This window comes from Croceivirga sp. JEA036, from assembly GCF_011882165.1.
In the GTDB taxonomy this organism is placed as follows: Bacteria; Bacteroidota; Bacteroidia; order Flavobacteriales; family Flavobacteriaceae; genus Croceivirga.
On the sequence record NZ_JAATON010000002.1, the window covers coordinates 763,204 to 813,119 of the forward strand.

Genomic DNA, 49,916 nt, shown 5'->3' on the forward strand with positions numbered 1-49,916 from the left:
TTGCATGTGTAAAGTACTTTTTAGACATCAACTCGTACGTCTCTATAGCAGCATCCAGGTCATTAAGGTGTATCCCTACAGAAACACGCATTAACATGTGTTGTGGACGTTCTGCTATTTTGCCATTTAATTTTAAAAGATACGAACGCTCTAAGGTTTTAAACCCAAAATAATCGTACCCAAAATCACGATTGTAAATTATAGTAGAATCTAATTTGTCTGCGTTTGCCTGTACTACTTCGTACACCTCATCAGACAACAAAGGCGCTTTCTTACCTGTTCTAGGGTTTACATACTCGTACAAATCCTTCATCGTTTCTGAGAAAGATTTTTTAGTGTTTTTATGTAGGTTAGAAACAGAAATACGTGCAGCCAGTCTTGCATAATCTGGATGTGTAGTAGTCATAGTTGCAGCAATCTCTGCAGCTAAGTTATCTAGTTCTGATGTAGTTACCCCATCATATAAACCTTCTATAACACGCATGGCTACCTTTACAGGGTCTACAAGGCTATTAAGCCCGTAACACAACTTTCTAACTCTGGCCGTAATCTTATCAAACATTATCGGCTCTTTTCTCCCGTCTCTTTTTACTACGTACATCTTTCTAACGCTTTTAAATCTTAATAAATGGCAATACTATTATGAGGTTGTTAAAATTTTAACAACTCGTTTTGGGTTCTAAAAAACCCCTTGTAGATACCAAGGGGGTGGTATGTGTTATTGTTGACTAGAAATCAGCGTCAAAACTGATTTTCTGAGAATCGCTATCGTCTTTTTTAAGTACACCTGCTTTTTGATATTCAGAAACACGTTTCTCAAAGAAATTGGTTTTTCCTTGTAAAGAAATCATGTCCATAAAATCAAACGGATTAGTGGCGTTATACACCTTTTCGCACTCCATTTCTACAAGTAATCTATCCGTTACAAACTCTAAATATTGGGTCATTAACTTAGCATTCATCCCAATTAAGCTTACGGGCAAAGACTCTGTAATAAACTCTCGCTCAATATTTAACGCATCTACAATAATTTCTTTAATACGCTCCTTTGGCACTTTGTTAATCAAGTGCTTGTTATGTAAATGCACAGCAAAATCACAATGCATACCTTCATCTCTAGAGATTAATTCATTAGAGAAAGTTAAACCAGGCATTAATCCTCTTTTCTTTAACCAAAAAATAGAACAAAAGGCTCCCGAGAAAAAGATACCCTCAACCGCAGCAAACGCTATTAAACGTTCTGCAAAGCTGGGAGACTCTATCCATTTAAGGGCCCAATCTGCTTTCTTTTTAATTGCAGGAAAATTTTCTATAGCTTGGAAAAGCACATTTTTCTCCTTTTCATCCTTAACATAAGTATCTATCAAGAGCGAATAGGTTTCTGAATGAATATTTTCCATCATTATCTGAAAACCATAAAAGAATTTGGCCTCAGAATATTGCACTTCGTTCACAAAATTCTCCGCTAAATTTTCATTAACAATACCATCAGAAGCCGCAAAAAAGGCTAAAATATGTTTAATGAAATATCGCTCATCGTCATTGAGTTTTGTATTCCAATCTGTTAAATCTTGGTGTAAATCAATTTCTTCTGCAGTCCAAAAACAAGCTTCACACTTTTTGTACCATTCCCAGATATCATTATGTTGGATTGGGAAGATTACGAATCTATCTTTATTCTCTTGTAAAATGGGTTCAACAGCAGTAGACATATCTCTCTAATATTTTTAGAATGGGTTGTAAAAATTACCTGGCGGCAGGGACAAACAAAGATTGTAAAATACCATTGAATTCTAAAGGCTGTTGAAGCAATTAACATTACAAGTTTTTAACAGATCTTGTTGAAATGTAGGCTTAGCAGCGGAGTTTATTGAGCCGATCAAACTTAGAGCTGAAACCGCATTATTTTTACATTGTAAACGAAAACAAAAAAGACCAAAAAGTATAATCAAATTATATACTTTTTGGTCTTTATTTTATAGGATAACCTTACCACCAAACCGTACGGCCAATGCAATTATCAAAAGGATTAAAGCCTAGGTAGTTCCCCCGAAACCTAGCACCATCTCAATTGAAAAAGCATCAACTATTTTATCTATTCACATGCTTGCGCACATTGGCGGCCGTACGATGGTTGGTAATGTGATGAACATTTTACTTAGCCGCAATTAATGTCTCTTGTTTTGCTGGCATGTCTTTATCAGAAACCACAGCAAAGAAGAGCGAAATCAATAATACGATGAACATTAGTATACACTTTCTCATAATTAGTCCGTGTTTTTAGTCTAGCAATCTTGGATTAAAATTACCACTACAATGGTCCTGAATTGAGCCTATTTGTATAATTGGTATAGAAACCTGTACGAATGGAAACCGGTTTGTATGAATTCTGACAGATAAATTTTAACATTTACTGCATTAACAGGTTGTTTCTTACAGGATTACTCTAAAAGCAACCAACTATGCACAATAAACGACCAGAAATACAATCTTATGCGCAGAATTTAATCTAAGTCTTATTTTTACATTAAACACCTATAATCATGTTACAAGCTGTATTGGTAGATGATGAATCTAAAGCTCTAGAAAGTTTAACGTGGGAGTTAAACAACCTTAGTAATGAGGTTAATGTTATTGCGTCATTTACAGATGCACACGAAGCATTGGGCTATTTAGAGGATCACACACCAGATTGCTTGTTTTTAGATATTGAAATGCCCTTAATGGATGGTTTTCAGTTTATTAAAAGCCTAAAAAACAAAAATTTTCCTGTTGTGATAACCACCGCTTACAATCAATATGCTTTGAAAGCTCTGAAGAACGAAGCTATTGATTACCTACTCAAACCTATTGATACCGATGACCTTAACGATACGATTAAAAAGATTAAAAAGTTCAATAACAAAAATCAAACCGCAGAAAAATTAGAGCAGATTCTTTTGAACTTTAATGCTCGTTCTTTGGATAAAAAAATTACCATTAATACAGATGGCAAATTACTTTTTTTAGAAAGTGATGAAATTTTATATGCTGAGTCTGATGGTAACTACAGCACCATATACTTAGAAGATGGCCAAAAAATTGTATTAACAAAAAAGCTCAAGGAGGTAAATGCACTATTACCCGATACTTCTTTTTTTAGGATACATAATTCCTTTGTTGTTAATTTAGGAAAGATTAAAGAGTTTTTGAAAACAGATGGCTACGTCATCTTAAAATCCAATCACAAAATTCCTGTTTCTCGTCAAAAGAAATCAGATTTTTTAGATTTGCTCTAACAGAACTATGGCCCAAATCCGTTTACAGTATCTGCACCTACAACAAAGAATCCTCTTACTTGCCATGTTATGCTTCTGCATAGGTATACACTCTACTGCACAAGAAACTAAATTTAATGAGGCACCTTCAGCAGACAAAGCCATCTTAGCCTTATTAGCAAATAGACCAACTACCTACGAAGAAATAGATAGCAGTTTTGGATTTTTTAAGAGAGACACATTGCTCCTTTTAAAATTTAGAGATACCGCCCATGCTGAGAATTACCAAGATGGCAAAGTATATGCTTTAAACATGCTCGGTACTTATTTCAGAAATAAATCTGACTACAAAAAGGCCATTACCTACCATGAGGAGGCACTCGCCCTCTCTAAAGACATAAAAAACACAAGTCTCACCATCAATAGTTTAAATATGCTAGGAGTGGTGTACAGACGTATGGATGCTGTTAAAACTGCGCTAGACTACAACCAACGGGCATTAGAAATGGCAGATACCGTAAAAAACAAAACACATCACATATACCGAAGTATCAACATAAGTCTCAACTGCATAGGCAATATATACCAATCTCTGGAGCAGTATGATTTGGCTATTGATTATTTCCAGAGAGCCCTAAAATCTGAAGGCGATTTGGGAAACAAACTCGGTTTAGCCATCAACAATCAGAATATTGGCGATTGCTATGAATATAAAGGAGATTTAGAAACCGCTCTAGATTACAATAGGCGTTCCTTAGCCATTAATGATGAGATGGATAATACCTACGGTAGAATTATCTGCAAAAATAGCATTGCACAAATCTATCTTAAGCAGCAACAACCCAAAGCAGCTAAGGATCTATTAGAACAATTGGTGGAGCCCATAAAGAACATTGGCGACAAATTTATCTGGAGCAATGTAATGATTAATCTAGGGTGGGCCAATATGGAACTTGGAGCTATTAATGATGCAGAAAAATACATGCTAGACGGCCTTGGCATGGCCGTGGATAAAAACATTACAGGGCAGATTATTTATGGCAACAAGCTTTTATCTGAGTTGGAAACTAAACGTAAAAATTACGAGAAAGCACTAATCTATTTTAAAGAGGCAGAACGTATAGAGAGTGATGTTAAAAACGGACAAAATCTACGTTACATTAACGATTTAATCACCCGTTACGATGCTGAACGAAAAGCCAATGAAATTGCTGAACTTAATGCAGAAAACGAACTTATAAATCTACGTTTACGCAAGAACCAAACCACCATTTTAATTAGTACACTACTCGTAATATTGGTCATTACCATTTTATTAATAATGTATCGTAATCGCCAATCTAATTATGAAAAAAGGGTGATTGGTTTAGAACAAAATATGTTGCGTAGCCAAATGAATCCGCACTTTTTATTCAATTCCTTAAACAGTATAAAACTGTATATAATTAATAATGATAAAAAAAATGCAGTTCATTACCTCAATAAATTCTCCAAACTTGTCCGTAGAATATTAGATGGCTCTACCCTAAAAGAAACCACTCTTGCAGAGGAATTAGAAACCGTAGACCTCTATATAAACATAGAAAACATCCGCTTTTCTGAAGAGATAAGCTATGAGGTAATTATTAAAGACGATTTAAACCCAGAAAACATAAAAATTCCGTCACTGCTATTACAACCCTTCTTAGAAAATGCCATATGGCATGGACTCTCTTCTAAGGAGGGGTTCAAAAAAATTACAGTAACCGTAGAAAAACTCAATGACTACCACATCACTTTAAGCATTATGGACAATGGGGTGGGCCGCGCTAAATCACAAAAAATAAAAGAAAAACGTGTTATTAAACGTAAATCTGTTGGGATAGATATTACAAAAGAACGTTTGGCCAATTTTTCTAAGGATTACCAGCACGGATACAGTGTAAACATTATGGATTTATACGATGAAAAAAGTAACCCTTCTGGAACAAAGGTGGTATTAGAAATACCTATTTATTAAGATGCTGCTCTGCCACTTTCTCTAGTTCCGCATACCATGTAGTACCAAATTTCCGAATTAAAGCATCTTTTACAAATTTATATATTGGCACTTTAAGCTCCTCTCCCAACGCACAAGCTGGGTCACAAATAGTCCATTTGTGGTAATTTACAGCTGTAAATTCTGTGTAGTCTCTAGTTCTTACAGGATATAAATGGCAAGACACTGGTTTTTTCCAATCTATTTTGCCATCGTAATAAGCCTCCTCAATACCGCATTTAGCAATTCCATCATCAGAAAAAACGACATAAGCACATTCTTCCCCGTTTACCAATGGAGTTTCCCATTCACCATCCATTCCTTTAACAAAAACACCCTGCTCCGCAATTGCCTTTTTGCCTTCTTCTCGTAAATAAGGTGTAACAGCGGTATAAATTTGCTCCAAAATGGGCAATTCATCTTCCGTTAACGGTGCACCAGAAGAACCTTCAATACAACAAGCTCCCTTACACGCATTTAAATTACACACAAAATCGTTCTCCAAAATTTCCTCTGATATTAGTGTGCTGTCTATTTGAAACATAATGCTTATTTTGATGCTGTAAATTTAATAGGGTTTTAGCAAATACTTGGGAATAAATAACTGTAGATTTGCACCCTCAAAATTTAATGGGATGAATTTCAATTTTAAGGAGATAGCCACAGCGAGCATGGTTTTATTTGCGGTGATAGATATTTTAGGTAGTATCCCAATCATAATTTCTTTGCGCAAAAAGGTAGGTCATATACAATCAGAAAAAGCTGCAATTGTTGCAATTTGTATTATGATTGCTTTTTTGTTTGTTGGGGAAAGTATTTTAAACCTAATTGGTATAGATGTAAATTCTTTTGCGGTGGCAGGGGCTTTCATTATCTTTTTCTTAGCAATTGAAATGATTTTAGGTATTCCTCTTTTTAGAGATGATGAACCTAAAACCGCCTCTGTGGTACCCATTGCTTTTCCGTTAATTGCGGGAGCAGGAACTATGACTTCTTTATTATCTTTACGTGCAGAGTTTCACGTAGAAAACATCATCGTGGCCATTGTGGTAAATATGTTGTTTGTTTACTTAGTACTTAAATCTTCTAAACGCATAGAAAAAATGCTAGGTAAAAATGGTCTAGAAATAATTAGAAAAGTTTTCGGCGTTATTTTATTGGCCATTGCTGTAAAACTTTTTGCCACTAATATTAACGAATTGCTGAACCGATGAACAAGACTTTCTTAATTATAATGATACTAATTGCATTAGCATTGGCTATTTATAACGTTACCATGCTAGATTTTAATGCTCTTTTTAAAGGGGATAGCTTAATTGCTTGTATTGGTATTTTGGCTGCACTATCTGCCATTGTTTTATTGTTGATTTTAAATACCTCTAAGCGTATTGAGCAAAAGATAAAAGAGCAAAAATAACTTGACGTTCTTAGTCTACAACATCTTCCGTAACTGGCACTTCTTTTCGTTTTGCTGCTTCTTCTAAACTCAGCACTTTTTGAAGCATTATATCTTCTGTAGATTTTATTTTTGCTGCTAAGTTGGGTGAGTATAGTTGTTCTGCAATGTTTGCTTTTAGATACCTTTTAATCATCTGCTCATTAGCATAAAAATCCATCTTAATATTATTATTAAGCAAGTAATCTATAAATCTTTCAAAGATGATGTCATCCACACGATAATCTTCCATAAACTCTTTCTCTGGAAAATTATAAAATCTGCTACGGTCCAACTCTAGAAACCGAAAAGCAAAATCAGAAAAATACCCAGAGGCTTCCATACTTTGGATACGTTCATGGTCTAGTGTACCTATTGGCACAAACTCATCTGGTATAATCCCACCTCCGCCATAAACAACCTTTCCTTTTGGTGTGGTAAACTTTAATGAGTCTGCCACTTTTATACTATCCACAGAAATTAATTCACCACTCTGGTAACGGTCCATAAAGGTTTGGTAGTAATCTTTATGTCCTTTTGCATAGGGCTTTTGTATAGACCGCCCTGTTGGGGTGTAGTACCTAGAAACTGTTAAACGCACTGCAGAGCCATCGCCTAAATCCATTTCTCTTTGCACCAAGCCTTTGCCAAAAGAGCGCCTCCCTACTATTGTACCCAAATCATTGTCTTGCAGTGCTCCTGCTATAATTTCACTTGCAGATGCAGAACGCTCATTAATTAGTACGTAAACCTGTTTATTTTCAAAAGTGCCTTTATTAGTAGCAAAAACTTTGTTGACTTTTCCCTTTTTATTTTTTGTAAAAAGAATAAGCTGCCCATCCTCTAAAAACTCATCTGCCATTTTCTCTGCAATGCCCAAATAACCCCCAGGATTATCTCTTAAATCTAAAACGAGTTTACGAGCACCCTGCACCTGTAAGGCATACAAAGCTTCTTTAAACTCTTTAAATGTTGATTCCGCAAAGCGATTTATTTTTATGTATCCCAATTCTTTATTAAGCATGTATTGGGCCTCTACACTACGTATAGGCACCACACCCCTACGTATCTCTACTTTTAAGGTTTTGTTTTCTGTTTTACGATACACCAATAGCGATACTTTAGAACCTTCTTTCCCTTTAAGTTTGGCAACCAAATCATTATTGGGTATGCGTTTACCATACAGTGTATCACCATCTGCCAATAAAATTTTATCACCAGCTTTTAGTCCCTTTTTATAACTAGGGCCATCAATGATGGTACGGACTACAGTTATGGTATCTTTGACTCTGTTAAAACGAATGCCAATACCTACAAAATCACCCTTCATATTCTCGGCTACTGCTTCCATTTGGTCTTTTGGAATGTAGACGGAATGTGGGTCTAATTTGCCCAAAATATTATTTACCGTAACATCTACAATACTATCTGTATCAATCTCATCTACATACTCGTAGTCTATATAATCTATTAACCTATTGAGTTTATCTTTTTTGGAATTTGTAGTGAAAAGCTTTTCAGGAGAATCACCAAAATGAAGCTTACCACCAATAAAAATGCCTAATGCAAGAGCAAAGGCAAAAATGGTAGGTTTTAAGATGGATTTCATTCCTTTCATACACATACAATTATACTGGCTCTTCTACTACTGGCATATGCACGATTTCCACTCCTGCTTTTTCTAAAAATCGAAGTCCCGAATCGTCTTTATATGCATTCTGATACACAACACGTTTTATGCCAGATTGGTGTACCAACTTACTACACTCTTTACAGGGAGACAAGGTAATGTACAAGGTTGCTCCATCACAAGATTGCGTAGAGCCAGCCACTTTTAGAATTGCATTAGCTTCTGCATGGAGTACATACCACTTGGTATACCCTTCTTCATCTTCACATACATTTTCAAAACCGGTGGGTGTTCCATTGTATCCATCAGAAATTATCATCCGGTCTTTTACAATAATGGCTCCTACTTGTTTTCTTTTGCAATAAGATAACTTACCCCATTCTTGAGCCATTCTTAAATAGGCACGGTCGTACTTTTCCTGTTTAGAATCCTTCATTCTTCTAAAGATACCTGCTTTGTTATCGTCTACCAATGAATTCCGATAAAATTAACGAAACCTCTTACAAAGGAAACGTTTCTATCAACATCGGTATTGTAATTCCTAAAATGAGTATTGAACCAGCTAATACAAACCATTTACTGGCAAGGTTGAGCTTATGAACGAGTATGTAATATAGCATAAGTACAGAAAGTATAATCACTAATTGCGATACTTCTATCCCCGCAGCAAACCCCAATAGAGGAGTTATTTTATCTTCTGCTTCTGCCATCATCATATTAAAATAATTGGAGAAACCAAAACCATGTATCAATCCAAAAAAAGCTGTTGCCAAACCTGTAAAATACCAACCCGTATTTTGGGTTGTGTTATAGACACGGTAAACATTAAAAATTGCTGTAAAGGCAATTGTGACAGGAATTAAAAATTCTATCCAGCTGGCATCTACCCTTAAAATATCAAAAGCAGATAGCGCTAAACTGATACAATGGGCTATTGTAAAAATGGTTGCTAATAAAACTACCAAACGCCACTTTTTAAATCCGTATGGTATAGCTAGTGCACTTAAAAAAAGAATGTGGTCATAGGCAGCAAAATCAAGTACATGCGCTACTCCTAGCTGCAGATATAGGCCAAAATCGTTCATGAGCTGTTCTAAATTGATGCCTAAATGTAAGAAATTTAAAGGGTGGATAATGTTGGACATCCATCTACTTTAAATTTATTTAAAACAAATCTAAATAAAAATTGTATTTACCATTGCCAGCCGCTACATTTGCACAGTTATTTTAAACAAGTCTAAATAGCAAGACCAAAACAAAAGTTGTTGTATAAAACTTAAAACAATACAAACAACCAGGATTAAGACCAACCAGAATTATTTTACAAATATGGCGACCAAAAAGAACACTTACGGATTTAAACAATTGATAAATGATATTCACTTATGGTTAGGCCTTGTAAGTGGCATTATCATTTTTTTGGTATGTCTAAGTGGTACAATACTCACGTTTGAGAAAGAGATAGAAGTCTGGTTTAAAGAAGATTTGGCCGTAGTGCCTAGTGGAGCGCCATTATCTTTAAGTACGCTTACTCAAAATCCAAATTTAACTGCAAAGGGGCAATTGAATGCGGTAACCATTCCTACAGACCCTAAAGAGCCCTATATATTCTCTATAAAAGAAAATCCTAAACAACGCCGCGGTACTAACTACCAAATAAACCCATATACTGCTGCTCTTTTAGCTCCACAAAAAACCGCTATGGACGATTTTATGTTTAGTATGTTTAAACTACACCGCTGGCTGTTGCTCGATTCTAAAATTGGTAGACCCATAGTTGGTATAGCCACCATTATCTTTTTAATTCTTTCTCTAACAGGGATTGTTCTTTGGTTTCCAAACAAATTGAAATGGAAATATCTAAAAAACGGCTTTAAAATTAAGACCAATGCCAATTGGAAACGTGTAAATCATGATTTACATAATACCCTAGGGTTTTACGCTTGTTTGCTAATTTTAGTCATGGGTTTAACCGGACTATGCTGGTCTTTTGAAGGGTATAGAACAGGGCTTAGCGCAGTTTTAGGCACCAAGGTATTTAATAGAGGTGGTGGTCCAGAATTTGATGCTGCCAAAGTGGCTAAAGACCAAGAAATATCTTTAGAAGAAGCTTTGGAATTGAGCCAGACACACTTAAATTATCAAGGAGTAGTACAAATTAGTTTGCCAAATAAAAAGAATCCTACCTATACCATACGTAAAATAGCAGACCAAAGCTGGGTGACTACAGCGTATGATAATCTTATTTTGGGACTAGACGGAACCGTATTGGCTAAGGAGTTGTATGCAGACAAGCCTTTTAATGTAAAAATAGCCTCTGCCATTAAACCTATACACACTGGGGAGATTTATGGCACGTTTAGTAAAATCTTGTATTTTCTGGCGTGTTTAATAGGTACAAGTTTGCCAATCACAGGCACCATAATTTATATTAATAAACTAAAGAAAAAAAAAGCCAAAAGACGAGTGGCCCAAGCTATAGCTTAAGATAATCCTCTTTCTTGTTGAATGGTTTCATAAGCTTTTTGCACTTGCTTAAACTTTTCTTCGGCTCCCTTTTTTATAGCCTCATCTTCCGTTACTACACGGTCTGGGTGGTATTTTTTAGCCATTGTTCTATATGCCTTTTTTACCTCATCATCACTGGCAGCTTTAGAGATTTCAAGAATTTTATAGGCATTGTCTGCGTCTTTAACAAACATAGCTTTTATACTCTCAAAATCGTAATTACCAATTCTTAAATAGGTGGCAATTTGTTTAAGCTTGTTAATTTCAGCAGTACTGGGCTGCCCATCAGATTGTGCTATTCCAAATAAAAAATGAACCAATTGCAAACGTACTTCATGTCGAGTACGTTGATTAAGGTACGTGCAGATACGCTCCGCAGAAACTTCTCGTTTTTTAATGACCTCATTAAAGGTTTTAAAAATGGCATTTGCTTTTTCTTTTCCGTAGGTGCTTATAAAATACTGCCGAACATAATCTAACTCTCGCTGGCTTACTTGTCCGTCTGCTTTAATCACAATAGAACATAAAGAGAGTAGGTGCAACTCAAAATCTGCAGGAGAAACCGTTTGTTTTTTATAGTTCTTGTAAACGGTACTTGCACTAGCTCCGCTAGTCTTTAGGTTATCTAAAAAACTACCGACGATGAATCCAAGAATAGCACCTGGCAACCGTAAAAACACATAGCCCAAAATGGCTGCACCCCATTTAATCATACCGTAATTATTGACGAACAAAGATAGACCATTAAAAAAAATTGCTAACGTGAACACCTTGTTAAGTTTAATCTGCTTATGCGACAAAAAGTTTATCTTTGAACTGTAAAAAGAAAGTTTATGTACCCAGAAGAATTAGTAAAACCAATGAGACAAGACCTAGCTTCTGCTGGTTTTGAGGAATTATATACAAGTGATGCCGTAGAAGAGGCACTTAAAAAAGATGGTACTACTCTAGTTGTAGTAAACTCTGTATGTGGTTGTGCAGCAGCTAATGCAAGACCAGCTGCTAAATTGAGTATTCAAAACAGTAAAAAACCAGACCATTTGGTAACCGTTTTTGCTGGTGTAGATACGGATGCCGTAAATACCGCTAGAGCAGCTATGGTTCCTTTTCCTCCATCTTCTCCAAGTATGGCATTATTTAAAAATGGTGAATTGGTTCACATGATAGAAAGGCACCACATAGAAGGTAGACCTGCAGAAATGATTGCAGAAAACCTAATGGAGGCTTATAACGAGCATTGCTAAGCTACAATTTAAAGCAAATAGAAAACCACTCTTTTAGAGTGGTTTTTTTAGTTTGTAAAGATTCTGTTTTACCTTGCCACCCTAAACTAACATAGACTCCATGCTTAAGATACTTTCTTATCCTTTAACAGTACTCTATCTTCTGTTATTTGGGCTATTTCTTGTAACATTTCATCCCATACAATGGATTTGTTTTAATTGGTTTGGATACGAAGCTCATAGACGTAGTGTCGCCATTTTAAATTGGTTTTTAATGCGGAGCACTACAGTTTTGGGCACACGTTATAGTTTTACCAACACGCATGATATCCCAACAGACAGGCCTTTAGTGATTGTTACCAATCACCAAAGTATGAATGATATTCCTGCTATAATTTGGTACATGCGTAAATACCACCCCAAATTTGTAAGTAAAAAAGAATTAGGCAAAGGCATTCCTAGTGTGTCTTACAACTTAAGGCATGGCGGCTCTGTACTTATAGACCGTAAAGACCCTAAACAGGCACTTATGGCCATTGCTTCTTTAGGAAAATACATAGAAGAACACAATAGATCTGCAGTAATTTTCCCAGAAGGTACCCGTAGTAGAGACGGTAAGCCAAAACCTTTTAAGCCCATGGGTTTAAAGACTTTATTAAAAAAGGCTCCCAATGCTCTGATTGTTCCTATAAGTATCAACAATTCTTGGAAACTTTTAAAGTATGGTAAATTCCCTATGGGATTAGGGGTACATGTTACTTTTGAGGTACATGAACCAATAGAAAATAGTAAAAACCTAGACGCCCTTTTGATACAAGTAGAAGAGGTAGTAAAATCTGGAATTAAATGGAAAGAATAGGAGACGACCAACTCATAGAAGAAACAATTGCTTTTGTAAAGGAAACCTTGCAAGGCGCAGAGGGCGGTCACGATTGGTTCCATATACAACGTGTATTCCGAAATACCATCCGTATTGCTAGGGATGAAAATGTAAATATCTTAGTAGCAAGCTTGGGAGCGTTGTTGCACGATATTGCAGATGCTAAATTCCACGATGGAGATGAAACCGTAGGTCCTAAAATGGCTTCGGCCTTTTTAGCTTCTTTAGCGGTAGAACAAGATGTAATAGACCACGTAGTAAAAATAATAGAGCATATTAGCTTTAAAAATAGCTTGGAAGACGGACCTACCTTTACGTCTCCAGAATTACTAGTAGTGCAAGATGCTGACCGTTTAGATGCTATTGGCGCCATTGGTATTGCTCGTACTTTTAATTATGGTGGTTTCAAAAATAGAGAACTATATAACCCCGCCATACCACCCAACCTAAACATGAGCAAAGAGACCTATAAAAAATCTACAGCGCCTACCATTAATCATTTTTATGAAAAGCTATTGTTATTAAAAGACAAAATGAACACCAAGACGGGAAAAGCTCTTGCAGAAGAACGCCATGCGTTTATGCTTAGCTTTTTAGAGCAATTCTATGCCGAGTGGAATCCTATAGGCATTAAAGAAGAAGCATAAAAAATGTCGGGCTCTTACCCGACCTTTTTATATAAATTTATTTTAAGGCATCAACTTAAATCGTCTTTGCTTTTTAGCGTCTAATCCTCTAGTTAACCACCCTCCTTTACTTACCGTCGCAATAGAATACGGCGTTATCCAGAACAAACCAAAGGTGTAAAATATGCTGTAGGAATACGCCCAAAACGACTCGGCAAAATTGTATTTTCTGGAGTAGAAAATAACCGAGAAAGAAGATAATATCAAAATACTTACCAATGAGGATCCAATAAATAATAACGGTTCGGTGACCACAAAGAACAACATGAATACAAATAATGGATAGCTCATTACAATTTTTAATACCTGACTGGTGAATAACAATCTTGCAGCGCCTTTACTATGTGCTCTAAAGTTGGTAAAAACAAACTTAGACATCTCTAATACTTCTCTAACGTTGCTTCTATCCCATCTAATGAACATTTTATACAAGTTTTTGTAACGCTCTGGCACATTGGTATAGCAAAATGCATTGCTTTGAAAAAGCACACTAAATCCTTGCTTTATTACCATGTTGGTTAAAGCTTGGTCTTCCCCTATATCAGAAGGTTTACCCATGAACTTTTGGTTAATCCATTCTTCTTTACAATTGAAAATCACCTCTCGTTTATAAGCTGCCAAAGCTCCTGGAGTACATAGCACCGTATTAACATTGCTTTCTGCGGAACGTACAAATTCAAAACTCAACACAAAACTTACATCTAACATTTTAGGCAACAATGCTTTTTTATTGTTTAATACCCGGATGTTCCCTGCTACTGCACCACATTTATTATCTACTATAAAAGGACTTACTAAATTCCGTAAGGTGTTTTGGTCCACAATAGAATCGCTATCTACTGTAACAAATACATCGCCAGTACCCAAATGGAAGCCTCGGTATAAGGCATGCCTTTTACCCATATTCTTAGGTTGCTGATAAATTTCTACTTGGTCTCCTAACACTTGCTTTGCTTTTTGCATCCATTCCCAAGTATCGTCCTTACTTCCGTCATTTATAGCGATAATTTGTAATTTTTCCTTAGGAAAATCGCTCTTAGACAAACTTATCAAAGTATCATAGACTTGCTTGCCTTCATTATACGCTGGTACAATTACGGTAGTAGTTGGCAATTCTGTATCACTCACAGATTTTATCGCCTTGTATTTTATGTAATGGTATAGAGTATATAAAAAGAAAAAGGCTTTAAATACTAAAAGACTCAACGCTAATAATAAGAATGAACGGCCTAGCAAAGAGCTACGTTGTTCTGTATTAAATTGTGTAAAATCTTCATGCAACACATACACCAAATAAATAGCGCCCAACATCAAGGCTAAGGAACTCCCCTTAACAAAGATTTCTGCACCATCTGCGGTATAAAAAAAGTGCTGTATTCGTTTTAAAAAAGTGGTCTTGTTTTGGTCTTGGTTGGCTTCCTTAGAAGTAGTTTTAGACATTATGTGTGCTGTTTTAGTGTTCTTGATTTAAATACACCTCTTATACGCACTTGGCTGAGCGTATGGATGACAAAAAATGAAATTTTAACACTATCGATATATTATTTAATATTTGTCTTCTTCCCTTAACGTATAATTAATACAATGCCTTTAGTAGCCTACCACTATCTGCTAAACTTTTTACAGCTGTTATCGGTCTAAAAAGTTAACATCATCTACCCCAAAATCCGTATCTTTTTAAAAACTAAAACTAAACCGAATGCAACGACGTAATTTTGTTAAAAATGCAGCCGCGGGTACGGCTGCCTTCACTATTGTACCCAGCTTTGTCTTAGGAAAAAATCACGTTCCTCCAAGTGACACACTTTATGTAAGTGCCTTTGGCGTGGGCGGAAGAGGTGCTGGAGTAATTGAAGGCCTACACAACACCGGTAAAGTAAAATTTGTTTCTTTTTGTGATGTAGATGATAGAGCTGCAGCCAATACCTACAAAAACTTCCCAGATGTAACCACCTATAAGGATTTTAGAACGGTATATGACAAACACCTTAAGGACATGGACGCAGTAATGGTAGCCACTCCAGACCATACACACGCTACCATTGCCCTACCGTTTATGAAAGCCAAAAAACATGCTTACGTAGAAAAGCCTTTGGCGCATAATATTTATGAAGCTAGGCTGATGACTAAAGTAGCTCGAGATAATAATGTAATTACCCAAATGGGTAACCAAGGCGCCTCTAGTGATGGTAGCCGTGTTGCACGGGAATGGGTAGAATCTGGCATTATTGGCAAGGTGCATACCATAGATTGTTGGACCAACAGACCCGTATGGCCGCAAGGTGTTGCCGTACCCAATATAAAAGAACGCATTCCTAAAGAGTTAGATTGGGATTTGTGGTTGGGGCCTGCTGCTATGAGAGATTATAATTCTAGATACTTACCTTTTAAATGGCGAGGTTGGTGGGATTTTGGAACAGGCGCTTTGGGCGATATGGGATGCCATATAATGGAAACTCCCTTTAGTGTATTAGACCTTGGCTACCCTACTGAAGCAGAAGCGAGTTGCACTACTGTTTGGGTAGGCGATTTTGTGGAGGCAGATTATAGCCCTTCTTGCCCACCGTCTTCTAAAATACATTTAAAATTTGAGCACGATTATCACGGAGATATACAACTGAATTGGTATGATGGTGGTATTAAACCAGATTTGCCAGACGAGCTTAAAGATGGTGAAACTATAGGCAATGGTGATGGTGGAACTATAATGTATGGCGAAAAAGGGATTATTGTAGCAGACACTTACTCCCAAAATGCACGTTTGTTACCGTCTGACCTCATGGGTTTCTACCAACAACCTACACCTAAATATCCAAGAGTTACTAATGGTATCAATGGTCATATCCAAAACTTTGTAGAAGGCTGCTTAACCGGGGTAGAAACCTCTTCTAATTTTGAAAAAGCAGGAAAACTTACCGAAACCGTACTTATGGGTAATTTGGCCGTACGGGCTTACCAATACAAAAAGTTGAAAGCTGGTAAAAAAGTAGGCGATTGGGATCCTTATAGGTACGAAGGCCGCCGCAAACTGCATTGGGATGGCGCTAATATGCGAATTACCAATTACGAAAAAGCCAACGAATGGGTAACTAGAGACTACCGTAAAGGTTGGGAGCTTTCTTAATTAAAAAGACACTATAGCTATAAAACCGAGAGTACTGCTCTCGGTTTTTTAATTTGCAAAAATTCCAACGAAAGCGCTACATGAATAGTTTAAACATTACCTGATATTTAGAACTATTTATTTTGGATTTTTTGCTTCATAAAAACAGACCCCTCAGTCCTGCGGACAGCTCCCCTTGCTAAAGGGAGCACTAAAATTTGTATTTGCAATAGACTTATTTCTAATTATTAACTTCAGGATGAGATGCTGAAACAAGTTTTGCATGACGACAGACAACACCACTTAATACTTCGTACTTTTTACTACTTACTGTTTACTTAGTACCTTTTACCTTTAAAGCAATCTTCAAGACAAACCAAAAAACAATGCTCAATTTTGATAAAACCCTAATTACTGAAAAAGTTATTCTAAGACCTATGCAATTAGAAGATTTTTGAAGCTATGAAAACACTTACTACAGACACCCAAATGTGGTATTATTTTACGGCTGATTTATCTAATGAAGTAACTTTAAAAAATTGGATTGCTACCGCGGTACACAACCGTGAGCAGCAAAAAGAATTGCCCTTTACCCTTGTGGACCCCGCTAATGGGGCTATTATTGGTACTACACGTATTGGAAACATTTCTACCAAAGATGGTCGTGTAGAAATTGGTTGGACGTGGATTGCCAAGGCGTATCAAGGTACTGGAATTAATAGCTTGGTAAAAAAACTACTCTTCAACTATCTCTTCACAGAAACGGCAACCCTACGCATAGAGTTTAAAACAGACGTGCTTAATATTGCTGCTCGTAAAGGCATGGAAAAAGTAGGCCTCGTAAAAGAAGGGGTATTGCGTAGTCATACCCTAATGACCAACAACCGTAGAAGAGATACGCTGTATTATAGTATCCTAAAAGAAGAGTGGAAAAACAATTCATAAACTTGTTTAAATGTGCTGCGTATATTGGCATGTAAAAGACTGTATTGGTATAATTCTTGTGGTAGGCAAATAACTTATACACTATAGTCATGAAGCCTAAATGTCTCAAAATTGGGTACATAATGCTCCTTTTTTTAAACGTATTATTAGCCCATTCTCTAAAAGCACAAGACAAAATACCCACATCTTTTTATGCAGAAGTTACAGGTTTTTACGAAGACCAATTCGATGGACTATACCTACAGTTTGATTTGGGCACAGAATTGTTCCGCTATAAATGGATAGCACCAGATTTAAGTGTTAATCTGTTGTATGGAAGTGTTTCTGATGAAAATTTTGACGACCGTAATAGAGATGGAGAAATTGACTTTAGGTCTTTTGATAGCCAGTCCTTTGTGGCATGGAATGCCGCTTTTGGGGCTAAGTTTATTATTGATGATGATACTGGACAATTTATAATACTACCCAAATACCATTTTGGCAAACAGGAAGCTACCGGAGAATATAGTAATACCGATGGTATTGCAAGTAAAACAAGAGCATTTACCAGCAACAGTCATTGGTCCCTTAGTGCCGGTTATGAGTTTCTGCACCCAAAATATTATAACAAATTTGGAGTGTACTTAAGATATACCCGTTTTAATGCTGGTAAAAGCCTTAACCATCTTAATCCCGAAAACCAGGTATACCACAGAACTAATTTTAATACGCCAGCTATTGGAATTACACTTCGCTTTTCTACTAGTTTTTCCAAAAAAGTTAGGGCCAGTTATTAAATATTAAGCGATGATTCTAGCCAATACAGGTGTAAACAACCATAACTTATTCAAATTCAAAACAAACCACTTTAGGCAAGCCAAGCTCTCCTAGCTTTAAAAATGGAAAAACCATTGCAATAACCCAAGTCTTAAATCCATGCAAGGCCCTTGGGTTGATAGGTAAGCCAACCCGTTAAGCTATACCGATCTTTGTGAGATTTTAATACCGCATGGGGTACTACCCCACTTTTAAATAGTACACATCTGTTGCCAAGCGGCTGTATCAAACTCAAAGATTTATCAGGTTCAAAAATTTCCAATTCACCCCCATCACCCATTTGCCACGTATCGTTTAAATAAATAATCATGGTGATCATGCGGTTACTTCGTTCTTCAAACTGGTCTAAGTGACGGGCATAATGCCCACCAGGCGGATAATGTGCTAGATGAAACTCGTGCCCAGACAAACTTAAGTAACAGTAGCGGTTGAGTACGTTTTTTGTCTCTTGTACCAGTTGCCAAAAAGAATTTAAGTCAACATCTCTATTGGTATCTAGCCATAAAGTTTTGTCTCCTCTAATTTTAGTACGTACTTGGTGGTTATCTAAACTACCAATACCCGCTTGTGTAAACTTATCTTGGTGTGCTACAAAGTAATTTTTTAGCGTATCGTAAAGAGGTGGGTTCAAAAAATTGTCGACCACTACGTAATGCTTATCAGAAAGCTCATCTATCCAACTGAGCCAATCTTCAAGGTCATGAAAGTCTATCACTTACATTAATAAAAAATAGCGCGCAAAAGTAAACTTATTTAGAATATAGCTGTGGTTTTTATTTTAATTTTTACAAGTAATTACCAATTCGCCAAACCACTAAATGAAAACCTAAAGAAACCTAGCATAGCAAAGAACAAGGTTACTTTGTATTAATTCTTTAATCGGAATTACACGTCGTTAAAACAATTTCAATTGGCCATCTTTATAAGCTTCATGCAAATCTGTTCGCAATTTTGGAAAACTCTTGCCTTTAAAATATTTCGCTTTGGCTAGCTGAACCATTTGGTGTATCTGTTCCGCTACAGCGCCATCGCCCTTCATTCTACTACCAAAACGGCTATCATTCAGTTTACCATCATGGCATTGCGCAATAAGGCTAAGTACTTTTGCTGCTTTATCTGGCATGGCTTTGTGCAACCAATCTGTAAATATTTCGCCTATAGCACCATTTAAGCGCACCACAGTAAATCCAAAAGAGCGTGCACCATGGTCAGACACCGCTTTTGCTAGGGTTAAAAGTTCATGACTATTAATTCCGGGAATTATGGGTGCCAACATTGCATTTACAGGAATACCTGCTTTAGATAAAGTTTCTATGGCTTTTAACCGCTTTTGTACCGATGCCGTTCTGGGCTCCAACAAACGTCTTGTAGATTCTTCTAGAGAAGTAATAGAAATATTAATGCCAACCAATCCTAAGGCATTCAATTCTAGTAATACATCCAAGTCTCTTAAGATTAAAGCATTTTTAGTAATTATCCCTACAGGATCTCTGTACTTTAGAAAAACTTGTAAGCATGCTCGCGTAAGTTTTAAATCTCGCTCTATAGGTTGATAGCAATCCGTATTGCCAGATAGTACTATGGTTTCTGCTTTCCAGCTTTTTTTCTGCAATAACTTTTCTAACAGTAGCGGTGCATCTTTTTTAAACAAAATTTTCTGCTCAAAATCTCTACCCGCGCTATAGCCCCAAAATTCATGGGCATTACGCGCATAACAATAAATACAACCATGTTCACAGCCTTGGTAAGGGTTTAAACTGTAGTGCATACCCACATCTGGGCTTGTGACTTTATTTACAATACTCTTTGGAAAAATAGGAATACGTTCCGTGGTATTCTTGGTTGGTTCTTCGCCAGAAATACGACAGAATTCTAAAAAATCATCTCGTTGTTCATGAATATCTTTTAGAAATCTATTATGCACATTTAGCTGTGCCCCACGACCTTTTTGATAGCTAGAATTGGACAATAAAATAGGATTTAATCCAAAATTATGGATTAAATCCTATTTCTGTAAATTTTTAACGCTCTTAGAACGCCACTTTAACCATTTGCTTCTTAGAACCACGCTTTGCATAGAAATACATAGCATCTTGTTTGCCTAAACGTAAGGGTGTAGATACCATTAACGGCAGTCTAGCTTCTTTACTATCTATAATCTTTTCATAAGATAGCTTTCCGTCTTTATTTAGAGCAATAGCGAAAACGTTTCTATTTTGTGTTAGCCCTTGTCTAAATATTAATCTTTCTTGATTAATTAATTGCGGATTGTCTGCCGCCGTGCAGATAAAAAAGTAAGTATTACCATCTTTGGTGTAAGAGCTGTAAGATGCGTAAGCACCATCGCCTTGTGTAACTTCTGCTTTATTGATATTACGAATCCAATGCAAATCCCCATTTGCTTTTAATTTGGCACTCATAATATCATTGTAATGAAAACGCTCCACCTTCATACGTTGTCCCGCACCGGTGCTATACATACTATTAGTTACAAAATATTCTTCTGCATTAAATAAGATGTCGTTCTCCTTAGTCACTGTTACTTCTTTAAAAACCAAGTTTTTTATCACTCTATCATCCTCACGACCAAACTTATCAAACATAAACTCGTCCGAAAATGGATGGTGTTTTTCTTCTGTAATGGTTAAGTCTGATGCATTTAAATTATAGTAAGAAATACCATTGTAACGATTATCCTTACGGTCTGCATAAAAGCCAACACACTTAATAGTATTTTCGGTGATTATGGGATACAAAGCTTCTGGATAGTTCCCTGGTGTGGTAAACTGTTGCGTCTGTACGCCAGCGCCATTAACCTTTAATAGCTCATATTGATATTTGCGTTCATCTTGCTTAAAACGTCTTTTCTTAAAATACGCTTTGGCTACAATGTAAGCAGTAGATAAATCATTGGTTAGCGCTAGCTGTTCAAAAGCGTAGTTTTTCTCTTCTGCTTCGCGATTAAAATCTACCTCCCAGCGTTTTTTAAGATTGGTATCAAACAACTGCAACGTATGCGTTTCTTCTTTTCCTTTAGAATGATGTGTACTGATTACGAATCCGGTTTTCTCTTTATTAAATAGTAAGGTGGTAGAAAAGCCGTTAGAAAAATCTCTATTGTAATAATTTTTACCAAAGGCACCATTGACCACTTTAGTTTTCATCTCATAAATACGCTCTGTAGTAAAGTTGATATTGGTTGTAGCAGTTTTATGCACCCAATACTCGTACTGCCCTTTATTATAATCGTAATTAAAAAAAATGAGATTAAGTGTGCCGTTTTTTACAAAACCATCTATCAACTGCATGTCTTTAAACTTGTAGTTGTATTCAGAGATAAGGTTCAAATCCTTGTCGTAACGCTCAATAAGATAGCCTTTGGGTTTTAGAATGAGTCCTGCAAAATAAGACCGCACCAAAATAAGACCGCCATCGCCATCTTCCTCTATGGTTACTAAATTAGAATACCGATGTCTATCGTTCTGTTTTTCTCCAAATTGATAGGTAATTGGCATATCTTGGGCCATAATACACCCTGCCATCAATAAAAAACAGCTTAAAAAAAGATTTTTCATAGGGACATTAGTTGGTTTAGACTATGAACCTGGAAAATTAGCTTTACGTTTTTCTAAAAATGCAGAGGTGCCTTCTTTAAAATCATCTGTACCAAAACATTTACCAAAAGCTTCAATTTCTACGGTATAGCCATTCTTTTCAGAATTATAACCCGCATTTACTGCTTTTATTGCTTGGGAAATAGCTACAGGCGAATTATTGATGATTTTACCTGCTAATTTATGGCATAACGGTAACAGCTCTTCTGGTGTTACTACGTAATTTACCAAACCGTGCTGTAGTGCTCTTTGCGCATCTATCATCCCAGCTGTCATAATCATTTCCATGGCTAAACCTTTACCCACTAACTGCGGTAAACGTTGTGTACCGCCGTAACCTGGTATTACGCCTAAGGAAACCTCTGGCAGTCCCATTTTAGCATTATCACTAGCTACTCTAAAATGGCAGGCCATGGCTAACTCTAATCCGCCACCAAGTGCAAAACCATTGACCGCAGCAATAACAGGTTTAGAAAGGTCTTGTATAAAATTGAATAAGATGTCTTGCCCTTTAGCAGCCAATTGTCCTCCCTGTTTTACCGCAAAATCTGCAAACTCAGAAATATCTGCGCCAGCAACAAAGGCCTTATCTCCGCTACCGGTTAAAATAATAACACGTGTGTCTTTATCTTGCTCTAGCTCATTTAAAGCATTATGCAACTCCTCTATGGTTGCTTTATTAAGTGCATTTAATTTTTTAGGACGGTCTATAGTAATCACCGCAACCCCATTTTCTTCTTCTATGTAAATGTTGTTGTAGTCCATCTAATGTTTTTAGTTGTTAATGTATCTAGTATTGTAAAGTTAAAAAATATGAGGAGCAACCCATGTAGTAACTGGGTTATTCTTTGGGGAATTTTACGATAAAAACAGTCCCTTTAGCTTCTTGACTGGTAAATTCTATAGTGCCATGGTAGTTTTCCACAATATTTTTAACCATTCCCAAGCCCAAGCCCATACCACTAGTTTTTGTGGTAAATTTGGGTTCAAATATTTTCTCTTTATGCGCGTCAGGGATACCTATACCATTGTCTGCTACGCAAATTTTAATCCAATCCTTTTCTTGAGCTACGGTGACCAAAATTCGAGGGTTATCTATCTCTGGTACAGCTTGCAAGGCGTTTTTAACCAAATTGGTAACCACCCTAATCAATTGTGTGCGGTCTAGTTTGGCAATAAGCGTGGTTTCATCCGATATAAAATGAATATAAGGCTCCTGAAATATATCTAAGGCCAGTTTGGTTACTTCTACCACATTCAAAGTTTCCTTTTGTTGGGCAGGCATATCTGCAAAATTAGAGAAGGCAGATGCTATGTTACTCATAATGTCTATCTGCTGCACCATAGTTTTAGAAAACTCGCTCAATTTCTCTGGAGCGTCCGGGTCTGTTGGGTTAAATTTTCTTTCAAAACTTTGTACACTTAAGCGCATAGGCGTTAATGGGTTTTTAATCTCGTGCGCCACTTGCTTCGCCATTTCTCGCCATGCCTGTTCGCGCTCACTTTTTGCTAATTTAGCTGCGCTTTGTTCTAATTGGTCTATCATACTATTGTAAGAATGAACCAGTTTCCCTATCTCTTCGCTAGGATTTTCTATATAAATTTTCTCGTTTCGCTTTGATAAACTGGTCTGATGCAACTTATCTGCCACGGTTTGTAAACTCCGGGTTATGTATTTAGAAACAAAATACGCCAAGATAATTGCAGATAACAACATAAGCAGATAAACACCGCCTAAGCGCATTAAAAATTCCTTTAACTCCATATCGTTAAAAGAATTATCTTCAAAATAGGGTAGGTTTATAATACCAATTGGTTTAAATTTTGGGTCATTGATGTATGTATAACTGGCTTGGTAATTATCCCCTGCTGCTCGTTTTTCTTCTACATAGCGTTTGGTAGGGCTTATTTCTAAATTGTTTAAGACCTCAGCATCCAAACAATTGCTAATAGAATCTGCTTCAAAAGCGGGTTTGGAAGATTTTATCAGTTGCCCTTCTAAATCGTAAATATTAAAATTTACATTTTGTACATCGGCAATCTTATAGATTTCTGTTCTAAAAATATGTGCAAGGTTCTCTGTAGACGGTTCATAAGTGGTCTCTTGAAGCACGTAATTCATGCTTTGCAAAATCTGCTCTTCTTTACGCTCTAATCGATTTTCATGATAATCGTTGGATTGTTCCCTATACTGATAGATGGTAACCCCGGCTATTAAAACAGATGCAATAACCACAAGTAAAATCATGGTAAAAAATATGCGTGATCTAAGGGAAAGCTTTTTAATCAAGGACTAGGACTTTATATCTAAATTAAGCAATAATCGCACCAAAGGCTAACATTAAAAATAGATTCCGATATTTTAAAGTTGTAGCTCTCGCTATATTTCCTAAACCGAACGGTTTTAGGCATTTGGATTTTTATCTCGAATCCGCTTATATAACTTAATTCCTAACATCAGCAGAATTCCTAAAACAAAGATTCCCACTACGCCATAAATCCAATTCACGGAACTTCTTAAAATGACCAAGAAGATAACTGCAAATAGAATTAGGGTGGTTACCTCATTAAAAATACGCATAAACCGAGAGGTATATTTTATCTCATCGCGTTGTAATTCTTTTACAATTAAATGGCATTTTATGTGGTACGCCCATAACAAGGCTACAAAAACTAATTTTACCTGCATCCATGGCATTCCTAATAATCCTGGGTTTAAATGTAATAAGGTCAATGCAAAGAGCGTACATAGAACAGCAGATGGCCACGTAATAATATTCCATAACCGTTTGGTCATTAATTTTAATTGTGCAGTCAAAATTTCTTTTTCTGGGGATGCTTTATCAGCTGCTTCAATATGGTAAATAAATAAACGGGGAATATAAAAAAGCCCTGCGAACCAAGTTACTACAAAGATGAGGTGAAGCGCTTTAATGTAAAAATATGCCTGCATATGCTCTCTAAATACTTCACAAACTTACTACAACCTTTTTAACTTTTATGATATTGAAGCAATTAACAATTTCTTAAAGCATCCTATCTTATATATTTTCATCTTAGTAAAAACCAAGCTACCTTATATGGCGCCATTACCTAAAAATATACCTCTTGTATATTATTGTTTCGCATTTTTGATAGGAAACCTATACCTCAGTCATAGTCAAGATTCTATTCCAAACTACCAGCATGAGATAGCGCTGAATACAACTTATTTACTTGCAGACGCTTCAGCTTATCTAGTTTATGAAAACAGATTTGATAAAAAGTTTTCTGCGGGAGCTGGACTTTGGTACGGCAGATACGGCATCAACAGCAAAGATTTTACTGACGGTTTCAGCGATGGTACACGTGATTATGAAATTACACCTTTTGCTAGATGGTATGTAAGAGGTACACAACGCACAAGTTTCTTTATTCAAGGATTTGCAAGTATCTACGGAGGCCGTTATGACGGTATTAGTAGAGAAACCACAGCTGCCGGTTTTGGAGTTTATAGAAGAGGTATAAATAATTATACCAATCTTGCCTTGGGTGCTGCGATAGGTCAGGAATTTTTGTTGTTTAAAAAGCGTGTTTCACTTGAATTGGTTTTTGGATTAGGAGGCGATTTATCTGGTCAAGAATACTATTATGATTGGGGCATTTCTATCGCGCAATCAGGGATAAATATTGGATATAGATTTTAAAATATTGCTATGAAAAAAATACTCGGAATTCTAAGCCTTTGTGGATTAATACTAGTTGGCAGTTGTATATCTGATGATGATTTTTTTGTACCGCTACTTACCATCGAAGATGCATTTACCTTTGAAAATCAAGAAAACTATCAAGTAGGAGACACCATTTATTTTACATTCGAATTTAGCCGTTACCTACCTGAAGATGGCCAACCAAATCTTTTAGACATTTTTGAAAGCACAGGAGAAACTGATTTTTACTATGATGTAGAATTCAGTAAATTTTCAAGTTTCTCCAATAGTTATCAAAGAATTTTTGCCGAAGAAAGCAACTATTATTCACCTGATGGGGAAACTAATTTAGCAAGCTATAACCCTGATACTGAAACATACACTTCTACCACAGCAATTGTTTTGGTAGAACCAGGTGAATATCTTTTAAATTTTAATGGCGTTTATATTAGTAATTACAACTACACTCCTAACAAAGTATATTTAAATATTCAAAACATTGGTGTAAACTCACCACAAGAGTATTTTTTTACAGTTATTGAATAAAAAAATGGAAGGTTGTTTAAAAAACATACCCTCCATTTAATCGCTAACCCAATTTTAAAAGCTTTGGCTCGCTTATATACTTAACGCGCCAATACCTGCCTCCCACAATAATTTATTAAAGACTGGTATAGCATTTTGTTCTAAATCTGTTGCTGTTGCCTTAAGGGTTTGCCACTGTCTATCCAATTCCGCTTTACGTTGCTTGTTAGCTGTATTTACCCTTGGTATATCGCTATTGGTTTGATTTATTAGGAACAGATACTCTGCAGTAAACTTATTGGGAAAATTCTCCACATCATCATAGGCTTGCGATTTACGTTGCACCATCTCTTCATCCCAAGATTTAAGTTTGGCTAGCAACTCCTTTCCTTTCTGCTTTAATTCCTCGTCTTTAACTTTAGGCAAAATACCATTCAGTTTATTCTGAATTTTATACAATCTATTCACCTGTTGATGCATGGCGGTTAATTCCTGCTCCATAGCACTCATGAAAGCATCAAACTCCTGATAGTCTTCTGCAGATAAATTGTAGGTGGGTATCTTTGTAATTACCGCCTTGGTCGTAACGGTTTTTCCGTCCGCTTTTAGCGAAATGTTATAGTTACCCGGAATTACTTTATGTCCTGTAAAACCGGCTTCAATATATACACCCGGAACACCTGGCATTATGGGATGCTTCATATCCCACACAAAACGATTGAGCCCTTCGTTCTTGGACAATCTGGGCGCCGGTGGTGCACCTCCTCCGTTGTGGGGCACATAGGTTGAATCTTTCTCCGAAGTAAATGAACGAATCAATTTATTTTTTTCATCGCTTATTTCAATGGTGATGTTTGCAGCATCATCCAACTTAGGCAACTCGTAATACAACACCACTCCATTTGCTGGATTTATACCTTCAAAAGGATGTGTTCCAGTAAATTTATCGGTATTACCACTCATTGGGCTTCCCCACGACCCTAAGTAAGCGTCGTCTGGCTGATAGATTTTTACTTCATTGGTATCTCCTTTTTTATAAGCAGTAAGCACATCTAAATCATCTAAAATCCAGAAAGACCTGCCGGAAGTCGCTACGATTAAATCGCGCTCGTGTACTTTTAAATCCAAAATTGGCGTAGTGGGTAAATTCAACTGAAAAGGTTCCCAATTAGTACCGCCATTGAACGAAATATACATCCCTAATTCGGTACCGGCATACAGCAAATCTTTACGTTTAGTGTCTTCCCGAACTACACGGGTAAAGGCTCCGTAGGGAATTCCCGTATTGATTTTCTCCCAAGAGCTACCATAATTGGTGCTCTTGTAAATGGCCGGGGTATAATCGTTAAACTTATATTTTGTCGTAGCAATGTAAATGGTGGCAGGGTCGTGTGGTGATACTTCGATGGCATTAATCAAAGCTTCCCCTATTCCTTTGGGTGTGATATTTTCCCAAGATTCACCTCCATTTTTAGTAATGTGTACCAAGCCATCATCACTCCCCGTTAACAGCACCCCTTTTTCGTGTGGCGATGCTATCATATAGGCCAGGGTGCCGTAATTTTCTGCCCCTACGGCTTCGTTGGTGTATGGTCCACCACCATTACCTTGTTTTTCATCAATATCACGCGTTAAATCAGGAGAGATTTCTTCCCAATTTTTACCCATATCGCGTGTACGCAGTACCAACTGTGCACCATGGTAATAGGTGCCTGGTTCGTGTTTGGAACCTATTATCGGCGCATTCCAATTGTAAAGGTATTTCATGTTACGCGCTTCCCGACCTAGATACTGAATAGGAGCTGCCATAATCTGAGTAGAAGCTTTACTTTCCATATCTAACACTTCAATTGTGCCCAAATAACTTCCTCCTAAAACATATTTTGGATTATCTGGGTCAAACGCCAAAAAGGCACTTTCCCCACCTGCAGCATAGGTCCAATCTTGTTCACCAATACTATACCTTCCTAAAGACCTGCTGGCAATCCGTACCGAAGTATTGTCTTGCTGCCCTCCGTAAATATTATAGGGGAATAAATTATCAACACTAATGCGATAGAACTGTGCAGTTGGCATATTGTCTTGTGGCGACCAGGTTTTGGCAAAATCAAAGCTCACCGCGGCACCACCGTCATTGGCGATTACCATGTTATTGGAGTTGGCTGGATTAATCCATAAATCGTGATAATCTCCATGTGTTCCTGATAAGGTTTCCCATGTTTTTCCTCCATCGGTAGAACGTAAGGCTGGAGCACTTAGCACATACACCGTATCAGCATCGTTTGGGTCTGCAAAAACTTCAATATAATACCAGGCGCGTTGTACCAATCTATTATCTCCACTCACCATTTGCCAAGAAGCACCGGCATCATTCGATACAAACAATCCACCTTTATCTTGGTTGGAATCACTCTCAATCAACGCATAAACTCTATTGGAATCGGCACCACTTACCGCAATGGCCATTTTACCTTTTTCTTCTGGTAAACCTTTATGAATTTTGGTCCAAGTTTCCCCAGCATCCGTAGACTTGTACAAACCACTACCTACACCACCACTTACTACCCTATTGGGTTTGCGTTGGTGTTCCCACATGGCGGCATACATAATTTCAGGGTAGTTGGCATCGATAGACAACTCTGATGCTCCGGTAAGTTCATTGACGAACAAAGTGTTTTTCCATGTTTTGCCGCCGTCTACCGATTTATAAATACCACGTTCTGGATTCCCTTGGTGTAAAGCACCTTGTGCTGCTACATAAACGATATCTGGATTTGAAGGATGAATAACGATACGAGAAATATGCTGCGTTTTGGCAAGTCCAAGATGCTTCCATGTTTTACCGGCATCGGTAGATTTGTAAACCCCATCACCGTAAGAAGTCATTACCCCTCGTGGCGCATGTTCTCCCATTCCGCAATAAATGATGTTCGGATTGGAAGGGGCCACCGCAACAGCACCTACAGAACCTGTTTTAAAATAACCATCAGAAATATTCTCCCAGCGTTGGCCAGCAGTTGTCGTTTTCCACAAACCGCCACCCGTAGTACCCATGTAATAGGTGAGCGGATCACCTATAACACCGGTTGCAGTTACGGAACGCCCACCTCTAAACGGACCAATGTTCCGGTATTTAAGTGGCTTAAAATAATCGTTAGCAGATTGGGCAAAAGTAACTGTAATTGCCATGTATGCTAGTAGTAAAACAGCTTTTTTAATATTCACTTTATCTAAAATTATCTTACTAATTAATCGTTTTTCCAGTTAATACATGCCTGATTCAACAGGCCCCTCCACCCTGTGGGCACCTCCCCTAACTTAGGGGAGGACCTTTAACTAAATGCCTATATCTTTTAAGTACTAAGTCATCATTCACTTGTTCCCTCCTTCTTCAAGGAGGGGTGGCGTTAGCCGGGGTAAGTATGTACTTTCTTCCTGTTTGGTACTGCACTTAACTGAAAGGATAAATCTTACGACTATTCCTCAATGGACAAATAATTTAAACCAAGCTGATTGAACTCCGCATTAAAAGCCTTCATTTCTTCATCAACTAAGGCATCAAACGCCTCTAATTGGGCTTCAATTTTAGCTGTCATCTCGTTTTTAACCGCTATATCTTGTGCCGTTGGTGGAAAATCATCTATACTGACAAGGCTGTTCAGGTGACCAAGCTTGTTGGTCAGGCGAATTGGGAAGTTCAACGGATCTTGATTACTTCTATTCTTGGTTTGATATAGGGTTTTCTCTATTTCAACAAACTTTTCCTTCATACCCTTAGCCTTCTCTACCAAGCTTTTTGTGGCCGAATTATCGTTGTACTGCTTTACAAAGGCATCTAGCTTGGTATTTATAGCGCGAATCTTTTTTATAGACTGATGCGCTCTATCTATAGTCTCATTTATGCTCGTTATAAAATCATATTGCTTTTGCATATCAGCAACAGAAACCTCTGCTCTAGGGTCCGGTAAAATTTTAAAGTTTTCCGTTTGTATGTTACCATTTACACTAAGACTTACTTTATACTCCCCTGGAACTGCTTTAGCTCCTTCTAAAGACGCCCACCAAAGAATCATACCTTTTAATTTTTCCGCACCTTTACCGCGGGTATCCCAAACATGGGTATTGCCACCGGCTTTAAGGTCTTTTAAGGCCTGTTTTTTATCTTTTGCCATGCTGCTGTACATGGCCAAAGTATCTCCAGACTTACTTAAATACGTTAGTTGAACGGTATCTTTTTCTTTATCAAAAGCTTTTAAATAAAAATGGGTAACTACTCCATTAGGGTGATTTTGTCCTTGCAACAAACTTGGCTTGGAGGCTGCCCTACCTTTGGTACGGTAACTATCTTTTGGCGCAAAAAGTTTGGCCGCAACATTAGTATCAGCACTTGCTATCTGATGTAGTACGGTTAAATCATCTATCATCCAAAGGCTACGACCTTGCGTGGCTACAATTAGATTGTTGTCTTTGATGGCCAAATCCGTGATAGGCACAATAGGCAAATTCAACTGAAAAGGTTTCCAAGAAGCACCATCATTAAAAGAAATATACATACCTGTTTCTGTACCGGCATACAATAAACCCTTTTGTTTTGGATCCTCACGAACCACTCTAGTAAAATGCTCATCTTCTATACCGTTCGTTATTTTTGTCCAGGTAGCCCCATAATCCGTGGTTTTATACAAATAGGGTGCAAAATCGCCCAACTTATAACGCGTACCTGCCACGTAGCACGTACCTTCATCAAAAGCGGAAGGTTCAATGCTATTGATCATCATCCACTCTGGCATGCCCGCTGGCGTAACATTTTTCCATGTTTTACCTCCATCTTGGGTTATATGCACCAAACCATCATCACTACCTACCCAAAGAAGACCTTCCTTTAGCGGACTTTCATTTGCAGCAAAAATGGTACAATAATATTCTACACTGGTATTGTCTTGGGTTATGGGCCCTCCACTAGAACCAAGTTTGGTAGGGTCGTTACGTGTTAAATCATCGCTCAACAATTCCCAGCTTTGCCCTTCATTGGTGCTTAAATGCACGTGGTTAGAAAATGTGTATAATTTTTTAGGGTCGTGCTTACTAAAAATGATTGGGAAATTCCATTGAAAACGATACTTCATAGCCTCTGCACCCGCACCCATTGGGTTATCTGGCCACACATTAATGCCCCTAGTAGTACCTTTATCGTGGTTTACCCGGGTTAAAAATCCGTCATAACTACCTCCGTAAACAATATCATTGTTTAAGGGGTCTACCGCTATGTGGGCACTTTCACCGCCCGCTGTTGGCTCCCAATCGGCTTCGCCAATGTAGCTACCGTCTGAGCGGTGTTTAATGCGCAGCGTACTGTTATCTTGCTGCGCCACATAAATACGATATGGAAAAGCATTGTCCGTAGTAACCCTATAAAATTGTGCTGTTGGTTGGTTGTAGTACGTACTCCACGTTTCACCACCATCATAACTTACTTGGGCGCCACCATCGTCCCCAATAATCATTCGTTTGGAATCCTCTGGAGAAATCCATAAATCATGATGGTCTCCGTGCGGCGCATTAAAGGTTTTAAATGTTTTACCGCCATCGGTAGACTTGTGGTATCTTACGTTAAGCACATACACCACATCTTCATCTTCCGTATCTGCATACACACGGGTGTAATACCAGGCACGTTGGCGTAGTTTACGCTCACTATTTACTTGGCTCCAAGTTTTACCACCATCATCTGAACGGTATAAACCACCTTTATCCTTATTCTCTACAATGGCCCAAACACGCTCACTATTCTTTGGCGATACGGTAACCCCTATAATGCCTAAAGTATCCGTAGGGAAACCTTCATTCTTGGAAATTTCTGTCCATGTTTCACCACTGTCCGTACTTTTCCACAAGGCAGAACCCTCGCCACCACTACTTAAGGAATAAGGTGTGCGCTGCGCCCGCCATGTAGACGCATATAAAATTCTAGGGTTGTTTGGGTCAAAAGTTAAATCCACAGCACCTGCTTGGTCATTCACAAATAAAACCTGTTTCCAATTTTTGCCGCCATCGGTACTTTTGTAGATACCGCGTTCTTTGGTGGGTTTATAAATATTGCCCAAAACCGCGGCATACACGGTATTATAATCCGTAGGATGCACCCGAAGCCTTGGCACATGCCTACTTTTCTCTAGACCGGCTTTTTCCCAAGTTTTACCCCCGTTTTCTGTTTTCCAAATACCGTAACCACTAGATACATTGCCACGTAGGGTTTTTTCCCCACCACCAACGTAAATTACATTAGGGTCGCTTTTAGCAACCTCAACGGCTCCAATACTACCGCCAAAATAGCCGTCAGAAATATTTTTCCATGATCTACCTCCATCTAAAGTTTTCCAAACACCACCACCGGTAGCACCAAAATAATAGAGGTTAGGTTCTCCAGGAACACCGGTTACTGCGGCAGAACGCCCACCCCTAAACGGACCCACCAAGCGGTATTCCAAACTAGAATACAGTTCTTCTTTAGGAGCTGTGTCTTGATTTTGTTTTTTCCTGCGTTGTGCTTGGGCCGTAGGAATTGCCAAAGCAAGGGCACATAGTACAATGCCCATTTTTTGAAGCGTGGTTCTCATTTTTTTAAGCAAGTTGAATTAGTCAGTCTTAAAAATAGTGATTTTCCTAATACTCAAAACTTTTTGATATACAATACGAAGCAGAATACTAACGTTTTTAAATAAACCCAAATCATGACCAGACAACAACACCTAGCCTTTTGTAAAAGCTGTAATCACCGTTATTTAGATTATGATGCAGGAATTCTATGTTTCTTAACCAAAGCTAAAGCCAATTTTGATACCAGTTGCGTTGATTATGTAAAGGACGAATCCATTACCAAACCAGTGGCTGAGGCCCAAGCGATACGTCCGAATAAAAAACGTTCGCAATGGGTGGTAGGCTTTCTTTGGGCCTTACTCGTAGTAGAAATAACCAGTATCATATCCTCCTATTTTAATATTCGCATTTTAGAAGACCTCCAAAATGGTGTTGAAGTGGACGAAATGTTCGCCACCTTTAATGATTTACGGGAAGCTGCCATTGGTCTATTAAATTTTATTATTTACATCGTTATTATTGTTTTGTTTATTCGCTGGTTTAGACGAGCGTATTACAATTTAGGTTTACGTGGATACACCTTGCACGATGAAGGGTGGGCCTCAGGAGCTTGGTTTGTACCCTTTTTGAATTTATACCGCCCCGTACAAATAATGAATGAGATAGACACTAAGCTAAGTTCTTATATCAACGCCTTTAGTCCCGTTCAACGGAGTACCACCAATTACACCTTAATTGTTGTCTGGTGGTTTTTATGGATAGTAGGAGGTATTATTGACCGTATGGTATTTAAAAAGACGATGAATGCAGAAACCATAGAGCAGCTCATACAATCTTCTAATTTGCAAATTATGAGTTTAATAATAGGCATCCCTTTAACCCTAAGCATCATATTTTTAATTAAACGCGTTAACGAGAAAGAAGAGACCTTATTACAATTAGAAAGAGAAGCCACAGCAGGCTCTTTTGAAAGTAGTGATACTACTGCTCTATAACTAGCATTGTTTACTCATTGAAACTATCTGTTAACTCATTCATGATTTAATTCTTCATAGCCAAATACTAGTTTTAGCAAAAAATAAACCAGATGCGTATACAATTAAGCATTCCTAATCCTTGTTCTGAAAACTGGAATCAGATGACACCAACACAACAAGGGGCATTCTGCCAAAGCTGTGCAAAAGAAGTGATAGACTTTACTAAAACATCTACGCAGGAGCTAGCGAGAAAAGTGAATAAAGGAGAACGTATCTGTGGGCGTTTTAAAGCAGCACAATTAAATGTTCCATTGAAAGAAACCAGTTCTTCCAATTTTAGAAAAAACACATTGTTATTGGGATTTACTAGTATACTTGCTACAACAGCTCCTGCCCTAGCTCAAGAGCAGCCAAAAACTTGCCCTACTCAAAAAGTAGAACATGTTTTAGGTAGAGTAGCCGTCCAACCTACTGCCAAACTCAACAATTTAACTCTTACGGGCACGGTAAAAGATTATTCAGGTCCGCTACCAGGTGCAACTGTTAGTATTAAAGGAACTGAGTTAAAAACGGAAACCGATTTTGATGGTAATTTTTGTTTGCAATTGGATGGCAGTTATTTCAATAGCGAGGTTACCTTAATCATCCGTTATATTGGTTTTGAAACACAAGAACAAAAAGTAATTCTAAATTCAAGTCATCTTGAAATACAACTTACAGAAATGGAAGAAGAGTTGTTAGGTGAAATAGTTATTGATGAAAAGCCAAATTTTTTACACCGGGTCGGTAATCTATTTCGAAAGAAGCATTGACTCTGTTTTAATTCCCCAGCTAGCGCTGTACTGAGTGAGCAATAAAATACCAGAGACCACAATTTAAAGCTATGGTTTTTTTATTAGGCAGTATATACACTTAAAAAGACGTTGAAGCAAGTCTAGAATGACCAAGAAAACATCACTTAATACTTCGTACTTTTTACTTACTAAGAGGTTTCTCAGTCGTAACTTTACTACTCCTATCGAAATGACGATAACATACTGATTCACTATTCATTCTAACTTTTAACCTCGTACTTGAATAAAAGCAGACGCCTGTCCTGCGGACAGCACCCCTTACTAAAGGTAGCAGCTACATTGTCAAAGAAGATAATCTTATAACTTTTAACTAGTATCTCAAAACTTAAAAAACAGATGCTGAAACAAGTTCAGCATGACCAATATGGAAAACACTTGATTGTTTGTTTAATTTCTTAGTCTAAAGAAGATTTATCAATCCATGCGCAACTTTATCTACGGAAATGAAAATTGAGTAATACCAACAAAAAAAGAGGGCCATAAACCCTCTTTTCACCATCACAAATCACCATCCTCCTATTCTGAAAGGATAACTGATTTTACGTTCACAAATTCGCGCATACCAAAACCTCCATGTTCTCTACCGTAACCCGAGTTTTTAATACCACCAAATGGCATTTCTGGGTTCGCCAAACCAAAGGAGTTGATGAATACCATTCCGGTATCAAAATGATTTTGCGCCAATTCAATAGCTTTTTCTTTGTCTTTGGTAAAGATTCCACCCCCTAGTCCAAACTGACTATCATTGGCAATACGCAAGGCATCATCCGTATCTTTTGCTCTAATTAGCGAAGCTACAGGGCCAAACAATTCATCGTCAAAAGCGGGCATGCCAGGTTCTAGATTTTCTAATACTGTAGCGGGATAGTAATATCCATCCGTTTGTGGCATTTGTCCACCGCAAAGCACATTGGCACCCTTCTCTACGCTCTCAATTACCTGTTGGTGCAATTCTTCTCTTAAATCTTTACGCGCCATTGGACCCAATTCGGTCTCTTCTTTAGTTGGGTCGCCCATTTTTAAAGCCTTCATTTTGCTAACAAAAGCTTTTTTAAATTCGTCATAAACGGCATCTACTACAATAAACCGTTTAGCCGCAATACAGGTTTCCCCATTGTTGTAGATTCTACCCTTTACACAAGATTCTGCAGCAGCTTCTACATCCGCATCTGCTAAAACCAAGTAAGCATCGTTACTCCCTAGTTCCATCACTGTTTTCTTCAACACCTTGGCTGCTTTTGCAGCTATTATTCTACCAGCGCTTGGACTACCCGTTAACGTAACACCTTGTACTAGATTGTTCTTAATAATTGCATCTGACTGGTCGTGATTTATAATCAGCGCTTGAAAAGCGTGCTCTGGCAATCCTGCCTCATTAAAAATTTTCTCTAACAACTTACCTGTTCCGGTAACGTTACTCGCATGCTTTAACAGTACGGTGTTCCCTGCCATTAGATTAACTATAGCATAACGGATTACTTGGTAAGCAGGGTAATTCCATGGCTGTATACCGTAGATTACGCCCATTGGGGAATAGGTAATTATGCCTTCGCCCCCATTCATTAATTCTCTTTTTTCTGATGCTAGCTGCTCTGGCGCTTTTTTTACAGTGTAGTCACAAATTGCTGCACATAACTCCACTTCGTGCTTACTTTGAGATAAAAGCTTGCCCATTTCGTCCGTCATTAACTGTGCAAGCTCATCGGTATGTTCCAAAAGCTTTTTACCAATATTCTTGATAATTTCTCCGCGCTCCTCTAACGATTTGTGTCGCCATGAGGTAAACGCTTTATGACTATTGCGCACGGCATTGGCCACCTCAACATCTGTCATCTGCGGGTAGCTACTTAGCGCTTTGCCCGTTGCAGGGTTTGTAGTTTCTATTTTTTGTGTTTCTATTGTTATCGTCTCCATCATTCTTCTTTTATAAATTCTAATGTTGCTCTGTTGGCATTACGTAAACATCATTTACATTGGCTCTTTGTGGTTGTGCCATAGCGTAATAAATAGCTTCTGCAATATCCTCTGCTTGTAGCGGAGTCATTTCTTGCATATCCTTCATCATATCTAGAATATCATCATCAGTAATAGTGTCCGTTAATTCCGTAGAAGTAAATCCAGGCTCTATAGACGTAACATTGATACCATATTTGGGAGCCAATTCTTTACGCAATCCTTCAGAATACATTTTAATTGCCGCCTTTGTTGCGCAATACACCGCACCACCTGGGAAATAACTATGCGCCGCACTGGAAGATATGTTAATAATATGGCCGCCTTTATTTTCCATCAATGTAGGCAGTACCGCAGCCACACCGTTAAGGACCCCGTTAATATTTACAGAAACCATTTGGTCCCATTCCTCTGTTTTTAATTTATCGATATAAGACAATGGCATTACACCGGCATTATTAATAATTCCGTTGATTGTACCAAAGGTACTTTTTGCTTTTGCCGCAACTTGGCGCATATCGTCCTTGTTGGTCACATCTGCAACTACCACAAGGGCTTCACCATCATTCGCTTTAATTTCTTCTTGTAAATCTTGCAACTGCTCCTCTCTTCTAGCGGTTAAAACAACTTTTGCACCTGCTTTGGCCAAACGTTTTGCAGTTGCGGCACCTATACCACTAGAGGCACCTGTAATCACGATTACTTTATTCTCTAAATTCATAGCAATTTTCTTTTTCTACAAAGTTGCCAAGAATTGAGCACGCCCTTTAGTGCGATTCCCGTTTTCCTTGACGGATATGCTGAAAACACAAATGTTACGGCCATTAAATTTTTAGTACCGTGAACACTGTTATTCTAAGGTTACGTATCTTACAGCAACTAAAACTGAACACAAATGAAACGAACTGCTTTATCCAATGTTCACCATTGGATGTTACTACTGCTCGCATTTAACTTTGGTCTATTGACCGTTGCAGCACAAGAATTTGTATATGGGGACCCTTTACCAGATGCGCCAGAATTGGCGTTTAGAGGCCCATACTCTGTAGGAGTAAAAACCATGCAATTTGAAAATCCTAATCAGGTAGACATTTTAAACTCCACAAGCGAAAAAACAGTAACCTACAACAGACCCTTGACCACAGAAGTCTGGTATCCAGTTAATAAAAAAGGTAACCGTACCACCACGGAATACCAAGATTATATGGGCTTTGCCAATGATAGCTTAAGACCACTCATCCCTTTTACGTTTAAAGGAAGAGCTTTGAGAGATGCTGTACCAGAGAAGCCATTGGAAAAATATCCCCTAGTCATTGTTTCTCATGGTTATGTTGGGTCTCGTTACCTAATGACGTATTTGACCGAGAATTTGGCTTCTAAGGGTTATGTGGTAGTAGCTATTGCGCATACAGACAGCACTTTTGAAGATGCCAATGCTTTTTACAGCACTTTATTAAACCGGCCGCTAGACATTAAGTTTGTATTGAATGCTATTGAGGCTATTTCTAAAAAAGGTTCCAATACGGTTCTGGAAAATTTGGTAGACACCAATAAAACTGCCTTAATTGGGTATTCCATGGGCGGTTACGGCGTATTAAACGTTGCAGGCGGTGGCTATAGTGATGGTTTAGGTGCGTTTTTTAAAACGATGACTAAAGGAAATGATGCGATTACGGTAAACTTGGCGAGCAATGCCACCTATCAAAACAGCAAGGACAATCGAATTAAAGCTGTGGTTGCTTTGGCGCCGTGGGGTAAAGAAAGAGGCGTTTGGACAGCAGACAACTTAAAAGGAATTAAAGTACCTACCTTTTTTATAGCTGGGGATCAGGACGATATTTCAGGATATGAAAATGGTATCAAAGCCATTTACGAGGAGGCTATTTATAGCGACAGGTACTTGCTCACCTATGCCAATGCCAGACATAACGTAGCACCCAACCCTGCGCCAAAAGAAGCTTTAAATTTAGCATTGCATTTTGATGAATATTACCGCTACGCAGAACCTGCATGGGATTCTAGGCGAATCAACAATATCAATCAGCACTTTATAACAGCTTTTCTAGGCCTTCATCTTAAAGATGAAAATAACGATGCCTTTTTAGATGTAGAGACTACAGAAAACAAAACCAATTGGAAGGGTTTTAAACCGCGGTCGGTTACTGGTTTAGAATTGCTACACCAAAAACCAGCGGAATAGCTTTTTACTAATAGTTGTTGTACAAAATAGCAAACCCCATACTTGAGCATTTAAGTATGGGGTTTAATTTTTAGTTTGATTATCCTTAACTGTTAGTAAAACACAAAAAAGATTTACTCAGATGGCTCGGCCAAGTATCGGTCAAAATATTCGATGAGTTTTCCAAAAAGGTAACGGTCGTAATTTGGTTCACGACTCCATCCGTGCGTTGCTCCCGGTGCAAAAGCAAAATCGAAGTTTTTACCCTGTTTAATCAGTTCTTCAGCTAAAACGGCCGTAGTCTTAAATGGCACCACGTGGTCTTGCATACCGTGGATAAACAAGAGCTTATCTTGCAAATTGGCTGCGTACTTAATTGCCTTTCTTTCAAAAACCTCTGGATGTGTTTGTGGGGTACGCACAATAGCAACATCATCTGTACCAAAAAACACTGGGTCCACAGCCGCAGCTGCAGCAACGCCAACTTGGAATAAACCGGGCTTTTTTAATAGTGAGTACACAGATAGGGTACCACCATAACTGCTGCCCCAAATACCCATACGATTGGGATCTACGTAATCTAAGGACTCAAGGTAGGCAACCGCACTTGCATAATCCTCTATGTCTTGGTCCGCAAAACCCAATAAAAACTCTTCCCGAAATGCTCTACCATAACCGTTACTGCCACGTGAATCTACCTGCACCACGATATAACCTTTCTTAACCAACAGTTGCTGTACAAGACTGTAATTACCAGCCCAGCGGTTCCTAGCGGTATTGGAATATACGGGACCAAAAACTACGGGATACTTTTTACCAGGTTTCATGTTATCAGGTTTAAGCATCCGGGCATGCAGCGTGTAGTCGTCTACAAGACTAGGAAAAGTAACGTAAGCCGCACTTGTCCACGTTTGCTCTGTGAACGCTGGCAATGGCGAATGGGTCACTCGTTTGGCTTTTCCACCCTTGCCAGGTATTGCGTAAAGCTCATGAGGTGCTGTGTCGTTACTATGCAAGACTACCAAATTTTGACCATCTGGTGAAGGATAACCTGTGTTTTGACCTGCTAATTGCGTTATCTGCTCAGGTTTGCCACCTGATGCATCCAAGCGATACACGTGTTGTTCGTACGGGTTAACACCGTTCCCAGTATAAAACAGTCTATTTGCCGCATTCATTGGGGCAGACAGTACATCATAAGAAGGATCTGTAATTAATTTTGGGGTATTCTTAGCAGTTGATGGGTCTAAGGCATAAAGCCCATAACGGTCGCCCATATCGCTTAAAAAAACAACCTGCTGCCCATCTGGATGCCAATTGGACCCAAAAGAGGTGTACATGCGGCTCTCGCGAACGCCTTTCCAAATTTCACGAGGTTTGGATTCATTAGGAGCAACAACAAATAGTTTACGCTCCACGGCGGTATCAGAAGCTACGTCAATTAATAATGAACCGCTTGGAGACCAGTTGAAATCTATAATCTGATTGGCACTTGGTTCCGGTAAATCCAAATACGTTATCGCTTGGCTATCTAACTGGAGCAAACCCACCCTACGTATCTCGTTGGGGTCTCCCGGGTAACTTCTGCGTACTTCGTTAGGGGTGGTTTCTTTAGCAAGGTAATTTGGAAAGGGCACCTTTTGCATCTCACGTCTATCCACGGCATGAAAAACAATTTGTTTCCCATCTGGAGCCCATTTGTAAGTTGGACCACTCCAAATACCCGGACCAATTTCACGTTCAGGTCTACTATAGCGTCCTTTTCCTAAATTAGACAGGCTTGCAATCCCAATTTTGGTAAGCTGTTGATTTTGTTTGGTAGTCAAGTCCGCCAGCCATAAATCGCCCTTACTTACATACGCCAATTGCTTACCGTTTGGTGACATTGATAGGCTGTGCGCGCCTTCCGTTACCGCCATTAATTCCGAATCTTCCCTTTTGCGCAACGTTGTCTGCCATAGATGGTTACCACGTAGACTGATGATGGTATTTTTATTGACCCAGACCAAATCGCGCACTGGCGCAGACTCCGTGTTGGATAAAAGTCGTACCTCGTTCCCATCCTTTGAAGATATCCAAAGGCCACGCCCAGAAACACCGGGTTTACTCCAAGAGAAAGCAAAATGTTCGCTGTTGGGTGCCCAAACAGGTTTTGACGGTGTTGTCCCTGTACGTTTTGGTAATGCAAAAATGGCATCCAGGGTAAGCGCTGTTTCCTGTGCTGTAACAATTCCGGTTAGTACTGTTAAAACGACCGTTAAAGCCCATTTTTGCCAAAAAGAAATGTAGTTCATCTGTTTATTTCAATATAAATTTTCTAAAAATCCATTTACTTCATCATTACCATATGGTCAGCATTGCCAGTCATTTCCCACTGCGTTAATACCACAGGAATATTACCTATGCTATTTATGCTATCAAAAAAATCACTGAGCACAAACGGCTCCCCCTCTAGTTCTTTATCACGCGCATATGCGGCCATAGCAGCTTCTAGCAAATATTTCCCTGTAATATAGCTGGTACCGTAACCCGGTTGTCTTAAATACAAGTGCTGCTCAAATATCAATAGTTCTTTTTCCGTTTTCATCCACCCTCTAGGGGTATATTCTGAGTGTATACTTCCAGCTTCTTCCATGGTCATTTCATTGGCATGTGCATAAAGCGAACCTAGTCCTCTTGCTGCCCGTTGCGCAATCATAATGTAAACAATCTCCCGCACCCTAGGGTCGTCATCATACAAACCCGCATCCATAAACATTTCTTCCACGGCCGTGGCTGTGCCCTCGTTTCTAGAATCGAAGATATTGTACAACAGTGGCCCTTTTCTAATTTCACTGGGGTTGGGCTCATTTTCCATTCTAGCCAACTCGAACCAATGATAAAAGTGAGAAAAGAGAGGGCGAGGGTCGTAGTGCGAAGTGATATAAAAAAAGTTTCTTGTTTCTTCTGGAACAAAGGTGCCCAAATGTTCCCGTAAAGCGGGCTCAAAATAGTCTTTGACCGTTAAAATGGCTTCGCTCTCTAGAAAGTTGAGGAAGCTGTTGGCTGCGCGATTGGCTAAGGCATCATAACTTTTAGGAGAGGCTGCGGCAACTAATTGGGGGAGCTTGCGATTGCGGTGTTCTTCTAATTTTAATGCCGACCATGCACGGGCCAATTCTCTTTTTAAAATCATTACCTCATCTTCCCAAGTAAGTGGAACCAAATGCACATTTTGCATATACCAAGTGTAATTCTCCTTTCCAATACCTGAAGGACCTATTTTCTTATCGGATTGGGCTTCTAGCCATGCTACCAGTTGATTTGTGGCTGTTTGGGCTTTTTCAATGGCAGCCATCAGGGCTTCATCGGCACCTACACCCGCTGCACTTTTCATTTTCTCAAGTACTAAGGATTGGGTTTTAATATCTCTGATACCCGTAACCCATAAATCTCTAGCGTTGCCTGTAAGGTTAGTTTTGGCTTGTGCGTTCAAGGATGGAATCACGGCCAGCTCCTTGAGCATTTTTGTTCGTGCAGCATCGCTCAACGGAAAAGTATACGTCCATAGTTCCAAGGTACCATGATGCGTGGGGCCTTCATGTGCTGGCACATCACTTTTGGCGGTCCAAATGGTTTTGTAGAATGCAGGGTCTCGCTCCCATGGTTTTAGTACACGATGGTTAAAATCAAAACCATTCATCTCTGCCCAAACTACCATCCAATCCACTTTGTTAGGGATAGACCAGCCGGTAGTGTCAATGGCAGCATGGCGCGCTCTTAATTGCTTAAAGGCAGGCATACGCTTAGTAAACGTAGCTTTACGATAATCCGGAGCACCTTCGTGCATTGGCGGTGTTTCAAAACGCCGCCATTCTTTGAACAAGGTTACTAAATCTTGATAATCATTGGTTGTAGTTTGTATCGGTGTTGTTTTCCCGTTCTTTTCTTTTGCATCTATGGTACAAGTAAACAAAAGCATTACTAAGACAGGGAGCAAGATGGTAGTGGTTCTCATATAGTCTTGGTGGATTTTCTTAATTGGCCGAAATGGTGGGGTTATCGTTGAATTCCTAAAAATAAAGGATTTTGGTCTAGATAAAAAGGCATTAAACGTAATGTGGTAATGGAGTGGTTTTTAGGTCTGGTTGTTGTAATATGTTTTTCATTTCAGTTCAGGTTTATTCTTTATTGCTTCTTTAACTACAAATGCGACTGTATCTTTTGTAATTCCTTTGTCTTTGCAATATTTACTTTTAAGCCAATCTTCTAATGATTTACAGCCTTTACTGGCATTGCAAGATATACAACAAAGAGCTATATTATCAGTACCATTTATTCTAATGTCATTTACTATATGTTCCCATGATTGTTTTGTTTTTCTTGAATTATTATTTTTAGTGAAAATTACTCCACAATAAACACAGCACCTATCTCTTGATAACACATGTTTTTCCACTTCAATCGGAATTCCCCATTTATTTGCCATATTTATTCACTATCAAAAAAATCGTTATCAAGTTCTTTTACTTCATAAATCATTTTGATTTGGACACCGACATTGTATTGATGCATTAAATCGACTAATTTTAACCCATCAATTAATATAATTGTGTGATGAGCATCATTTGCTTTTTTAATTGCCCCTTTATCAAAAGTTGAAGTTGTTACGAAAACACCTTTTGGAGTGTCTCCGCTAATTGCTCCGATAAAATTTCTAATATCTTTTTCTCGTACTTTGCTTTCTCCGTATCTTTTAGCTTGAATGTATATTTTGTTAAGTCCGAGTTTGTCCTCATTAATAATTCCATCTATCCCTCCATCACCAGTTTTTGAAGTCTCAATGAAGTCACCATAGCCCATTTTATGTAATAATTTTAATATAACTCTCTCAAAATAAAAAGGGTCTATTGTTTTTAACTTTTCAAGAAGCTCATCTTTAACCTGAATATCTATTGAGTTAAATCCTTCGTCAATTAAATCCTGTGGAGTGGCGTTTGAAATTTTGGTTGGCACAGGATTTTTATCAGAATCTTCCTCCGTGTAAAATTCTAAGAAATTATCTGAACTTTCAACTTGTTTAAGGGTTAGTTTATTTGAATTATGGGATTTTCCTTTCTCAGTGATTTTTACAAAACCTCTTTTCGGAAATTCTATATATCCGCCTTTTTTAAGATAGGATTTTCCCCAAGCAATTCTATTAATAATTAATCTATCTCCACTTTTTGTCTTTTGTTCTAATTGTTCTTCAGTTAATTTGGAATAGAAATTATCAATAATCTTTTGATACATTTCTCTAGTTTGTAGAGTTTCTCCATTCTCTAAAACCTTTAGAATAGGAATGAATGTTTCGTGAAATTTAGGTATTTCCATTTCGTTAGTTAAATTACGTACATCCCCAAATGTATAGCGAGCTACGCCAAAAAGCGCTAACCACACGGTTAGCAATAAATATAGCAAATTACGGTTAATAACCGATTAGGAAATTCTGGATCAATGAACTAGAGGCACTATTGAAATATGTTAAGATTTTTTTTCCAATTTCAATCCTTTAATTAAGGATAAGGGCGAATCATAGAAAATCAATTTATTTGGAATGCGTTTGGCAGATAAATTTCGCTTAGACTGACTCTTAATTCTAGCTTTAGTAACACTAAAATCCATTGTGTAAATACTATCCAAATCTTTTTCTTTTTCGGATTGAATTGTAATTACATTTTCTTTAGCAGTCCATTTTCCTTTTCCCCAAAAGTTTTCTTCTTTACACGCATCACAATTTAACTTGCGGTAAAAATTATACAAGAATGTACTATCTTCTTTTAGATGAACAGTCCATACCAAAATAGACCCATCATTGGTTTCTACATTTTTTTCGTATTCTCCAATTACTTGAACTTCTTGTCCATAGACAGTTGAAGCAATAAATATGGTTATGATATAAAGAAGGCTAAATTTCATAGACTTAGTTTAAATGAATTACAAAATAGAATACGCTTCATCCGATAAATACTTCTATAACACTAAAGATAAACCAATTCTTATACACGTCTATAACAACACCCGATAGCACTAGTTATTTTATTAGTTTTATTAAATTGGGATAGGATGTGCACCTATTCTTTCCCTTTATTCTTATTGAAATTATAATTGCGAACACAATGTTCAATATATTCAAGGCAATAAAGAGCACCAAAAGAGAATACGAAACAATAGCATATTCTGGTTTAGATGATATTTCCAATGTTGCGGTCAATAGAGACAAAAATAGAGTTAAAGTTGTCAAAACGGTCCATACTATTTGAAAATTTAGAAGGCGGGTCCCTTTATTATCCAAGTCCACAATTTTATCTTTTTTTGAAATCCAAAAAATTAACGGAATAAGAATATTGCCAATTGGAATAACTAAATAGGTAATGACGGATAAATGCATAAGTGAAAGAATTTTAACGTCTTCTATCTTTCCGTAATTAATTATTTTTTCAGGTAATGTATCTAATGCCGCACAAATTAGCTTAATCGTGTTTCCACTGGGTTTGTTTTCGCCATTCTCAATTCTCTGAATAGTTCTTAAATTTACTTTCGCTTTTTCCGCTAATTCTTCTTGAGAAAGACCTTTTCTCTTTCTTAATTCTTTAATTTTTTTCCGATTTCGTTCATAATTAATTTTGGGTTATTCTTTTCACAAAACTAATTATGAGAATATCTTTTTGATAACGGTTTCTTTGCGACATTCTTGTCAATCTATTGATTTTGTTGCGTTTTTAATTGGTGCCAACGTTGCGGCTATGGCAATTAGGGCAGGCAAGGAGACTTTTAGTTTCCATCTGGCGACGGAGCTACAGCTTATTGTTTTTATTTTCATTTATTGTTAAATGCTAAACCTATAAGAATTAGCGTCATCATAAATGCATTCAGAATTTTCGGTCTAACCCTAAAATCCACATTACATTTAGGCATTGTGGCTGTTGTACAAGTTATTTTATTTCAAATGTCTTTCCATTCCAAATAACTTTTATTTTGTCATCTGCTCCAATTAAATTTATTTCATACGTTTTATTTTTTTCATTCCAATCTACCTTTAGAATATCTTCTTCCATCGCAAATTCGTCATTTAAATAAAATTTAAGAACATCAGTTTTATTTATAACCTTATTTTCTATGTCGGTAAAAATCATAAAAAAATGTTCTGGGTAACCTAAATGATATGCTCCATCGTAACCCTCATTTTGTCCAATAATCTCTACTTTTTGATTGAGTTTATTCAATTTCTTTGTCAGAGAAAAGTCGTGAATATCAGCGTCTGTGTAATAATATTTTTCCTTTATCAATATTCTATTCCAAACGCAATTGGTCAAGTCTTTAAACTTGTATTTGTAAATTATAGAGTCAATATAAACTTGGGTTAAACTATTTAATTTCGCAACTGGTTTTAAGCTATTCAGATTATGGTTTTCAAAAAGTACTATTTCTCTATTGTTAGGATTTAGGAAATTGGGATATTTTTTAGGATTAAGAGTTTCCAAATTCGGTTTGATAATTGGCAGTTCTTTGTCCAAAAATTCTTTAGAAAAACTTTTGTTTTCATAAGTTCCATCTTTTGAATTATCATAGTTAAATTCAGGGTAATAGACTTCTGTTTGAGCAAGACCCAAAGTCAATAAGAATGAGAATAATATTGTCAAAATGCTGTTTTTCATAATTATTGGTAACTTTAAACGTATGGCGAGTTGCAACCAAATAAAGCGCGGACCACACGGTTGGGAATAAATATAGGCAATTTCGGTTGAAAACCGTTTAGGAAATTTTCGATCAATGAATTATAGCTAAATTTTCACCAAGTTCTTCTTTGTTCAAAAGTGGTTTCCTTTGCAGATGAGCAAACTAGTGATAGCGGGGGCAGGAATTTTGCTAGAAAAAATAGGCCTAAATTTAAAGTAGAAAAAAGTTGGTTTTTACCTCAACTCTTTGTTGTATACCGTTTATATTTTCAATTACCAGATTGTATAATTTTAATTCCGTCAAAATAATTTCCTGCTTGTAGTCCAATTGTTAGGGTTCTTTCTATGGCTGATTGGTTTTCAGTCATAGAAATGTGAATTTCTTTAGCATTTTTCCTTTCAATAGTAAATTCAGGTTCTTCGATCAAAAAATTGTCTTGCATAGTATCAATTCCGCTTATATCGTAACTCCAGTCGTCATTCATACCTATTCCATTAATCCACCATGAAGTTCCCTCGGTTGTTATAATTACAGCATCAGATTGGGCAGAAAAACTTACTTCTTTAGTCGAAAGTTTTATATTATCCTCCCACTTTCCATCAGGATTATTAGACTCACAGGATAAAAGACTCAAAAAAAGAATTGAGATAATTTCAAATATTAATTTACTTTTCATATCGTCTATTTTATTTAATAGTAGATATTTAATCATTTGGTTGCGTTGAGTGGCATTCAACGTCCCTGGCTATGCCTTCGTGGCCAAGCGTAGGCGCTTTTAGTTTCTTTGAAATGTACAAAAAATTAGCCGAGCGATAGGCTATGAGGAATAGCCGTTGTTGTAACCAGTTAATTTAAGTAAAAGCATAAATGTTTATGGCCTCCAAATCGTGTTCATTTCCATAAATCATTAATGGCTTTTCTATAGGTATCCCTTCAAATATTTCAATACTCAATTCGTCAAATGTCTCGTAAAGGAATAAATATGTTTTATATCTATAAGAATCTGATAAATTATGATACAATTCTGTATCAATAATTTGATAAAAAATATTTAATTCATCTAGTATCTGGTCAAATTCGATTAGGTTTTTCCAAATTTTTCGATAATCTACTTTACCAATTCCATTGTATAATTCTTCTCTATAATTGTAGTCGATGTATTCAGGGTTTTTTAAAATTGGATAACTCCCTTTTCCAAACCCACAGAGGCAGGCTATTGGTTCATGGTCATATTCTAAAAAAAGTATCTGTTTCTTATACTTTATATTACTTCTTGTAATACTTTCTTTCATTTCAGGAATTGAATTAAGAATATCACTTTTTAATTCTTTTATAATCTCGTCTTTATTAAATTCCATTTTTCTGGCCACCTCAAAGGAATTTATTAACTCAGGATTTTTAAGAGCTCTTTTAACTCTTTCAATTTCATTATAAGTAGGTTTATCCTGAGATGATTCAGGATTTAAATTAATGAAATAAGGGGTTGAAAGAAGAAAGTCATCAACAATTGATTGTAAAGAAGATGAATTTAATTTTTTCAAAGATTCATTTAATAAGGCTTCTAAATTAAATTTAATCTCTTCGTTCATCTTAATTGGTTGCAATGGTCTTGTGTATGAAACGTAGCGTGCAAAAAGACACTAACTTTTCGATTAACACAGAGCCGAATTTTTTATTTTGTTTTAATTTTTCTCTTTTAAAAGCCAAATTAAAAATTTGGCGGTCTTTGTAAATAAGCAATTACCTTTCGGTTTAGTACTTATTAGCTATGTTTTATACACCTTGTTAGGGCAAGTTATTATTCCGTTAACTTTACTGAATTCCTCTTTTCCATATTCAGTCGTTGCCTTTCCATAAGTAGCTTTTCTGTCATTTCTATAAGTCAGTACTTTTTCAGATTCAGTATAAAAATTCCACATTTCGTTGATTTCGTCAGCATAATTTTTCCCAGAAATTACTAATATTCCACCCAAGTCAAATTCCAATTCCGTTATGTTTTCTTTTGTATTTATTAATATGCTATTCAGTTTTTGACCATTTATAAATCCAAGTGCAAATTTAATTTCATCTCGTTCGCTCTCATCGTGAGCCAATATATTCCCTTTTGCATAGATTTTCCAATTAGACATACATATAAAAAATGAATGTTCTCCTTTAATTGTCACGTGTCTGCTTTCAAACTCGTTAAATGGAAATTTGTTCTCTCCTTTAGGTTTATGTATTCTGCTAAATTCCGTTATGGGTTTTCCAAATTCTAAATTCAAGAATGAACCATATCCTTGTTTTACTCCCCAAACAAATTGCCCGATTATTGGTAGTAAAATATCTTGAATTTCTTTCTCTGTCATTTTGGTTTTTCTAATTTTCCCTAACGGCAGTCTGTCCCAAAACCGCCTTCAGATTTTAATTTAAAATTAGCTTATTAGTTTCAAACTACCGAAGCTTGTAAAAAGGATGGCGAAATTTTGTTTTGCTCCAAACTACCATTAAGTGATTTAAAACCCTTTTTAATAGTGCCTATTGGCTTCCAAATAAGTTGAAAATACCTTAAAAATGCGGTAATAAGTTCTTTCCCTTGCACTTTGAGGATTTTCAGTATTCGTTTTAGATTATAAGCCGATAGTATAAGTCCAAAGTCAGCTGAGGCGGCTTCCATTCCTCTTTTGGTCATGATATGGTCAAATCCCCATTGACGTTTTATAGTGCCAAAGGGATGCTCCACCAATGCTTGCCGTTTCTTATAGGTTTCAGGAGCCGTGGCTACTCTTTTTTTATTGCCTTCTATGTATTGGGTAAACTCGGAGCGTTGGATGATTTTTCCGTTCTGTTTGGCGTTAGTGCACAGCTGACGAACGGGACACCCTTTACAGGCCTTGGTTTTGTACTGTTTAAAGTAGTAATTCCTTGCCTTGTACCAACTGCCATTGGAAGTAAGGGTATGACCTTGTGGGCAGGTGTAGCAATCGGTATTGGTATCATAGTCAAAGTGTTCTGCATTGTAACTAGGGTCAGGAGCCTGTGAACTCCTGCCTATTTCAGGAATGGCCACCAGGGTAGCTATGCCTAAGTCATGTGCTATTTTAAACTCACTCCCAGTATGGTATCCCTTATCAAAGAGGGCTGTAAAATCATTGCTTCCCAAAATACTTTTAGAACGCCTAAGCATTATACCCATGGCTTTTTTATCATTTTCAGCGGTGAGTTTGCCATCTATCAAAAGCTTATGTTTCTCATCGACCATGGTCTGGGCTGTATAGGATACCTCGGTAATGCTTCCACGAACTATTTGATGCCTACTATCAGGGTCAGCGGTAGAAATTTGGGGGTTTT

The 49,916-nt window shown here is 37.4% G+C and carries 45 protein-coding genes (1 of these 45 running past the window's edge); 16 read left to right on the forward strand and 29 right to left on the reverse strand.

The annotated features are described in order from the left end of the window. Together HCO57_RS08285 and HCO57_RS08290 are read right to left on the reverse strand one after the other, a co-directional pair. Nucleotides 1-601, reverse strand: partial view of a ribonucleoside-diphosphate reductase subunit alpha gene (locus HCO57_RS08285; protein ID WP_167988632.1) — the 5' portion only. It extends 1,874 nt beyond the left edge of the window; the window shows 601 of its 2,475 coding nt (coding positions 1-601); it begins with the start codon at nt 599-601; its stop codon lies off the left edge, out of view. A 127-nt stretch (nt 602-728) separates the two neighbouring features. Further along, complete coding sequence (locus tag HCO57_RS08290; protein ID WP_136949156.1) at nt 729-1,712, reverse strand: ribonucleotide-diphosphate reductase subunit beta; 984 nt, start codon at nt 1,710-1,712, stop codon at nt 729-731. A gap of 831 nt (nt 1,713-2,543) precedes the next feature. Between HCO57_RS08290 and HCO57_RS08295 the strand changes: the two genes are divergently transcribed. Next, nucleotides 2,544-3,278, forward strand: coding sequence for a LytR/AlgR family response regulator transcription factor (locus tag HCO57_RS08295; protein ID WP_167988633.1), 735 nt, complete (start codon nt 2,544-2,546; stop codon nt 3,276-3,278). A 7-nt stretch (nt 3,279-3,285) separates the two neighbouring features. Then, nucleotides 3,286-5,256: a tetratricopeptide repeat protein gene (locus HCO57_RS08300; RefSeq protein WP_167988634.1), complete on the forward strand. Its 1,971-nt coding sequence runs from the start codon at nt 3,286-3,288 to the stop codon at nt 5,254-5,256. Here HCO57_RS08300 and HCO57_RS08305 read toward each other — a convergent pair. After that, entirely contained in the window at nt 5,246-5,818 is a 573-nt protein-coding gene (locus HCO57_RS08305) for a DUF3109 family protein (protein ID WP_167988635.1), read from the reverse strand. The genes HCO57_RS08300 and HCO57_RS08305 overlap by 11 nt on opposite strands. A 91-nt stretch (nt 5,819-5,909) precedes the next feature. Here HCO57_RS08305 and HCO57_RS08310 point away from each other — a divergent pair, with 91 nt between their 5' ends. Together HCO57_RS08310 and HCO57_RS08315 are read left to right on the forward strand one after the other, a co-directional pair. After that, nucleotides 5,910-6,488: a MarC family protein gene (locus tag HCO57_RS08310; protein ID WP_136949152.1), complete on the forward strand. Its 579-nt coding sequence runs from the start codon at nt 5,910-5,912 to the stop codon at nt 6,486-6,488. Nucleotides 6,489-6,508: 20 nt separating this feature from the next. Continuing rightward, a complete protein-coding gene (locus HCO57_RS08315; RefSeq protein WP_245167564.1) occupies nt 6,509-6,691 on the forward strand; it encodes a hypothetical protein in 183 nt (60 codons plus the stop codon). 10 nt (nt 6,692-6,701) lie between these two features. Here HCO57_RS08315 and HCO57_RS08320 read toward each other — a convergent pair whose 3' ends face one another. From HCO57_RS08320 to HCO57_RS08330, 3 genes are all read right to left on the reverse strand, one after another. Then, the gene (locus HCO57_RS08320) at nt 6,702-8,327 is read right to left on the reverse strand and encodes a S41 family peptidase (protein WP_167988636.1); all 1,626 of its coding nucleotides are present in this window, start codon (nt 8,325-8,327) and stop codon (nt 6,702-6,704) included. A 10-nt stretch (nt 8,328-8,337) separates the two neighbouring features. Next, the gene (locus tag HCO57_RS08325; protein ID WP_136949149.1) at nt 8,338-8,775 is read right to left on the reverse strand and encodes a deoxycytidylate deaminase; all 438 of its coding nucleotides are present in this window, start codon (nt 8,773-8,775) and stop codon (nt 8,338-8,340) included. A gap of 64 nt (nt 8,776-8,839) precedes the next feature. Next, nucleotides 8,840-9,484 (reverse strand): HupE/UreJ family protein, encoded by a 645-nt coding sequence (locus HCO57_RS08330; protein ID WP_317171134.1) that lies wholly within the window; start codon nt 9,482-9,484, stop codon nt 8,840-8,842. A 184-nt stretch (nt 9,485-9,668) separates the two neighbouring features. On the opposite strand from HCO57_RS08330, the gene HCO57_RS08335 reads away from it, so the two are divergent. Then, complete coding sequence (locus tag HCO57_RS08335; protein ID WP_167988637.1) at nt 9,669-10,826, forward strand: PepSY-associated TM helix domain-containing protein; 1,158 nt, start codon at nt 9,669-9,671, stop codon at nt 10,824-10,826. On the opposite strand, the gene HCO57_RS08340 is transcribed toward HCO57_RS08335, so the two are convergent. After that, nucleotides 10,823-11,560 (reverse strand): TerB family tellurite resistance protein, encoded by a 738-nt coding sequence (locus HCO57_RS08340; RefSeq protein WP_167988638.1) that lies wholly within the window; start codon nt 11,558-11,560, stop codon nt 10,823-10,825. The genes HCO57_RS08335 and HCO57_RS08340 overlap by 4 nt on opposite strands. Nucleotides 11,561-11,680: 120 nt before the next feature. Between HCO57_RS08340 and HCO57_RS08345 the strand changes: the two genes are divergently transcribed. The 3 genes from HCO57_RS08345 (at nt 11,681) to HCO57_RS08355 (ending at nt 13,597) form a co-directional block, all read left to right on the forward strand. Then, the gene (locus HCO57_RS08345; protein WP_136949147.1) at nt 11,681-12,091 is read left to right on the forward strand and encodes a BrxA/BrxB family bacilliredoxin; all 411 of its coding nucleotides are present in this window, start codon (nt 11,681-11,683) and stop codon (nt 12,089-12,091) included. Nucleotides 12,092-12,191: 100 nt separating this feature from the next. Next, on the forward strand, nt 12,192-12,929 hold the full coding sequence (locus tag HCO57_RS08350; RefSeq protein ID WP_167988639.1) for a lysophospholipid acyltransferase family protein: 738 nt from the start codon (nt 12,192-12,194) through the stop codon (nt 12,927-12,929). After that, nucleotides 12,926-13,597 (forward strand): HD domain-containing protein, encoded by a 672-nt coding sequence (locus tag HCO57_RS08355; RefSeq protein WP_167988694.1) that lies wholly within the window; start codon nt 12,926-12,928, stop codon nt 13,595-13,597. Before HCO57_RS08350 ends, HCO57_RS08355 begins: the two co-directional genes overlap by 4 nt. A gap of 42 nt (nt 13,598-13,639) precedes the next feature. Here the strand turns inward: HCO57_RS08355 and HCO57_RS08360 are convergent, their stop codons facing one another. Continuing rightward, nucleotides 13,640-15,076: a glycosyltransferase gene (locus HCO57_RS08360; protein WP_136949145.1), complete on the reverse strand. Its 1,437-nt coding sequence runs from the start codon at nt 15,074-15,076 to the stop codon at nt 13,640-13,642. 259 nt (nt 15,077-15,335) lie between these two features. Here HCO57_RS08360 and HCO57_RS08365 point away from each other — a divergent pair, with 259 nt between their 5' ends. From HCO57_RS08365 to HCO57_RS08375, 3 genes are all read left to right on the forward strand, one after another. Next, a complete protein-coding gene (locus HCO57_RS08365) occupies nt 15,336-16,760 on the forward strand; it encodes a Gfo/Idh/MocA family protein (RefSeq protein ID WP_167988640.1) in 1,425 nt (474 codons plus the stop codon). A gap of 441 nt (nt 16,761-17,201) precedes the next feature. After that, entirely contained in the window at nt 17,202-17,684 is a 483-nt protein-coding gene (locus HCO57_RS08370; RefSeq protein WP_167988641.1) for a GNAT family N-acetyltransferase, read from the forward strand. A gap of 122 nt (nt 17,685-17,806) precedes the next feature. Beyond that, nucleotides 17,807-18,460 carry a hypothetical protein gene (locus HCO57_RS08375; RefSeq protein WP_167988642.1) on the forward strand — a complete coding sequence of 218 codons (654 nt, stop codon included), beginning with the start codon at nt 17,807-17,809 and terminating at the stop codon, nt 18,458-18,460. Nucleotides 18,461-18,591: 131 nt separating this feature from the next. Here the strand turns inward: HCO57_RS08375 and HCO57_RS08380 are convergent, their stop codons facing one another. The 6 genes from HCO57_RS08380 to HCO57_RS08405 all read right to left on the reverse strand — a co-directional run bounded on the left by HCO57_RS08380 (nt 18,592) and on the right by HCO57_RS08405 (nt 25,067). Next, complete coding sequence (locus tag HCO57_RS08380; RefSeq protein WP_167988643.1) at nt 18,592-19,215, reverse strand: 2OG-Fe(II) oxygenase; 624 nt, start codon at nt 19,213-19,215, stop codon at nt 18,592-18,594. Between the two features lie 180 nt (nt 19,216-19,395). Continuing rightward, complete coding sequence (locus HCO57_RS08385; protein WP_167988644.1) at nt 19,396-20,469, reverse strand: PA0069 family radical SAM protein; 1,074 nt, start codon at nt 20,467-20,469, stop codon at nt 19,396-19,398. A gap of 61 nt (nt 20,470-20,530) precedes the next feature. Next, nucleotides 20,531-22,075 carry a hypothetical protein gene (locus tag HCO57_RS08390; protein ID WP_136949140.1) on the reverse strand — a complete coding sequence of 515 codons (1,545 nt, stop codon included), beginning with the start codon at nt 22,073-22,075 and terminating at the stop codon, nt 20,531-20,533. 21 nt (nt 22,076-22,096) lie between these two features. Beyond that, entirely contained in the window at nt 22,097-22,879 is a 783-nt protein-coding gene (locus HCO57_RS08395; RefSeq protein ID WP_136949139.1) for an enoyl-CoA hydratase/isomerase family protein, read from the reverse strand. A 76-nt stretch (nt 22,880-22,955) separates the two neighbouring features. Next, nucleotides 22,956-24,362: a sensor histidine kinase gene (locus tag HCO57_RS08400; RefSeq protein WP_167988645.1), complete on the reverse strand. Its 1,407-nt coding sequence runs from the start codon at nt 24,360-24,362 to the stop codon at nt 22,956-22,958. A 156-nt stretch (nt 24,363-24,518) separates the two neighbouring features. Then, a complete protein-coding gene (locus HCO57_RS08405; protein WP_167988646.1) occupies nt 24,519-25,067 on the reverse strand; it encodes a CopD family protein in 549 nt (182 codons plus the stop codon). Between the two features lie 178 nt (nt 25,068-25,245). Between HCO57_RS08405 and HCO57_RS08410 the strand changes: the two genes are divergently transcribed. After that, nucleotides 25,246-25,800: a hypothetical protein gene (locus HCO57_RS08410; RefSeq protein WP_167988647.1), complete on the forward strand. Its 555-nt coding sequence runs from the start codon at nt 25,246-25,248 to the stop codon at nt 25,798-25,800. A gap of 9 nt (nt 25,801-25,809) precedes the next feature. Beyond that, entirely contained in the window at nt 25,810-26,349 is a 540-nt protein-coding gene (locus HCO57_RS08415) for a hypothetical protein (protein WP_167988648.1), read from the forward strand. Between the two features lie 72 nt (nt 26,350-26,421). Here the strand turns inward: HCO57_RS08415 and HCO57_RS08420 are convergent, their stop codons facing one another. Together HCO57_RS08420 and HCO57_RS08425 are read right to left on the reverse strand one after the other, a co-directional pair. Beyond that, nucleotides 26,422-29,517, reverse strand: a complete 3,096-nt coding sequence (locus tag HCO57_RS08420; protein ID WP_167988695.1) for a WD40/YVTN/BNR-like repeat-containing protein — start codon at nt 29,515-29,517, stop codon at nt 26,422-26,424. Between the two features lie 287 nt (nt 29,518-29,804). Next, nucleotides 29,805-32,945, reverse strand: coding sequence for a WD40/YVTN/BNR-like repeat-containing protein (locus HCO57_RS08425; protein ID WP_167988649.1), 3,141 nt, complete (start codon nt 32,943-32,945; stop codon nt 29,805-29,807). A gap of 114 nt (nt 32,946-33,059) precedes the next feature. Here HCO57_RS08425 and HCO57_RS08430 point away from each other — a divergent pair, with 114 nt between their 5' ends. Both HCO57_RS08430 and HCO57_RS08435 read left to right on the forward strand, forming a co-directional pair. Then, the gene (locus HCO57_RS08430; protein WP_167988650.1) at nt 33,060-33,920 is read left to right on the forward strand and encodes a DUF4328 domain-containing protein; all 861 of its coding nucleotides are present in this window, start codon (nt 33,060-33,062) and stop codon (nt 33,918-33,920) included. A 92-nt stretch (nt 33,921-34,012) separates the two neighbouring features. Next, nucleotides 34,013-34,714, forward strand: a complete 702-nt coding sequence (locus HCO57_RS08435; RefSeq protein WP_167988651.1) for a carboxypeptidase-like regulatory domain-containing protein — start codon at nt 34,013-34,015, stop codon at nt 34,712-34,714. Between the two features lie 558 nt (nt 34,715-35,272). Here the strand turns inward: HCO57_RS08435 and HCO57_RS08440 are convergent. Together HCO57_RS08440 and HCO57_RS08445 are read right to left on the reverse strand one after the other, a co-directional pair. Continuing rightward, on the reverse strand, nt 35,273-36,670 hold the full coding sequence (locus HCO57_RS08440) for an NAD-dependent succinate-semialdehyde dehydrogenase (protein ID WP_167988652.1): 1,398 nt from the start codon (nt 36,668-36,670) through the stop codon (nt 35,273-35,275). A 19-nt stretch (nt 36,671-36,689) separates the two neighbouring features. Further along, nucleotides 36,690-37,430, reverse strand: a complete 741-nt coding sequence (locus tag HCO57_RS08445) for an SDR family oxidoreductase (RefSeq protein WP_167988653.1) — start codon at nt 37,428-37,430, stop codon at nt 36,690-36,692. A gap of 174 nt (nt 37,431-37,604) precedes the next feature. Between HCO57_RS08445 and HCO57_RS08450 the strand changes: the two genes are divergently transcribed. Beyond that, on the forward strand, nt 37,605-38,909 hold the full coding sequence (locus tag HCO57_RS08450) for an alpha/beta hydrolase family protein (RefSeq protein WP_167988654.1): 1,305 nt from the start codon (nt 37,605-37,607) through the stop codon (nt 38,907-38,909). A 113-nt stretch (nt 38,910-39,022) separates the two neighbouring features. Here HCO57_RS08450 and HCO57_RS08455 read toward each other — a convergent pair whose 3' ends face one another. The 11 genes from HCO57_RS08455 to HCO57_RS08505 form a co-directional block, all read right to left on the reverse strand. Continuing rightward, nucleotides 39,023-41,182, reverse strand: coding sequence for a prolyl oligopeptidase family serine peptidase (locus tag HCO57_RS08455; RefSeq protein ID WP_167988655.1), 2,160 nt, complete (start codon nt 41,180-41,182; stop codon nt 39,023-39,025). Nucleotides 41,183-41,217: 35 nt separating this feature from the next. Continuing rightward, a complete protein-coding gene (locus HCO57_RS08460) occupies nt 41,218-42,885 on the reverse strand; it encodes a hypothetical protein (RefSeq protein ID WP_167988656.1) in 1,668 nt (555 codons plus the stop codon). A 147-nt stretch (nt 42,886-43,032) separates the two neighbouring features. Next, nucleotides 43,033-43,356 carry an HNH endonuclease gene (locus HCO57_RS08465; RefSeq protein ID WP_167988657.1) on the reverse strand — a complete coding sequence of 108 codons (324 nt, stop codon included), beginning with the start codon at nt 43,354-43,356 and terminating at the stop codon, nt 43,033-43,035. Between the two features lie 2 nt (nt 43,357-43,358). Then, nucleotides 43,359-44,240 (reverse strand): restriction endonuclease, encoded by an 882-nt coding sequence (locus HCO57_RS08470; RefSeq protein ID WP_167988658.1) that lies wholly within the window; start codon nt 44,238-44,240, stop codon nt 43,359-43,361. Between the two features lie 150 nt (nt 44,241-44,390). Then, nucleotides 44,391-44,825 carry a hypothetical protein gene (locus HCO57_RS08475; protein WP_167988659.1) on the reverse strand — a complete coding sequence of 145 codons (435 nt, stop codon included), beginning with the start codon at nt 44,823-44,825 and terminating at the stop codon, nt 44,391-44,393. Between the two features lie 115 nt (nt 44,826-44,940). Then, complete coding sequence (locus HCO57_RS16775) at nt 44,941-45,531, reverse strand: DUF4870 domain-containing protein (protein ID WP_167988696.1); 591 nt, start codon at nt 45,529-45,531, stop codon at nt 44,941-44,943. A 310-nt stretch (nt 45,532-45,841) separates the two neighbouring features. Beyond that, nucleotides 45,842-46,564 carry a hypothetical protein gene (locus tag HCO57_RS08485; RefSeq protein ID WP_167988660.1) on the reverse strand — a complete coding sequence of 241 codons (723 nt, stop codon included), beginning with the start codon at nt 46,562-46,564 and terminating at the stop codon, nt 45,842-45,844. A gap of 290 nt (nt 46,565-46,854) precedes the next feature. Further along, nucleotides 46,855-47,262, reverse strand: coding sequence for a hypothetical protein (locus HCO57_RS08490; RefSeq protein ID WP_136949121.1), 408 nt, complete (start codon nt 47,260-47,262; stop codon nt 46,855-46,857). Between the two features lie 175 nt (nt 47,263-47,437). Next, on the reverse strand, nt 47,438-48,175 hold the full coding sequence (locus HCO57_RS08495; RefSeq protein WP_136949120.1) for a hypothetical protein: 738 nt from the start codon (nt 48,173-48,175) through the stop codon (nt 47,438-47,440). A 177-nt stretch (nt 48,176-48,352) separates the two neighbouring features. Next, nucleotides 48,353-48,934: a hypothetical protein gene (locus HCO57_RS08500; RefSeq protein ID WP_167988661.1), complete on the reverse strand. Its 582-nt coding sequence runs from the start codon at nt 48,932-48,934 to the stop codon at nt 48,353-48,355. Nucleotides 48,935-49,014: 80 nt separating this feature from the next. Next, nucleotides 49,015-49,916 (reverse strand): transposase (locus tag HCO57_RS08505; RefSeq protein WP_245167566.1); only part of this gene is annotated, 902 nt, incomplete at its 5' end.

Bases quoted from the DNA above. Each gene is read 5' to 3' on its own strand.
- HCO57_RS08290 (WP_136949156.1), bottom strand. From the start codon at position 1,712: ATGTCTACTGCTGTTGAACCCATTTTACAAGAGAATAAAGATAGATTC.
- HCO57_RS08295 (WP_167988633.1), top strand. From the start codon at position 2,544: ATGTTACAAGCTGTATTGGTAGATGATGAATCTAAAGCTCTAGAAAGT.
- HCO57_RS08300 (WP_167988634.1), top strand. From the start codon at position 3,286: ATGGCCCAAATCCGTTTACAGTATCTGCACCTACAACAAAGAATCCTC.
- HCO57_RS08305 (WP_167988635.1), bottom strand. From the start codon at position 5,818: ATGTTTCAAATAGACAGCACACTAATATCAGAGGAAATTTTGGAGAAC.
- HCO57_RS08310 (WP_136949152.1), top strand. From the start codon at position 5,910: ATGAATTTCAATTTTAAGGAGATAGCCACAGCGAGCATGGTTTTATTT.
- HCO57_RS08315 (WP_245167564.1), top strand. From the start codon at position 6,509: ATGATACTAATTGCATTAGCATTGGCTATTTATAACGTTACCATGCTA.
- HCO57_RS08320 (WP_167988636.1), bottom strand. From the start codon at position 8,327: ATGAAAGGAATGAAATCCATCTTAAAACCTACCATTTTTGCCTTTGCT.
- HCO57_RS08325 (WP_136949149.1), bottom strand. From the start codon at position 8,775: ATGAAGGATTCTAAACAGGAAAAGTACGACCGTGCCTATTTAAGAATG.
- HCO57_RS08330 (WP_317171134.1), bottom strand. From the start codon at position 9,484: ATGTCCAACATTATCCACCCTTTAAATTTCTTACATTTAGGCATCAAT.
- HCO57_RS08335 (WP_167988637.1), top strand. From the start codon at position 9,669: ATGGCGACCAAAAAGAACACTTACGGATTTAAACAATTGATAAATGAT.
- HCO57_RS08340 (WP_167988638.1), bottom strand. From the start codon at position 11,560: ATGATTAAATGGGGTGCAGCCATTTTGGGCTATGTGTTTTTACGGTTG.
- HCO57_RS08345 (WP_136949147.1), top strand. From the start codon at position 11,681: ATGTACCCAGAAGAATTAGTAAAACCAATGAGACAAGACCTAGCTTCT.
- HCO57_RS08350 (WP_167988639.1), top strand. From the start codon at position 12,192: ATGCTTAAGATACTTTCTTATCCTTTAACAGTACTCTATCTTCTGTTA.
- HCO57_RS08360 (WP_136949145.1), bottom strand. From the start codon at position 15,076: ATGTCTAAAACTACTTCTAAGGAAGCCAACCAAGACCAAAACAAGACC.
- HCO57_RS08365 (WP_167988640.1), top strand. From the start codon at position 15,336: ATGCAACGACGTAATTTTGTTAAAAATGCAGCCGCGGGTACGGCTGCC.
- HCO57_RS08370 (WP_167988641.1), top strand. From the start codon at position 17,202: ATGAAAACACTTACTACAGACACCCAAATGTGGTATTATTTTACGGCT.
- HCO57_RS08375 (WP_167988642.1), top strand. From the start codon at position 17,807: ATGCTCCTTTTTTTAAACGTATTATTAGCCCATTCTCTAAAAGCACAA.
- HCO57_RS08390 (WP_136949140.1), bottom strand. From the start codon at position 22,075: ATGAAAAATCTTTTTTTAAGCTGTTTTTTATTGATGGCAGGGTGTATT.
- HCO57_RS08395 (WP_136949139.1), bottom strand. From the start codon at position 22,879: ATGGACTACAACAACATTTACATAGAAGAAGAAAATGGGGTTGCGGTG.
- HCO57_RS08400 (WP_167988645.1), bottom strand. From the start codon at position 24,362: ATGATTTTACTTGTGGTTATTGCATCTGTTTTAATAGCCGGGGTTACC.
- HCO57_RS08405 (WP_167988646.1), bottom strand. From the start codon at position 25,067: ATGCAGGCATATTTTTACATTAAAGCGCTTCACCTCATCTTTGTAGTA.
- HCO57_RS08415 (WP_167988648.1), top strand. From the start codon at position 25,810: ATGAAAAAAATACTCGGAATTCTAAGCCTTTGTGGATTAATACTAGTT.
- HCO57_RS08420 (WP_167988695.1), bottom strand. From the start codon at position 29,517: ATGGCAATTACAGTTACTTTTGCCCAATCTGCTAACGATTATTTTAAG.
- HCO57_RS08425 (WP_167988649.1), bottom strand. From the start codon at position 32,945: ATGAGAACCACGCTTCAAAAAATGGGCATTGTACTATGTGCCCTTGCT.
- HCO57_RS08430 (WP_167988650.1), top strand. From the start codon at position 33,060: ATGACCAGACAACAACACCTAGCCTTTTGTAAAAGCTGTAATCACCGT.
- HCO57_RS08435 (WP_167988651.1), top strand. From the start codon at position 34,013: ATGCGTATACAATTAAGCATTCCTAATCCTTGTTCTGAAAACTGGAAT.
- HCO57_RS08440 (WP_167988652.1), bottom strand. From the start codon at position 36,670: ATGGAGACGATAACAATAGAAACACAAAAAATAGAAACTACAAACCCT.
- HCO57_RS08445 (WP_167988653.1), bottom strand. From the start codon at position 37,430: ATGAATTTAGAGAATAAAGTAATCGTGATTACAGGTGCCTCTAGTGGT.
- HCO57_RS08450 (WP_167988654.1), top strand. From the start codon at position 37,605: ATGAAACGAACTGCTTTATCCAATGTTCACCATTGGATGTTACTACTG.
- HCO57_RS08455 (WP_167988655.1), bottom strand. From the start codon at position 41,182: ATGAACTACATTTCTTTTTGGCAAAAATGGGCTTTAACGGTCGTTTTA.
- HCO57_RS08460 (WP_167988656.1), bottom strand. From the start codon at position 42,885: ATGAGAACCACTACCATCTTGCTCCCTGTCTTAGTAATGCTTTTGTTT.
- HCO57_RS08465 (WP_167988657.1), bottom strand. From the start codon at position 43,356: ATGGCAAATAAATGGGGAATTCCGATTGAAGTGGAAAAACATGTGTTA.
- HCO57_RS08470 (WP_167988658.1), bottom strand. From the start codon at position 44,240: ATGGAAATACCTAAATTTCACGAAACATTCATTCCTATTCTAAAGGTT.
- HCO57_RS08475 (WP_167988659.1), bottom strand. From the start codon at position 44,825: ATGAAATTTAGCCTTCTTTATATCATAACCATATTTATTGCTTCAACT.
- HCO57_RS08485 (WP_167988660.1), bottom strand. From the start codon at position 46,564: ATGAAAAACAGCATTTTGACAATATTATTCTCATTCTTATTGACTTTG.
- HCO57_RS08490 (WP_136949121.1), bottom strand. From the start codon at position 47,262: ATGAAAAGTAAATTAATATTTGAAATTATCTCAATTCTTTTTTTGAGT.
- HCO57_RS08495 (WP_136949120.1), bottom strand. From the start codon at position 48,175: ATGAACGAAGAGATTAAATTTAATTTAGAAGCCTTATTAAATGAATCT.
- HCO57_RS08500 (WP_167988661.1), bottom strand. From the start codon at position 48,934: ATGACAGAGAAAGAAATTCAAGATATTTTACTACCAATAATCGGGCAA.